Annotated in this window: 35 protein-coding genes, 1 tRNA gene and 2 pseudogenes; 14 read left to right on the plus strand and 24 right to left on the minus strand. The window is 33.0% G+C overall.

Translation table 11 applies throughout. The features are described 5' to 3' along the window. Positions 1-518: 518 nt before the first annotated feature. The 5 genes from rpmB to psbZ all read right to left on the minus strand — a co-directional run bounded on the left by rpmB (position 519) and on the right by psbZ (position 4,591). Positions 519-755: a 50S ribosomal protein L28 gene (gene rpmB / locus RINTHH_RS06730; protein ID WP_008234549.1), complete on the minus strand. Its 237-nt coding sequence runs from the start codon at positions 753-755 to the stop codon at positions 519-521. A 324-nt stretch (positions 756-1,079) separates the two neighbouring features. Continuing rightward, the gene (locus RINTHH_RS06735; protein ID WP_008234552.1) at positions 1,080-1,760 is read right to left on the minus strand and encodes a uracil-DNA glycosylase; all 681 of its coding nucleotides are present in this window, start codon (positions 1,758-1,760) and stop codon (positions 1,080-1,082) included. A gap of 1,614 nt (positions 1,761-3,374) precedes the next feature. Beyond that, a tRNA-Gly gene (locus RINTHH_RS06740) sits at positions 3,375-3,446 on the minus strand. A gap of 244 nt (positions 3,447-3,690) precedes the next feature. Beyond that, on the minus strand, positions 3,691-4,203 hold the full coding sequence (gene ribH / locus RINTHH_RS06745; protein ID WP_008234554.1) for a 6,7-dimethyl-8-ribityllumazine synthase: 513 nt from the start codon (positions 4,201-4,203) through the stop codon (positions 3,691-3,693). 199 nt (positions 4,204-4,402) lie between these two features. Continuing rightward, positions 4,403-4,591 (minus strand): photosystem II reaction center protein PsbZ, encoded by a 189-nt coding sequence (gene psbZ / locus RINTHH_RS06750; protein WP_008234558.1) that lies wholly within the window; start codon positions 4,589-4,591, stop codon positions 4,403-4,405. 1,065 nt (positions 4,592-5,656) lie between these two features. Here psbZ and RINTHH_RS11575 point away from each other — a divergent pair. Beyond that, positions 5,657-7,362, plus strand: a pseudogene (locus tag RINTHH_RS11575) (poly(A) polymerase); the annotation flags it as partial. Positions 7,363-8,129: 767 nt separating this feature from the next. Here RINTHH_RS11575 and RINTHH_RS06760 read toward each other — a convergent pair. The 5 genes from RINTHH_RS06760 to bchH form a co-directional block, all read right to left on the minus strand. Beyond that, positions 8,130-8,474 carry a HesB/IscA family protein gene (locus RINTHH_RS06760; protein WP_008234573.1) on the minus strand — a complete coding sequence of 115 codons (345 nt, stop codon included), beginning with the start codon at positions 8,472-8,474 and terminating at the stop codon, positions 8,130-8,132. 180 nt (positions 8,475-8,654) lie between these two features. Next, a complete protein-coding gene (locus tag RINTHH_RS06765; protein ID WP_008234575.1) occupies positions 8,655-9,080 on the minus strand; it encodes a phosphomannose isomerase type II C-terminal cupin domain in 426 nt (141 codons plus the stop codon). 1,790 nt (positions 9,081-10,870) lie between these two features. Further along, complete coding sequence (locus tag RINTHH_RS06770) at positions 10,871-12,178, minus strand: glutamate-5-semialdehyde dehydrogenase (protein ID WP_044304815.1); 1,308 nt, start codon at positions 12,176-12,178, stop codon at positions 10,871-10,873. 1,496 nt (positions 12,179-13,674) lie between these two features. Further along, positions 13,675-14,535, minus strand: a complete 861-nt coding sequence (locus RINTHH_RS06775; protein WP_008234578.1) for a tetratricopeptide repeat protein — start codon at positions 14,533-14,535, stop codon at positions 13,675-13,677. A gap of 116 nt (positions 14,536-14,651) precedes the next feature. Continuing rightward, complete coding sequence (gene bchH / locus RINTHH_RS06780) at positions 14,652-18,314, minus strand: magnesium chelatase subunit H (protein ID WP_008234580.1); 3,663 nt, start codon at positions 18,312-18,314, stop codon at positions 14,652-14,654. A 195-nt stretch (positions 18,315-18,509) separates the two neighbouring features. Between bchH and RINTHH_RS06785 the strand changes: the two genes are divergently transcribed. Both RINTHH_RS06785 and RINTHH_RS11730 read left to right on the plus strand, forming a co-directional pair. Then, positions 18,510-19,457 (plus strand): N-acetylmuramoyl-L-alanine amidase, encoded by a 948-nt coding sequence (locus RINTHH_RS06785; RefSeq protein ID WP_044304817.1) that lies wholly within the window; start codon positions 18,510-18,512, stop codon positions 19,455-19,457. 1,104 nt (positions 19,458-20,561) lie between these two features. After that, complete coding sequence (locus RINTHH_RS11730) at positions 20,562-20,672, plus strand: hypothetical protein (protein WP_408005761.1); 111 nt, start codon at positions 20,562-20,564, stop codon at positions 20,670-20,672. A gap of 346 nt (positions 20,673-21,018) precedes the next feature. Here RINTHH_RS11730 and RINTHH_RS06790 read toward each other — a convergent pair whose 3' ends face one another. Beyond that, positions 21,019-22,560 carry a hypothetical protein gene (locus RINTHH_RS06790; RefSeq protein ID WP_008234598.1) on the minus strand — a complete coding sequence of 514 codons (1,542 nt, stop codon included), beginning with the start codon at positions 22,558-22,560 and terminating at the stop codon, positions 21,019-21,021. A gap of 108 nt (positions 22,561-22,668) precedes the next feature. Continuing rightward, the gene (locus RINTHH_RS06795; RefSeq protein WP_044304826.1) at positions 22,669-23,799 is read right to left on the minus strand and encodes a glutamate-cysteine ligase family protein; all 1,131 of its coding nucleotides are present in this window, start codon (positions 23,797-23,799) and stop codon (positions 22,669-22,671) included. Between the two features lie 567 nt (positions 23,800-24,366). On the opposite strand from RINTHH_RS06795, the gene RINTHH_RS06800 reads away from it, so the two are divergent. The 6 genes from RINTHH_RS06800 (at position 24,367) to RINTHH_RS06825 (ending at position 33,745) form a co-directional block, all read left to right on the plus strand. Beyond that, positions 24,367-25,044, plus strand: a complete 678-nt coding sequence (locus RINTHH_RS06800) for a Mo-dependent nitrogenase C-terminal domain-containing protein (protein WP_008234603.1) — start codon at positions 24,367-24,369, stop codon at positions 25,042-25,044. Between the two features lie 1,087 nt (positions 25,045-26,131). Further along, a complete protein-coding gene (gene obgE, locus RINTHH_RS06805; RefSeq protein ID WP_008234604.1) occupies positions 26,132-27,139 on the plus strand; it encodes a GTPase ObgE in 1,008 nt (335 codons plus the stop codon). 2,111 nt (positions 27,140-29,250) lie between these two features. Next, the gene (locus tag RINTHH_RS06810) at positions 29,251-30,558 is read left to right on the plus strand and encodes an adenylosuccinate synthase (RefSeq protein WP_008234606.1); all 1,308 of its coding nucleotides are present in this window, start codon (positions 29,251-29,253) and stop codon (positions 30,556-30,558) included. Positions 30,559-30,917: 359 nt separating this feature from the next. Continuing rightward, complete coding sequence (gene rplY / locus RINTHH_RS06815; protein ID WP_008234608.1) at positions 30,918-31,217, plus strand: 50S ribosomal protein L25; 300 nt, start codon at positions 30,918-30,920, stop codon at positions 31,215-31,217. Positions 31,218-31,678: 461 nt separating this feature from the next. After that, complete coding sequence (locus tag RINTHH_RS06820) at positions 31,679-33,214, plus strand: bifunctional aminoglycoside phosphotransferase/ATP-binding protein (RefSeq protein ID WP_008234610.1); 1,536 nt, start codon at positions 31,679-31,681, stop codon at positions 33,212-33,214. 21 nt (positions 33,215-33,235) lie between these two features. Next, positions 33,236-33,745: a hypothetical protein gene (locus tag RINTHH_RS06825; RefSeq protein WP_044304818.1), complete on the plus strand. Its 510-nt coding sequence runs from the start codon at positions 33,236-33,238 to the stop codon at positions 33,743-33,745. Positions 33,746-34,315: 570 nt separating this feature from the next. Here the strand turns inward: RINTHH_RS06825 and RINTHH_RS06830 are convergent. Further along, positions 34,316-36,538, minus strand: coding sequence for a cation:proton antiporter domain-containing protein (locus RINTHH_RS06830; protein ID WP_231291168.1), 2,223 nt, complete (start codon positions 36,536-36,538; stop codon positions 34,316-34,318). On the opposite strand from RINTHH_RS06830, the gene RINTHH_RS11045 reads away from it, so the two are divergent. Continuing rightward, complete coding sequence (locus tag RINTHH_RS11045; protein ID WP_008234627.1) at positions 36,533-36,697, plus strand: hypothetical protein; 165 nt, start codon at positions 36,533-36,535, stop codon at positions 36,695-36,697. The genes RINTHH_RS06830 and RINTHH_RS11045 overlap by 6 nt on opposite strands. Positions 36,698-36,956: 259 nt before the next feature. Here the strand turns inward: RINTHH_RS11045 and RINTHH_RS06835 are convergent, their stop codons facing one another. The 5 genes and pseudogenes from RINTHH_RS06835 to RINTHH_RS10475 form a co-directional block, all read right to left on the minus strand. Next, on the minus strand, positions 36,957-37,616 hold the full coding sequence (locus tag RINTHH_RS06835; RefSeq protein WP_008234629.1) for an HAS-barrel domain-containing protein: 660 nt from the start codon (positions 37,614-37,616) through the stop codon (positions 36,957-36,959). A gap of 48 nt (positions 37,617-37,664) precedes the next feature. After that, positions 37,665-37,835: an NAD(P)H dehydrogenase subunit NdhS gene (locus RINTHH_RS10470; RefSeq protein ID WP_008234630.1), complete on the minus strand. Its 171-nt coding sequence runs from the start codon at positions 37,833-37,835 to the stop codon at positions 37,665-37,667. Between the two features lie 608 nt (positions 37,836-38,443). Beyond that, positions 38,444-39,721 (minus strand): rod shape-determining protein RodA, encoded by a 1,278-nt coding sequence (gene rodA / locus RINTHH_RS06840; protein WP_008234632.1) that lies wholly within the window; start codon positions 39,719-39,721, stop codon positions 38,444-38,446. Between the two features lie 86 nt (positions 39,722-39,807). Further along, on the minus strand, positions 39,808-40,872 hold the full coding sequence (locus tag RINTHH_RS06845; protein WP_044304819.1) for an Mrp/NBP35 family ATP-binding protein: 1,065 nt from the start codon (positions 40,870-40,872) through the stop codon (positions 39,808-39,810). 215 nt (positions 40,873-41,087) lie between these two features. Beyond that, positions 41,088-41,518, minus strand: a pseudogene (locus tag RINTHH_RS10475) (SRPBCC family protein). 674 nt (positions 41,519-42,192) lie between these two features. Between RINTHH_RS10475 and hemF the strand changes: the two are divergent. Together hemF and psb29 are read left to right on the plus strand one after the other, a co-directional pair. After that, positions 42,193-43,230 carry an oxygen-dependent coproporphyrinogen oxidase gene (hemF, locus tag RINTHH_RS06850; RefSeq protein WP_008234638.1) on the plus strand — a complete coding sequence of 346 codons (1,038 nt, stop codon included), beginning with the start codon at positions 42,193-42,195 and terminating at the stop codon, positions 43,228-43,230. 1,301 nt (positions 43,231-44,531) lie between these two features. Next, positions 44,532-45,239: a photosystem II biogenesis protein Psp29 gene (psb29, locus tag RINTHH_RS06855; protein WP_044304820.1), complete on the plus strand. Its 708-nt coding sequence runs from the start codon at positions 44,532-44,534 to the stop codon at positions 45,237-45,239. A 51-nt stretch (positions 45,240-45,290) separates the two neighbouring features. Here psb29 and RINTHH_RS06860 read toward each other — a convergent pair whose 3' ends face one another. The 4 genes from RINTHH_RS06860 to RINTHH_RS10805 form a co-directional block, all read right to left on the minus strand. Next, positions 45,291-45,653, minus strand: coding sequence for a phage holin family protein (locus RINTHH_RS06860; RefSeq protein ID WP_044304821.1), 363 nt, complete (start codon positions 45,651-45,653; stop codon positions 45,291-45,293). A 938-nt stretch (positions 45,654-46,591) separates the two neighbouring features. Next, entirely contained in the window at positions 46,592-47,035 is a 444-nt protein-coding gene (locus RINTHH_RS06865) for an ExbD/TolR family protein (RefSeq protein WP_008234641.1), read from the minus strand. A gap of 208 nt (positions 47,036-47,243) precedes the next feature. Then, positions 47,244-47,909 carry a MotA/TolQ/ExbB proton channel family protein gene (locus tag RINTHH_RS06875; RefSeq protein ID WP_008234643.1) on the minus strand — a complete coding sequence of 222 codons (666 nt, stop codon included), beginning with the start codon at positions 47,907-47,909 and terminating at the stop codon, positions 47,244-47,246. Positions 47,910-50,172: 2,263 nt separating this feature from the next. Continuing rightward, a complete protein-coding gene (locus tag RINTHH_RS10805) occupies positions 50,173-50,331 on the minus strand; it encodes a hypothetical protein (RefSeq protein ID WP_155943935.1) in 159 nt (52 codons plus the stop codon). 359 nt (positions 50,332-50,690) lie between these two features. Here RINTHH_RS10805 and RINTHH_RS10180 point away from each other — a divergent pair, with 359 nt between their 5' ends. Beyond that, on the plus strand, positions 50,691-50,957 hold the full coding sequence (locus tag RINTHH_RS10180) for a hypothetical protein (protein WP_231291169.1): 267 nt from the start codon (positions 50,691-50,693) through the stop codon (positions 50,955-50,957). Between the two features lie 1,405 nt (positions 50,958-52,362). On the opposite strand, the gene RINTHH_RS06885 is transcribed toward RINTHH_RS10180, so the two are convergent. Then, positions 52,363-54,537 (minus strand): hypothetical protein, encoded by a 2,175-nt coding sequence (locus tag RINTHH_RS06885; protein ID WP_008234653.1) that lies wholly within the window; start codon positions 54,535-54,537, stop codon positions 52,363-52,365. A 412-nt stretch (positions 54,538-54,949) separates the two neighbouring features. Here RINTHH_RS06885 and RINTHH_RS06890 point away from each other — a divergent pair, with 412 nt between their 5' ends. Beyond that, positions 54,950-56,269, plus strand: coding sequence for a proton extrusion protein PcxA (locus RINTHH_RS06890; protein WP_008234655.1), 1,320 nt, complete (start codon positions 54,950-54,952; stop codon positions 56,267-56,269). A gap of 420 nt (positions 56,270-56,689) precedes the next feature. Here RINTHH_RS06890 and hemB read toward each other — a convergent pair whose 3' ends face one another. Continuing rightward, positions 56,690-57,670, minus strand: a complete 981-nt coding sequence (gene hemB / locus RINTHH_RS06895; protein ID WP_008234657.1) for a porphobilinogen synthase — start codon at positions 57,668-57,670, stop codon at positions 56,690-56,692. Position 57,671 lies beyond the last annotated feature (1 nt).

The following is a 57,671-nucleotide window of genomic DNA, read 5'->3' on the forward strand; positions in this document are numbered from 1 at the left end:
AATATCCTTTTATCTAATATACATTAATAATATTTCTTGAATTATACCAGCTCAAAATTAAAAATTAGAGTGCTATACTGGAGAAAGCAATTATAAAATTTTTCATGGTACGCAAAAAAAAATCATATGATAAATACAAAAAACTACTATTTTTAAAGTCATTATAAATAATCATAAATAATAATTGCTTTTAATAATATTATTATAAATAATTATGTTATTAACTTAAAATATTTATAGACTCAACAATTTCTTAATGTTAAAGTCTCTGTAATTAACTGTAATTTTATGGGAATCAATAAATATTAGGGTATTAGAAATCAACGCCAAAAATACTAATTTAATTTCAGTCTATTGCTATACTAATTATCATAAGAAGATAATTAGTATAGTTTTTTATCTTTTGAGAATTTTGGAAAAATCTTCTGAAGTCAACTGTAATTTATAAGCTAAAACTATAAAAATAATCCCCCATACTAAATACATTAATGATCGGGGAATGTTGTCTGACTGCCAAATTAATAATGGCTGAGGTTAATACCAGCCTCTTTAGCCATTTTTTGCAAGCCTTTTTTTTCCAGAGTTTTGATAGCCTTTGTTGATAATTTCAATTTCACCCAACGATTTCCTTCTGGCCACCAAACCCTTTTATTTTGTAAATTAGCTAGTTGAAGGCGTTTTGTACGTCGATGGGAGTGAGACACATCAAAGCTGTTGTTTGCTTTTTTTCCGGTTAGTTGACAGCGACGGGACATAGTCATAATCTCCATTAATTTAGAACGTAATTTCTTATTGTATCGAAAGCTTGGGAATTAATCATGGAGATGCTGGTCATTGTATCTCTTTAAATAGCTAGTAAAATCAAATTCACTGCAATTAGCTATACCTGTATTCATCTAAATTAATAATACTGAAACCAACAAACTTACTACAATTATTCCTGGTAGCGCTGTATGTTAGTGATGCAAAAATAAATATATTTATTTTTGCTGGTTTTCATCGTTCTGATAGACTCTTTAACTAAACCTATCAAAATCAACATAACTACTATGTACTAACTAACGCAACCTCATAGTGTTTTACTTCTGGTTACGTATCTGTTCTAGTTTAGCACTTACTGCTTGAATATCTTGCCACATAAACCATTTAGGACTACCCTTTTCACGTGATGGGTTACGTAATAAGTAAGAAGGATGAAAAATAGGCATACATAAACGTCCTTGCCATTCAATCCAATTGCCACGAATTTTGGTAATTCTCTGCTTGTCGCCAATTACACTTTTGACAGCGGTTGCACCTGTTAATAAAATTATTCTGGGGTTAACTAAGCGAATTTGTTCTAATAAATAAGGTTTACAAGCAGCAATTTCCTCAGATGTTGGGGTTCTATTGCCAGGAGGACGACAATTATTAACATTACAAATATACACATCTTTATTTGGATCTAACTTTACTGACATCAATATTTTATCTAGTAGCTGTCCTGCGCGACCTACAAATGGTATTCCTGTTTCATCCTCATATTGTCCTGGTGCTTCACCTATTACCATAATCATTGCCTGGGGATTACCACGGGAAACAACAACATTACCCCGGGTATTTCCCAGTTCGCATCGATGACATTGTTGACAATCTTGTTTTAATTCAGCCAGACTTTCATATGTTCCTTGAGGAATTGGAATTTTAAAACTTATGGGTATTAATTCTTTTTGTGTTCTCTCTGAATAGTCAAATAAACTGGTTTGATGCTCGTTATTCATGAGTAATTAAGATAACCACAAAATTATATAGTGTTTGATAGTATGTCAATTACACTAAGATTTTTTCATGTAAATGCTAGGTTTATGGGTTGTCAGTTAACTAATCTTAATATAAGAATTACTGATTTCTTATATGCCATGACTATGGGTTTTATATATTAACTTATTGTATAATAATACTATTAGGGCAAACAGGAAGTTGATCGTACTTTACTTGATGGAAGTACAAGAACTTAATTCATCATAAATATTAACATATTAGTAGATATATCAAACAAAAAAATATATAAGATATCAATCTCTATGTTTATTATCTCAGTATGCAAACTAATTTAGTCTAAAAAGTTAGGATAATAAATAATATTGGCTAAAATAATTTGCATTTTTAAATAAAAAGATAATAAGAAAAATACAAGTGCAAAATAATCATTAGTTTTCAAAAAGACTATGATTAGACAATAGTGAATCATGATCAATTGTACAATCTCATCCCTACATAATTATGCAGAACTAAAGCTTACGATTAATAACCTATACGAAGGTACCCTTATATAAGGAAAGTATAATTAATACTCTTAGACTAGAGAAAATTATCGTTGAATCTTGGTATTTAAAAATCCAGAGCATTATAAAGCATGGGAAAGGTAAAGTTGAATCTTTATGGTTACCCTAATAATATATACAGAACATATTCTAGATACACATTAGGTTTAGCATGATAAATAACACTTGGGATAATAACAGATACTTATACTACAAGATGACTAGTATCCAATGTAATATGATACTCTTAAGTTATCATCCTAAGAGTATTATATTACACTGGTAGTAGATAGTTGAGAAAAAAATAACTATGAGTTCCGGATAGACTAACCTAGCTTTAATGCCAGAATCAAAAGAAAGTTTACCTAGGCTAGAAAATAAAGGTGATATCTATCATTGGATAATAAATATAGACTTATGGTAATTTCAAAAAAAAATCTAATACTTCAGGAATAAAGTAGCTTCTTATTTGGATGGCTGCGATATTGTAGATATATGTGGGTCTATATTATCATTAAAACTAATTTACATTATTATTTTGATGTATAGAAAATAATAATGTAAGAAAATGAATAATAAGAATAGTTAAGAATTTCCTTATAGGATTAATAACACTTGGAATATCATCTGTCAAACTAATATCCTTTTTGTTTTTCTAATAACCTTTTTTTAGATACTCCGCAATTCTAAACAATTATTCCTAATACCTGTAATAATGTCGCACGGAACCGCATGTTACTATCGATTTGCCAACCTATTTGTCAAGTTTGTCTATTCTCGTTAATACTCTAACTTGCAAACTCCAAACTTTTATTTAAAGCAACCTACCAAACTTTTTAAGTAGTAAAACGCCATCATATTGACAATAACTGAGATGATAAAGCGAATGAGCCCATATGTAGTTAGGATATAGGAACCCAATAAAATTAAATATCAATAAAATTTAGACTTATTAAAATTGTGGCAAAACCATACAGAACAATAAAATATGGTCATTGAATACAATAACTAAGATTAACGCATAGTATTATTCAATTCCTTACAAGAACAGACTTAGCTATCTTTATGAAAAGCGGGTAACGCGATTCGAACGCGCGACATCAACCTTGGCAAGGTTGCGCTCTACCACTGAGCTATACCCGCGACTAAAACAACTATATTATATTCATAATAACAATTTTTTTTCATATTTGTCAATAAATTAGGTAGTTGTTTCATTTATCTGCTCTTTTAAGGAAGAAATGCATCTTATTTTTTTATCTTTATATAAAAAAATAAGATGCAGAAATTTAGCGGGTTTGCAGATTTTCAAATATACAATTAAAACTTAACCTTTCGATTCTGAGTCCACTTGCCTTAAAGTTTGACTAGGTATAAAATCGCATAATCAAGTAGATTCTGCTGAATATAACGGAGTCAGATGAGAGTGGATATTTTGCATCAAACTAGCCATTTCTATCGCATTCATTGCATATTCCCAGCCTAAATTACTTTTAATACCAGCCCTTTCTAGTGCTTGCTGCATAGTGTCTGTGGTGAGTATACCAAATATAATTGGCACACCTGTTTGAAAAGATGCATTTGCCACACCCTTGGCAACTTCTGATGAGACATAGTCAAAATGAGGAGTTTGTCCACGAATAATTGCACCTAGGCAAATAATAGCATGATAACGCTGGGAAAGTGCTAATCTTCGGGCAATTAAAGGCACTTCAAAACAGCCGGGAACCCATACATAATCAACCTGAGAGCCTTGAGTATTGGTGTCTACTCCATGGCGTTTTAAACAATCTTGACACCCTTCTAATAATTTGTTAGTCACTAAATCATTGAATCGAGCAACAACTATTGAAAATATTAACGGTTCTGTTAGGGTAAAATTACCTTCAAAAACTGCCATGACCGCCTCTAAGTATACTATTGCTTGCAAATAAACATTCAAATTCTGAGTAACAGGAGTGGTTGAGTCCTAATATCTGGAGATATCGATATCATCAAGATGATTACTTTTTCATACTTGATTGTCAGTTTTTTACCAGATTGCTCTCCCACCCCTATATTTTCTATGCTATTTGCTGCATGAGAGTCATAGCAGTGACTTAAACTACGAAAAAGTTTAAGATGCCAACTACAATTACTAAAGTACCCCAGGCAATGGAGCCGATCCAAAGTAATTTTTTCGATTCAACCCAATTTTGAGGAGAGGCATAGGCGACAGGTACACCAATTACCATTACAAAAGATAAAAGCACAAGCCCTAATAAGGCTATTTGGAATATGACATTCATTTTACCTTCTCCCAAAACAACTATGATTTCTAATCAGCTAGAACACCCGCAACTTGAAGGCCAATGGTCTTCGTATATTTGTTAAGTTATCAGAAAAACCACCATCTTAGTAAGACTTAGTACAATTCAAGTACACAAGTGTGGAAATACATAATTGTTCAAGATATATACTTCCTGTTTTTCACTACTCTTTTACTTCTCTGAAGAATGGAACGAATCTTATGCCATAGCAAAACAGATTTTGATATATAGGGAAACTCACTAACATATTTTGCTCCTTATGGAACTATGCAAGATTATTTAGTCTGATATAGAGGTTAATGCTCTTTAAGTGAAAGATACTCAGTAAATTTTCATATAAATCTCACTATGGATATACCAGATACTCAATATCGAGGTTATCTGGTTCAAGCATCATCATTGTTGAATTTGCCTCAGTTAAAGTCAATTATTATCTATGCTTATCATCATGAATTATAAAAACAGGATATTTAACTGATAACCGCAATTGCTTTGGGTATCCATACTAATACTGGCTTTTTGCGATATGATGAGCACGTATGAAAAGATACCTTGACTATAATGTTAGAAAAAGCTAGCTTATCGTTAGTAGCCAAGTATGTGGAAGTAAATGCATCTCTGCAACTGCAAAATGTATTGAGACTTATCACTTAGAAAATAGGGAATTTCTGGGGAAAAAATCATACTTTTTCTAGTTTTTTGAGTGCATATATACTTTTAACTGAATTATTATGTTTGGTATCGGAATTCTTGAAATTGATGAGAGTTGGCACTTTACTACAAGTAAACAAATACACTACTCAAGATTAGGAACCTGAGTATTTAGCTATAATTGGAGATTCAAATAGATATCAAAAAGCTTAAACTCGTGTCTATGGATGTCCGCAATCGGCATATTTAAATATTCTCAATGTTGTAAATGACAACTCAATTTTGGGTAGCTTGAAATGGCAAACTTATCATATTCCTAAGTCTCAAGATTTTATGTCTATACTCATGCATATCGTTGACTCTGAGAGAGCTATTGCTTAGGTAAATTTGTAACGCCATAATCATTCTGGAGGGATCATAGTAGATAATAGTGGTAAGTTAACAGGGCTTATTTCCAGACGGGATTTAGTTATTACTCTCTACGAGAGCTTAAGTCATACTCCCGTAAAAATTTACATGAATTAAAACTCGAAAATAACTATACTTGAAACTACTCTACTCCAAATAAATTCGCTGATGTTAAGACATGAAACTGATGATTTATCAGCGCTAGAGGATGGCAGATTGATAATTATTGTTACTCAGAAAAACGTGTTAAGAGAATTATATAAGTACTTACAAAAATTGTGTTCTAGAAAAGAAAGAATACAAGGGAAATTAAATGTACCCACTCATTCATTAAGCAAAGCTGAAGTTATGAGAAAATTGAGAGAACATCTAACTCCTGCTGTCTGGGAGTTTCTTGCTCAGGCTTCTTTACAAGCAAAAAAAATGGATGGCATCTTTACCTGGTAGGTGGTGCCATACGGGATTTGTTATTAGCTGATAAGTGTAATGATGACTTATTTATTCAGGACATTGATTTGGTGGTAGATGGACCCAATCAATATGCTGATGTGGGAGCTGGGATAGAATTAGCAAAAAAACTACAAGCAGTGTATTCAGAAGCGAGGCTGGAAATCCATGGGAATTTTCAAACGGCAGCCCTATTATGGCATAACGATTCCACACTAGACTCCTTACATGTAGATATTGCCACTGCTAGAACAGAATTTTACCCCTATCCTGCTTCTAATCCGGAAGTAAAAGCCAGTTCTATTTGGCAAGACTTATATCGAAGGGACTTTACTATTAATGCTTTGGCTTTACAACTTACACCCCCCTCTTCAGGGGAAATATTGGATTTTTTTGGTGGTTTATTAGATTTAGAGGCAAAACAAATTAGAGTATTACATGCCAATAGTTTTATTGAAGATCCTACAAGAATATTCCGTGGTGTAAGATTTGCTGTGCGTTTTGGTTTTGAAATTGAAACTCAAACCCAAGAATATATTCGCTACGCTACTAGTAGCGGTATTTATGAGCATACTACGAAGGTAAACAAACATGTACCGGCACTACAAACCAGACTTAAAAACGAATTGAAGCATATTTTAGAAAATTCCCACTGGCGATTAGTTCTGCAATTATTGGGTAGTTTGGGTGCATTAAAATGTATCCATCCAACTTTAGAATTAGATAGACAAATTTTGTTAAAATTGCGATTATTAGATTATTGTTTTCACAAGCTTAGCTATCAAGTTGGGTTAGTCTTATGGCAGATGCGTTTAGAAGTCTTGATAGCACATATAAAACCCCAATATCGTTCAGTCGTAATACAGAACCTGCAACTATATGAAAATGAGATTAAAAGATTACAGGGTTTAGATACTGTACGGGCTGAGATACAAGTATGCCTAACAAATTGTAAACAGCCCAGTCAGATGGTACAGTTATTACGCCAGTATGAATTGCCATTATTAGTATTAGTTTTACTCCATAGTCCAAAAATCTTAAGGAAGCAAATTTGGCATTATTTAAATAAACTAATGTATGTACAACCAATTATAAATGGTAATGACTTGAAGAAACTAGGTTATAAACCAGGACCATTATATCGAACAATGTTAGATGATTTACTTTTTGCTACCCTAGATGGGAAAATTACTAATTATAACCAAGCAAAAGAGTTTCTGACTCAACTTTATCCTAAGTATTAGAAAGTATGGGAAAAGAAATAAAAACTCAAAATAAAATATTTACTGCCCAGTATATAATTATGTTGTTACTAACAAAAATTAGACTAATTATTCAAGTCAATTTACCTATTAGTGGCCAGTCCTAAATTACCAAATTAAGCGAATAGTATCCTTGGTAATTTAGGACTGTTTATAATCTCATAAAATACTAATTGAGCAAGAGAATGAGGTATCTGCTGTGGAATTGCTTGTTGAATTATTAGCAGTTACCCTAGCTGACTACCCCCACATAGTCTAAGCTTGCTAGCCTATATCTGACAATTATTATATATGCAATGTTATTGTTGGCAGAAAATATATTTGGAATGGAAATAATATCCAGTAACTAGTCTATTCATAGAAGTCTTATCTCAACATTAGTAATAATCCTCAAGTTTATAAAAATTTGAGCATATTAATAAAGATATAAATTTCTAATTAGATAAATTATGATCATAATTTATCTGTATAATCTCTCCAAATAGTACTTATTTATCAAGTTTAATGAAGTTGATAAATAATATTTTAATAACATTACTATTATTGGGATTTTAAATCCCTAATTGACTTTTCAGTAGTAACCACGTAACATTTACTGATTAATAATCATATTTTTTATTTAGGAAAAAGCTATAATTTAATTGGCATTTTTACTCTTAATGTTTTGAAACTGCGAGTTCTTTAGTGAGAAAAAAAGAGTAAGAATATTTTACATTAACTAATTATATGAGGGGATATATTCTAAAATCTTAGTAAATTATCTTTAAAGAAAAAGAATAACCACAACTACAAGTTGCTCCTGCCTGAGGATTATAAAAACGGAAAGTACCTCCCATTAAATCCTCAGAATAATCTAACTTTAGCCCATTGATAAAATTTAAACTTTCAGAGCTAATAATCACTTCAATCCCATTACAATTAAATATGTGATTTTTGTTAAAAGGCTCCGTCTGCTCAACATTAAACGAGAGATTGTAAACAAAATCATTGCAACCACCAGGCCTGACTGATAAATGAAAACGATTGTTTAATACTTGCTGCTTTATTATTAATCGTCGAATTTCTTTTGCAGCATTTGGACTAATCTCAATCATAAAAATTTTTATTCCAATTATAAACCCCATCTTTAATCTTACTGATGGGGTGTAAATTGTCCATACCAACAAAATCAGAAATTTAGTTTTGTATAAATAAATATTCAATCATTATGGTGTTCTGGTCTTAGAAATAATGAAATCAAAACAGCTATATCTGAATTACCGCTTTTATGATGCTCAGTTATTGACAGGCATACGGGAATAATCATCTTGATAACGGACAATATCATCTTCTCCTAAGTATTCCCCATTTTGGACTTCAATTAAAACAAGATCAATTGAACCGGGATTTTCCAAGCGATGAGGAGTACACTGAGGTACATAAGTAGAAAGATTATTACTTAATAAAATTTCTTGGTCGCCACAAATAACTTTAGCTGTACCAGATACAACAATCCAGTGTTCGCTACGATGATAGTGCATTTGCAGGCTTAGACGATGACCAGGTTTAACTTCAATACGTTTTATTTTATATCCCCGTCCTTCTTCTAAAATAGTAAAGGAACCCCAAGGACGTAATTCTGTTGCAGCAATCCCTTTAGGAGTTGCATTAGGAGGAACAGGCAATGGTGCAATATAAGTAGATTTCTGAGATTGGGCCATATTTAACTCCTTAACAGATACAAGAGATTTTCTTGGTATTACTAAATTTTTGCAACATCATGAATTATGATGTTGTGTTGATAAAATCAAACACTGGTTATTTAACCCTTTCCCGCTAAGGATAGCAAAATAAATATTAATGATGTTCTTAAAAACTGTCGAAATCACCAACTTTATATAAATTTATTATTCGATAAATATCTACTTTTTCCTAGCTTTAAAAAGAGAAGTAAAATCGAATTTCTTTGAATATAATTGACACTGCAGATTGCAAAATCCATGATTTATATTTCCTTCATATCTTATTTCCAAGATCCAATAATTTTGTCTAAGTTATTTAAAGATAAATATTTTAAGTTCAAGTTATGTAATTCTATTTGTTAGGGAAGCTTGTTATATACTGCCATATAGTATAAAGCTAAGATGCACTAATTCAACCGCAAATGTTATTGGTTATACCATATTTATCACATCTAAGAGATACTTTATGTAAGTTGTATATAAGTTTTAATAAACTCTCAATTTTAATTTTTCTGATACTAAGATAGTTTAAAACATCTATTTCTTGTGCTTGGATAGACCCTATCACACTATGATTCTTTATAAAGCCATGTCATTCATTTAAATCAGAATATTATATGAATACTCTTGCAAACAGATATTCTGTATCTTCAGAATCCTGTAATTTTTCATCAAAAATTTCTTCTAAATTTACCTTGCTTAAAACTAATATTTTATTGGTTTTACCTAATAATTCTAAGTTATTATGAATATGTCTTTACTTTTAAATATAACAATTATATTCCTCTTCTTATAGGTTATAACTGGCAAAATTAAATCTATTAATTTTGCCAGTTATAACCTCATAAACTTCACAAAAAAGATCTCAGCAAATTCTCTATATTATTTTGTCTAAATTAAAGTCAGTAAAAATTAAATATTGGGAAATCCTGGAATTATAATAGAATGTAAAATTATATGTTCCGAGGTTAATATAAACGAAGTTTATATCCTGATCCAATATTATAGGGTGGAATATAAAGTACTGAAATTTGCTAATACAGGATGAAATATTTTTCTATTAAATTGGATTACTTACTCTCAAGAGTTGCTCTTTATTTTATATGCTTTCTAAAAAATATAAATTGTAGGCAAATTACAAATGCCACTGTAAACTGACTTTAATAAATTATTGAGTAAATGTCATGCTCTGAGGTTATTATCCATAAAAACTATACAAAATCTAAAAGAAAAAGTAGAAACCTGAGATTTTCAATCGCCATATGTTGTATATGATAACATTTTGAATTTACCTGAACTTTCAATATAGATAATTTACCAGTTGAGTTTTTCACAGATTGTTATGGAAAAATAATATTAACTTTTTTACAATCCTTAAATAACTACTTAGCTCTATACAAAAGCTATGAAAAATTTTAACATATTAGAAATACCCTAATTGATATATTCCACTCACTAAACTTTTCATATATATCAAATATAATAAAGTCCAAGCCCAAAAGTCCTACAATAAATTTGTATTTTATAAGAGAGGTAAATTCTACTATTAATATTTATTGTTTTGCTAGAATAACATTCTAGAGTACAAACATTACCTAATATTCAAAAGAAAGAAGTATGAATTCTTGATAAGAACTTAGGAAAGTATTTACCAGAATAGAAGTACTACTATTACTCCAAATATTTAATACTACTAAAGTCCATTATCAGGTAGGGTTCTATTAAAATTTTAGGACTATAAATAATCTTATTTTGACTTACATTTATTATTATAAATCGCGGTGTGTAAAAGATTTAGCATTATCACCAGTGTAATTCAATGCAATATGAGCATTACCAACCATTGTATACTTGTATGTTACCAAACCTTCTAATCCTACAGGACCACGAGGAAGTGTTTTCTGGGTGCTAATTCCCACCTCTGCACCAAACCCGTAACGAAAACCATCTGCAAACCTAGTAGAGCAATTGTGGTATACCCCAGCAGAATCTACCATTGCCAGAAAAATTTCAGCTGCTTTACTGTCTTCTGTAATAATTGTGTCAGTGTGTTTAGAGCCATAATGGTTAATGTGAGTTATCGCATCTTCTAAACTATCAACTATTTTGATTGCTAATATTAAATCGCTATATTCTGTTTCCCAATCATAATCCGTTGCAACTGCAATATTTGGTAGTATATCGCGAGTAGTTTTATCTCCCCTTAACTCTATATTCAATGATTGTAAGGCAGCTGCAATCGGTGGTAAAAACCCATATGCGATACTTGAATGTATTAATAGGGTTTCAATAGCATTACAAGCAGCAGGGTATTGAGCTTTTGCATCTACAGTAATTGCCACTGACTTTTCCATATCTGCAGCTTTGTCTATATATAAGTGACAAATACCATCTGCGTGTCCAAGTACAGGGATATTGGTATTTTCTTGGACAAACCGCACAAATGATTTAGAACCACGAGGGATAATTAAATCTAGAAATCTGTCCATTTTTAATAGCTTTAATGTTTCTTCTCTAGTTTTTACCAATTGCACTATATCAGGACTGACTATTGTATTTGATAAACCTTGTTTAATAACTTTGACTATAACCTCACAGGAATGCTTAGCTTCCTTCCCACTCTTAAGGATAACCCCGTTTCCTGATTTAATTGCCAATGGAGCAATTTGAATAGCAGCTTCCGGACGAGCTTCAAAAATCACCCCTAAAACTCCTAAGGGGCAAGTTATCCTCTTCATAATTAACCCGGCATCAATTTCCCTGTGAATCTGCACTACACCTACAGGGTCAGCAAGGTTATGTAAATCCCTAATACCAGTGATTGCATCACGTAACTTATACTCGTCTAGTCGCAATCTTTTATATAATTGTCTGCTCATTCCATCAGCCTCGGCAGATTGACAATCAGCAATATTTGCTTCTAGAATATCGGTCTTGGCAGATTCCAAAGCACTTGCAACTTCTTCAATCGCTTGATTCTTTACTTCTGTGGGCAGAATTGCCAGCTTCAATGCTGCTAGTTTAGTTTTCCTAGCAGTTTCAATTAGAGTAGATGCATTATCAACATCAATGGTCATAACACCAGGTCAAACTTATTACCTATTTTTTCTATATATAATAGCACTTATTTAACGTTTCAGTACTTTATCTCAGGCTTAAAATTATAACTAATTATCTTTACTATCTTAATTTTGAGTATACGAAGAAATACAATTATTTTATTAATATTAGTTAGAGGATATTTGAAAATTTATTATTTAGAAGTGCAAAAATTACGCAACTTGCTTACTTATGATTCAGTATCATGGAAGTTACCTTATTTTTCAGGGTATGAATTATAGCCCTTGGGTAATTTATAAACCTTTATAAACCCATGAACATGACTCTCTACTAATCCAAATTATAAATACGACAAAGCTCTTAGTTTATTCTAGCTTGAAAACCACTTGGTCAACCCCCTGATATAAATCACTTTTGGTAATTATGGAGATTATGGAAATAGTATTTATGCTTTCCATAAGAATGAATACTCCCTAGTTAAACTATAGTATCTTAAGCCTTATAACAAAATATAGAAGACGACTTTTATCACCCAAAGCATCTGGGCTTCATAATTATGTTTAACTGGTTGAAGTGTATTGTAAAAAAAAACAACTCTTCAGATATGATCCAATCAATAACATCAAATTTGAAAGTAGGTAAGAGGTAAACTTAAAGGGTAAATTAATATATTGGGTTATGGGATTTTCCTAACATGAGCAAGTTTATAATTTAACACAAAAAGATTAGAGAAAAAGAAAATTTTCATACTATTAATCAAACGTTCATATAAATTTTTAATGTATGCAAAATCTATATTTCAGTCTGATTTAGCTTACAAATATACTGGGAAATATTTAACACCCCCTAAAAATGGGTAGATAGCAATCAAATTTAAGAGAAAAACCTTACCCTATAATCAAATCAAAGAGTAAGGGATAGTGTTTTGGTTATTTTGATTAAGCGAAGAAAAGTATAACTGATATAGCTTAATATACATTCAAATCTGTCAACTTTTATAAAAGCAAACATTGCATTTTCTGCTAAATAATAAATACATACTTATAATAATTTCCTGGAAATGGACTATAACAAGGGATATGATTGTTAATCAAGGTAAATTTAGTAAAAGTTCATGATGAGAAGTTCCATACTTATGGCATAGGTGGTATAAAATAAGGTATAATGGTAAGAATTTCAAGTAAAATAACTTTGGAGTTTATTTAGGCCAGAAATACATTGGAATAATCATTATTATATCTCTAATAAAAATATCAAATATAGATAATGATACCAATAACAGAAGAGTAAAAATCAAGATTTGAGTCAATCACATATATTTTTTGCATGAAACTAACATAGCCGAAACACCGTGGCTTACTATAGTCATTGTTAATGAGTGTGATGCTTTTGAATACTCACTGCTCTACACTATTAAACTTTTGTTTAATGGAATGTAAGGATAAAATAATATCTCGCAGATAAATATGGTCACAGAATTTCAAATTGAGCCCGATTTATTCGACATTTTTGATTATTGCAGTTTCAAAAAATCTTTTAGTGCTACTATTAGACTGGGGGGCCAACAGCGTACATTTTCAACCCAATAAATATCCTTATAACGGCTATCCAGCCCATAAGCTGATATCCAATGGCTTTTTGCTTCTCCTAACTGACCATTTGCCCAGTATGCAGCAGTTAGGGCAGCACGCATATCTGCAAACCGTGGGTATTTGCGAACAATATTTTTCATCATTGTTATCGCACTTTCTTTCTCTCCAGTTTCATATAATTCTAAGGCTTGATTAGCCATTACCCATAAGAATTCAGGATTGATTTCTGTTAACTTTTGATAATCTGCACTTGCTCTATTTCTATTTACCCAATCAACTTTAGCATCGTTCTGTTCCTTATACGCAATTACATTCTTAAAGTCTGACTCCGGATTATAATCTACGATTGCTTTATTCCATCTTGTAGATTTTCTCCAAGCATTATCTCCATTCAAATAAAAATTATCTTCATTTGGGGACACTCCAACAGACTTGTTGTAATTTCCAATAGCCACTTTCAACTTGTTTTGATTTTTTACCTTTACATTATGCTGATTACTATATTGTGTCTTGTTAAAGGAAAATTCACTAATGATTTCTGCATTTAAGGGATGATGACTTAGATATCCCGACTTATTAAATTTTTCCTGTACTATTTGAAAATTTTCGGCTGCAATAGCCTTGTTTACCCAGCCAAATATCAAAATTGAACCTAGAAAAATCATAATAAAAACTTTAACTGCAAATCTTTTGAAAATCAAGTATATGTAATTTGACTTCCAATACAAACCTAATCCCCTTGTAAATTGGTGGAGAGTTAGTGGGGATGTTGATGATAACATCAGATCTAATTCCTCTTAAACTTGGTATTCTTGCGCTAGTTCTATGTTAGGTAACTTAACAATAGGATAGACTTCTAGAAGTTTAAAGTAAAATGACACTGATGAACCCAAATATATTAAGCTAGTATCCCTTCTAAATCGTCATTTGTCAAGTCATATAGGTCTTGTAGCTTTTGTAATTTATCTTCACTTGCTTGCCAAAACCCACGTCTATGGGCTTCTAACATCTTGCCCAAAATATTCTGAAATGCCTCCGGATTTGCCTTACGCAATTTCTCTGCCATTTCTGTATCTAAAGCATAAGTATCTGCTGCTTGATCATATACCCAATTATCAGTGAAATCTGCTGTACCGCCCCAGCCAATTATCGCCGTCATACGTTGGGAAATCTCATAAACGCCTCCTGAGCCTTCATTAACCATTGCATCAGCCCATTTAGGATTTAAAAACTTAGTACGATATTCCATCCGCAACAAATCGTCTAAGGTATGAGATTTTGTATCTTTTGAGAAACTTTCCACTAAACTGGTAGCAACCTTTTTTCCCCCTTGTTTTTCTGCAGCTTTCTTTAACCCTCCCATATTTGCATAATATTCTTGTATATCTGTTAAACCATACTCTACTGAATCAATTTCCTGAACAATCCGATCACTTGTTTGTAATAATTGTTTTAATATTTCTGGGCGTGCTTGACCTTTATCTTGCTTACCATAACTAAATACATTACGACTTTCCCAAATATTTGCCAACTCTTCCCCCGATTCCCAGTTCCCATCTACAATTTTTTCATTTACTAGAGAACCAAAATCACCAACAGGATTAGAAAATAGTCTTGCTGAAACGTTTTCTATACCCTGGCTTTTTAATGCCAAGGCGTGTTTCCTGATGAAATTTTTTTCTTCTGATTCATCAACATTGGCAGCTCGTTGAAATAAATCATCCAATAACTCAATAATATTCATAAAAGTATCCCGGAAAATTCCCGATAAATTTCCCAACACATCAATGCGAGGATGTCTCAGCTTACTCAAAGATTTTAGTTCATAACGTACAATTCTTCCTGTTCCTTCTTTAATAGGTTCTGCACCTACTAATTCCAAAATAATTCCCAAAGACTCTCCCTTAGTTTTGATTGCATCCAAACCCCATAGTAAAACTGCCACAGTTTCTGGGTATTTCCCATATTCATCTAGGTGTTTTTGAAGAATATTTATTGCTATACTCTGTCCTCTCTCATAAGCGGCCTGAGAAGGCATTCTATAGGGATCTAAAGCATGTATATTTCTTCCTGTTGGTAGGACTCCTGCACCATCTCGCAATAAATCACCACCTGGGGCAGATGGAATATACTCTCCATTCAAGCCTCGTAATAGATTATTCAACTCGTCCGTACTCTGCATTAATAAATCTCTAATAACTTTCTCTGTTTTTGGTTCTGCATCCCCCCCAAAATACGCTTGCAGATATGATTGCATTTCATTTTGGTTAGGTGCTTCTCCTAAAACATGTAACCCTGAAGAAAATAGGCGGTTTTCCAACACCTGTAAATACTCATATAAATCTAATAAATAATGATCAAAAGCATGACTATTAAACAATTGAACATTTTCTGGATTAAAAGCAATCCCTAACTGATTGGCCTCATCAAATGGATAATCAATATCCAAACCAGTATCCACGATCTTTTTGCAAATACCCTCCTTCAAAACATAATTTTTCTGCGGGTCTTCCCGATACTCAACAATTAAATCTCGTAATGTAACTAACTCCCTATACAATCCTGCACGTCCATAGGGAGGTACATTGTGAGAAATCAATACCCCATAACCACGACGCTTAGCCAAAATAGACTCAGAAGGATTATTCGCTGCATATATGTACAGATTAGGTAAATCTCCCAGCAGAATATCTGACCAAGAATAACCAGTATTTCCCAATGGCGAACCCGGTAACCATTCCACTGTCCCATGCATACCAAAATGAACTACTGCATCCGCTTGTAAATCATTTTGTAACCATTTATAAAAAGCAGCATATTGAGGATGTGGAGTCATATCCCGCTCAAACATTAATCGCATTGGATCACCTTGAATACCTAGAGGGGGTTGTACACCAATCCAGACATTTCCCAGATGTATTCCCCCTATATGTAAACTATCCCCAAAAGTCTTAATTCCACTGTCCTTTAATGACTTCCACTGCCTCTGAATTTGGGAAGTACCTAGATACCCCAACCATTTCTCTAACTTTCTTACATTAACTGTGTTGGGAATAAGTGTTGTTGCAGATTCATCAACTGTAATATTAAATTGATCTGCATCCTTCACCTGACGAATTAAATCTTCTCCGTTCTTTGGTAACTCACCAACTGTATAACCTTGTTCCTTCAAACCTTCCAAAAACTTGATTAAACTCCGAGGAACATTTAATAGTGCTGCTGTTCCTACGGCTCCATAACCAGGAGGGAATCCGTACAAAATCACGGCGATTTTTCTTTCAGGAATCGGTTTACGTCGTAAATTAATCCAATTTTTAACTCTGCCAATTAACCTTTGTAATCTCTCTGGAATCAAATAGATATTCTCCCCCACCAAACCACCAAGAGGAACTGTATCAATTGCACCATCCAATTCTGGTAGTGCATATAATACAATGCTTTGCAATCCCCCAATACCTTGCCTTGTCCAAGAGTAAACATCTTGGATTAATAAGGGTGCAGCAACAATATAAGGCACATTCTTTGCTGCCAAAATCCATTTAGCTACTTCAACTTGTCTTCCTGCTTTCATTGACCCTGCAGGACCTCCTACTAATGGGAACCCAATCGTTGAAACAATAATATTCACTTCTACTGCATCTGGAGAGAGAGAGAGAATTTCTGTATGACCATTTTTACGTTGTTGAATTTCATGCTCAGTAGTCATCCAATCTCTTACAGCAACATGTCCTTCTACACCATTAATAAATATGGGTAGGGGGATTAAACCATCCGTTTCAAATTGACGAATTAATTGGGATATGTATGGCTGCTTAGTAATTACATGTTTTCTGTAGATAAGGATGCCAACAACTGGTATATGAGCGGAAAGGCTAACGTTAACAGAATTAACCTTATACCATTCTAAGTAATCCCGTGGAGATGTAAAATACCCCTGGTAATCAGGGTGAATTAATCCCATATTTGGGGTTTCTAGTGGTGGGGGAATATCACCAACTTCTAAACCCAGGTATTTCTCAGCTAACACCCAAAATAATGCTGCAACATTGTCAATACCACCAGCATTCCAATAGCCATAAATAATCAACCAATTACGTAAGTTCTGAACTCTATCAATGGGTATAAATTTTAATAATTTTGGCCCAATTTTTAAAAAGCTAATATAACTAGCTAGTTTGTCTTCTTCTCTACCATTATTAAATTTGTCTAGTATAAATTTTACCGGCTTAGGTATACCTTTATTTGTTTCCCCAATAATAAACGTCCCCAATTTAGTACAAGCCATTAATTCTAAGGCTGACTCGAATACTAGACGAATAGGAATCTGGGCAATGCGTTCGCGCAACCATACGACCTGATTATAATCAAATAACAAACTACTAAAAAACACATCTGCACCGTCCAGGGCAATTTCTACCTCAGTTTTTTGGCTATTTATATCCCGATCACTAAAAATTCGCACATCTAGGTCTTGACACTGGGAGGTTGCCAAAACAGCAGCTTTCCTGTATAAATCAGCGTTGAAGGATTCAAATCCAGCAATTAAGACAATACGTTTCATATCCTTACGTTAAAAGGTATTTCTTTACTTTTATTTTAAGAGGGATCTTGGAAACAGTTATTCTGGTTATTATCCATGTAGAAACACATTCCTCAATTTATGGTTGGTGCCAAAACTGCATGGGATTCTACAGCCATATTAAATTAATGTTTATCCAGAAACTTGCAAAATTGAGGAAAAATGAAAAAGAAATCTATGAAATTTGGAATTGATATCGGGCATAATTCGCCTCCAGACACAGGAGCAAGAGGTATAAAATTTGAAGATCAGTTAACATCTGATTTGGGAAATAGAATTATAATTAAACTTAGAGATTTAAATCATCAAGTTATAGAATGCAAACCACAAAAATCTAGATCCATTACTGATTCTCTGCAGACCAGGTGTAATATTGCTAATGCTAACAAGGTAGATTTATATGTTTCTATCCACTTTAATGCTTTTAACAGCTTGGCAAATGGTACAGAAGTCTTTGCCATAAGTAGCACTGGGAGACAATTTGGTCAGACGGTACTTGATGAAATTACCAAATTAGGTTTTTTCAGACGCGGTTTAAAGAATGGTTCACACTTATATGTTCTCAAAAAAACTATTATGCCAGCACTTCTCGTAGAATGCTGTTTTTGCGATGCACGTAAGGATATGAGAATTTATGACCCAGAAGCTATGGCAAATGCAATTGTCAAAGGATTAACTGGCAAACTACCAGGGGAAAATGAACCTGTGATTTATATTCCAGATGAAGAAGATAATCCTAATAAGAATGTGCTTAGGTTACAGCGGGCTTTAAATAGAATGAAATTTACTGGGCAAGATGGCAAATTATTAGTGGAAGATGGTATTATAGACACACAAACAAAAATAGCAGTAGAAAACTTTCAGAAAGTAACAGCGATCCAACAAACTGGGATTGTAACTAATATAACTTGGGCTGCAATTAACCAAATACTATCAAAACGAATCCTCAGAAGGAATCATGCTGGAGGTGTTGCTGTAAGATATGTACAATATCGTTTGGGTGCAGATAATGATGGTATATATGGCCCACAAACAGAAGAACTAGTGAAAGGATTTCAGCAACAAAATAGTTTAGCTGTTGATGGTATTGTTGGTTCAATTACTTGGACTCAGTTGATTGGTTAAGAATTATTAGGGATTTTCAATTAGAATTTATAGAATGATGGTAAACTAATAACTGTACATACTCAACATTTATAAGACTACCCTCAATTCATAATAGGTGATTAAAATCATTCAATCTAGCTGTTGATTGTAATGCCTTGAAAAGGACTCTTTTTAAAGTATTGGTATGAGGTATACTACCTAGTATTTCCCAATGCTAATAGTAATAATTTGATGGACCACCATTAAATTATTTTTTTAAACTACACCGAAATATTTTATGCACCACTATCAGTATTTAGAAATCTACTACAGACAATAAGGATTTTTTATTTTGTATTGGAATCTTTTTTGGAAGAGCCAAAATGTCCATTACTGAATTACCAAGATATATCATTGAAAACCTTACATTTGATTTACTAAAACTATCACATCGAAAATTAAGATGGTTATTTAGTGAAATTTGATAATAATTGGCTTGTATAGCTTTTAGTAGGTAGTAGTGTTTCAACTTCAAATCATGATTTACTTACCATCTGTACATTGATAGTAAGTAAAAGTATTACTGTTAGTTTTGTACCTGCTCCCAAAATTCCAATTTTTCCCCTCTACTCATAGAGTAATTTTGTCACTCATATGAAGCATGTTGCTGCTTCAACTATGTCAGAAAACAATTTGTAAAAGTATTGATAATATTATTAGCCAAATGTGTTTTGTCATCTTTGTAACTAGACAGTAACTAGTATTAATTAACTATACTGAACAGTTGTACATCTCGAACTAAAAACACAAACCAAGCATAATAAAATATTGATGAGTAAAGCAAGAGAATACTCATCTTGTATTTCTATAGGATTGATATTTAACAGTGCAATTGGGTAAAGCTAGACAGCTAATTTTATGACTACAAGCAAAAGTCAATCATCCCCAGATAGAGCAGATATTTTTGGAATTGGAAAATAACATTGGTGATAATTTCGAGAAAAAAATATATGTTTATTGCCACTGTGCCATCCGTGTCATTATCATAGTAAACAGATAGCTCTGCTGAAGAGTTTTATATTTGTTCTTTTTTTAGTCGTATAATTATCTAAAAGTACATAAAAACTTTACATTTGATTGGATTTGCAGTATATCTTTAGTACCAATACAATCCCCAAATCGTCTCTAGCTCAAACAATGCATTTATTAGGACATACTGGGGAAATTAGTAATCTAATGAGTAATATTAATTAGATAATCGCACGGGAGAAATATTAACCATTCGATCTGGTAACACAGGCTCAAAGAATTCAAACCCTTTGTCAATGTTAGTGATATTGGCTTAGCAAATTTAAACAATGTAATGGAAGTAATCGTGTTTTCTGAGCATAGCCATCCAGAAGGGTTTATGATAATCGTAATGCTTTACTACCAGCTTACTGCTGCATAACTAAGGATGCTTATGATTCTATTGTTGTTGCTTACGAAGCTAGTATAGTTAGTTTCTATAAAACCTATATTATGGAACAGGGTAAACATGTTCTAGGATAAATGATTGCAGTAGACTTGTAATCTCATATTTTATTTTAATTGTTTAACCTCATTTCAAGTAATCTCTGCCTGAACCATACTCCCAAGCATCTACCCAGCGATGCCAATAATATAAGTAGCTACTAGGCAAACCTTTCAATAATAATTCTAAGGTCGGGCTAATAGAAAATAGTACAGCATAAGCCCCTAAATTAAAATAATGCACTATCCAATCAAGTAAACTAAATAAACCTAATTGGGGAATCAATTGAATTACTAAAAGTGGATGACTAAAGCTTGTTTGTAGAAGGGTTTTTGTTAATCCAGAAAACTGTACCACATCTTTCAAAAATGGCTTAATTACTAACTCCCCTAAATTCTGCATTGTTTCAAATAACACAGATAATAAGTTATTAATCCGATCATCAGGTATTTCTTGTTCAATTCCCACACTCATTGCCTTTTGGAATAGCCAGTTAACGCTTAGATTAGGCTGATATGGCTGAAGTAAGTTCAGTGCTTTAACTGATAATTGGTCTGTATCTAATGCTTCTTGTATCCCTAAAGTTAAACGCTTAAGGTGGCGTAACATGTTACCAAAACCACCAAAGCTCAGGGGTGACTGACTGCCACTACTATCGCCAAATGGTAAAATACGTTGCCAAGGAGTTTGCAGAGGACTTTTCCGATAGCCGGGAAAAAAGCCAAATAATGCCCTTTGAAAGCTCAACTGCATCAATTCTACCCCCTGATATTCTGGTAACAGACGAAAATAATTATCAAATAAAGCTGTTAATCCTATATGTTTAGGATTTGTATCCATATATGTAAATAAGTAAGTGGTTCTACCATGTTTTGCAGGAAAAGCTTCCCAGAAATATTGACATTGGTTTTCCAGGGCTGTAAAAGATAAAAGCAAATCCCCAGTGTTATTTTCCGGAAAACCTTGAGCACAAGTTCCTACTACAAGACACAAAGTATCTGCTTTAATACCTTGTTTAGCTTGCTTAGCTATAGGGGAAAAATGCCCCATGGCATCAACTAGCAACCTAGTGGAAAATTCCTTGTTTACCACTACACCATCTGGGTGTACTACCGCCCCTATAAATGGGGTGCTTTCTAACAAATTGCCCCCAATGGCCACAAATTTTTGTTTGATATTTTCAAGCAAATATATTGGACATATACCAACATTTAGTACATCTTTAATCCAAATATCTTTACCCCCGGCAAAATTTATCCTAGATGGATTATACACAGTTGCGATCGCTTTGTTTAATTCCTCTGGTGAAATTAACTTTAATTCCAGCAATACATCTAATTCTTTGCGGGAAATATTCCATTCTTGCTCTCTTCCCTTTAACAATCCCTTTTCCATCACTGCTACCTTAAAACCCCTTAAGGCCAAAGCAAGACCTATAAAAATTCCTAAGTTACCACCACTAATTAAGACATCCCATTGTACTATACCCAAGGATTGTGAATTTTCTTTTATTATTTTAGGGATGGTAATCTTATCTGCTCTTAATGATGCCAAACTATAATCTGCTGCTTCTAGTTTTAATAAAATATCTCCGGGTAGTTTAGAAAGAATCTCTGTTGTGATAGTCATTTCTTCTTACCATAAAAAATTTAATATTTCCAGATTTCTATTGTGATGTAAATTAGGTAATATCCCTACAATAACCCTAAATTAATATATTTAAGCGGTAACCATATATTAACTCAGTATTGATCTCCAAGTTGTGTCCTTGTAAGTTAGTTTTAGAACGTCTTCAATAGATCCCGTTTGTTTAAATTGTTGGATCATTCTATCAGCTTGGGTTTCTTTTGTTTGTAAGATCCTCTTTAATGGTTCTAAATATCTACAATCTAAGTCTTCCCCTAATGCATTTTCTGCAGCTTGTAGAATCTCTTGACTCTTATTAAAAATATCCTCGCAGTGTAAACCATATTTTGCTGAGAATCGATGCAATTCTGCATCTGGAACTGTTGCTTTACCCAACAATGATGTGTCCAAAATTAAACCCTTTAATAAAGCAAAAAATCCTGCATACAAAGAGAAGTCATCACAACTATCAAATGCCTTAAATTCAATTCTTCCTATTTCTGCAGGAATCCGTGCTAATTTTGTCAGTTTAGGATTACTCGAAATTAATTGTTCTTGATTTTCTACAAATACTAATGCTGAAGGCCTCTTGCCTGTACGGTAAAAAGTTCTGACTGATAACCCTGCCCATAAATTACCCTCAGTAAAGGGAGAACTATAACTAAAAGGAACTATATAAGGGCTGTAATAGGTTAATTTTCGACCGATATTAATTATCTCATCTGGTGACATTCCAGAGATGGATATATTTATATCTGGTCCATATGTTACCATGTAGATGCTTGCATTTTGTTCTTCTGGATGGGATTGTAAATATCTTACTTCATAGTCATTGAGGGAAACTTTTGGGCTGAAAACAGGGCTATAGGGATTAAAACTAATTAGAACAGGTTCATAGTCAAATTTAAGTGCTAAGTTTCTGAGTAAATTAAAGCTTTTTGTTATTTCTGCAATAGTATTTTCAATATTATTATGTATGGTTGTCCTTATTTCAATTCCTTTAGGAATGCAATCAACTAGCCTCTTGTGCTCAAAATTAGCAAATCTTTCAAAGCCCTCTATATACCATCTTTTCTTTCTTATGCCGGAATCGCCTATTCTTAGTTGTAAATTATCATTGGGGTATACTGGTAATTGGTCTATAATCTGCTGAAAATCCGAAAATTTTGTCCGGTTAAAATCAGCTAGTTTTCCCGAACTGTTGAAAAAAGCAACTTCATGCTCAATACCAAAAGAGAACATTCTGACCACTTTTTCGATAGATAAAACAATAATTAATATTGCAGACCCCATTATAGCATTACTAACCCTGAAGTTGGCTTAACATGGGCGAAGTAATTGGTGCAATTTACGATTTATTAGATATAACCTACACAATAATTCCATAAGAGTGTTGCATAAGTATTTATAGGAAAATTAATATTAATAAATGTCTCAAAGTGTTAATTATCTCGGTACTATGATATAATTATCTGCTACCATAATCGTAATAAGTTTGTTAAATTAAAACTTAGTTGAATAGAGAAAAACACTTTTCTAAACTCTAATATTAACTGAATATTCGCACTTGCTCTATTTGAATAGCTTTAACATATGGTAGATATTTTGGCTAAAATATGTTATTATTGCTATAATAAATTTCTACAGTAAAAATTAAATATAGTCAGTATAGTGTAAATATTTTGCAAGTCTGATTTACGAAAATTAGGTATCAGCATTTATACTACTAATAGGTTTGGCAAAAAGCACCACAATCTTGAATGATAACCCAAGCTAATATGGACTCAGAGAAGCTAGAAACGTGAGTTTATGATAAGTGCTGTTCAATATACTTACAGCAGGGAACAAGTTGCCGCCTGGTTGCGTGGACTGCTGACTATTGCTTGGGCTGATGGTGATTTTGATCCTCAAGAAAGGGAATTAATTACTAATATTACCCATCATGAATTAGCCCAAAGGGTAAATTTAGAAGCCTTTGATTTGATCGAGCCAGAGGAATTAGCCACTGTTCTGGGCGAAGGTACACCTATTGCAGAAAATTTTCTTCGGACAGCAGTAATGGTTGCAATTGCAGATGGGACTTATTCTAAAAGTGAGGATTATCTCCTACACCAATTATGTAAAGCGCTTGGTAAACCAGAGAACATTTTAGAAGCTTTACGCCAAAACCTAGAAAATAGGGGGCAAGTAGTAGTAAGTATATCTGCTCAAGAAGCAGCTAAAAAGAACTTAGCACCCCTATACTTACTACGAGATTGGTTAGATAGATTGAGTATAGGAGATCCTAGAGTAGCCAGATTCTTATGCAAAATGATACCTTCCTATTGTCCATTTGAAAGGGACATAACGCTCTTTGGCAAGAAGATAGTTCATATTCCTCCCTTATGTAAACTTAATCCTTTATATGAGCAGTTAGTTGGCTTGCGCTTTCGTGCCCTATCTTATTTGGCAAATGATTGTGGTGAAGATGTTTCACCCTATATTTAAGTGAGTAGTAATTAGTTTACTCCATTAGTTCTGATGACTAAGGAAATAAAGCCTCTGATTTCTTCAAGCTTGCGTCATTAATTCAATAAAACATTAGGTAGCTCATATGAACTATATTTTTTTTGAGTGTGAATGATAATTTATATACTCTCCCTGAGTTTTTTGCCTAGTGAGTAAGTAGTTACTACTGCTCACTACTCATTTATTTTATATAAAATCATATTGACTAGCAAATAAATCAGGGTTTAAAACTTTAAACTAGTAAAATTATTTTTACAAGTTATATGTAACTGAATTTTGGTCTCGATTATCCCTATTCTATTTTTATTTTGGATAGATTTACTATATTTTTTTATTATTGCTGATAAGTCCTCTTTTGCTAGATTTTTGTAGGTTTATAATTTGCCGTTTTAGGATTTTTAAAGTTGCAATCATCTCAATCATACCAACAAGTTTTTCTGAGTATTTATTAGCTATTTACTTATAGAAAATTTGTTTTTACTTTCCTTTGTTTCAAGGCAATTATAAAGAGGTATTTGACTACACTAATTATAAGTCATTTAAAAATATTATTGTAGTTAATAAATTGTTATATATTGTGTAAATTGCCTTATATTAATATCACATTCTAACCTTAAGATAATTCTTAACTTCTACAGTAATTCTTTATAGTTAAAATATTGACTTCATGAGCTTATGTATAGTATGTAATTCAAATAAAATAATAATATTTCCAGATCAAAGTATTCGCAAGTATTTTTCTCTTGATAACTATATATATCCAGGATATTACTATCCTCAGCATAATATTCCTACTACTTGTAAATGTAGCTAAAAATTGATAATAAAATATTAATAATATTCTTATTAGAGAAGGATCTTTTCTATACAAGTTATTCTTTATTTACTGTTCACTCAATTTTTGGTATTATCCTCACCTAATTAATATAATAATTTGCTTTACTTAAGTATTCTCTACATCTCCACTGTATAATTCCACTTAAAGGTAAAATTAATCATGTGTACTAAAACGTTAGGAATAAATTGAAAATAGCTATATACGGAAATCACAAATTAATTAATAATTATGCAATTTATTGATCGTGCAGAAATTGAAGTTGAAGCTGGTAAGGGAGGTGACGGAATTGTTGCTTTCCGCAGAGAAAAGTACGAGCCAGCGGGTGGCCCTTCGGGAGGTAATGGTGGAAGAGGAGGTTCCGTAATTATTAAGTCTGTGGAGAATTTACAAACTCTACTTGATTTTCATTACAACCGCAAATTTAAGGCCGAAAATGGACGCCGTGGTGGTCCCAAAAATTGCACAGGGGCATCCGGAAGAGATTTAGTTATTGAAGTTCCTTGTGGCACAATGGTTTTTGACCAAGAAATAGGAGAAATAATAGGAGATCTAGTTACTGAAAACCAAAATTTATTGGTAGCAAAGGGTGGGAAAGGAGGACTAGGAAATAAACACTTCTTAAGTAACTGTAATCGTGCCCCCGAAAAAGCTCTGCCAGGATTGGCAGGGGAAAATAGAAAATTACGACTAGAGTTGAAGCTATTGGCAGAGGTGGGAATTATTGGTTTGCCTAATGCAGGAAAATCGACTCTGATATCTACTATCTCATCTGCACGCCCCAAAATTGCCGAATATCCTTTCACTACATTAATCCCAAACTTAGGAGTAGTATGTAAACCAACAGGAGATGGTATTGTATTTGCAGATATTCCTGGATTGATTGCCGGAGCATCTCAAGGTACTGGGTTAGGACATGACTTTTTACGACACATTGAACGAACTCAGGTATTATTACATCTAATTGATGCGACTAGTGAAAATGTTGTAAAGGATTATCAAACTATTCAGCAAGAGCTTATGGCTTATGGACATGGTCTAGAAAATCGCCCACAAATATTAGCACTCAGTAAAATTGATGCAGTAGACATGCAGAGTAAGTATTTGGATGATTTGGCTACTCAATTAAATCTTCTTACCCCAGTTCCAGTATACCCAATTTCTGCAGTTACTGGTAATGGTTTAGAATCAATGCTGCAAAAAATTTGGGACTTACACGAACATTTAAATCAAGTGTAAACGGACATAGATTTTTTTGGCTAATAACTGATGAAAAGATTAGAGTGAATAACTCTAATCTTTTCATCACTGAAGCAAAGAAGTTATTGATAATTTTAATATATTTGATATGGTTATAATTGATTTATTTAAATATTTTTAATATTCTCAAAATGAAAAATTAATTCTTATAGTGAATACTTCAAATATCCCCATCATAAATTTATATAAATATGAAAATATACCGTTCATTAAATATACCAGAGCTAATAAATATAGTGGTACTACAATTAAAATATATTTGGATGCTTCGTATATATAATAAAATTCAAATAAAATAACTTTGCAGCGTTAAACTTATTAGATTATGGCATATAAAAGACTTATTGAAAAAGTAAAAATATAGCGGATCTAGTGAATTTTACAGGAGTCATTTTTGTAGTTTTTAATAAACAGTTAAAATTTTATCATTATAGAATTGATAATGGCAAAACTTTACCTTGATAGCAATATAGAATAAGTCTTACAAAAATGATTCATAAAATTTTAAGTTATCTCAAGAATTTCTAACAGATTTATTTGATAGAAAGACTTTAAATATATTTCTATAATTAATCTATATATTACTAATTGCTAAAAATTAGAGATTCATTTTAACTTAGATTGGCTCTGCACATTTATTAAATCTTGGTTTATAGCTACAAATATTATATTTCCTATTCACTATCATAACTTTATATTTGTGGTTAAACTTCGCAAGTAATTATTGTTTAATTACTTGCGAAGTTTCTCTATTATAAGAGATGATAATTGCTGTCCTATGGGAATGTTTAGCAGGGAATTTTATACAAGATATTTTGATATTTATTAGTCTTTTATTGAGTTTTGATATTAGTTATTTATCTTGGATAACCGTAACCATTTTACTATTTAAGCAAATAACCTAGGATTTTATGTATAAATACCAATTCTTTGCATTAATTAGCCTGCTCATTATTATCTAGCTTTATTTATTTTATTAATATTTGTCATGGTCTTAACAAGCTTTTTTTGCAAGTATTTATGATTCTTATTTTAATATTTTAACAGACTATATTTTTTATTATTTAGCGCAATTAAATGCTCACTAATAATATTTTATTAATAATAAAATATTATTTTCTGCTAGTAGCAATACCATCTTATTTTTAATAAAATACTATTGATTTTTAGATAAAAAAGCTGATATTATATATGCAGAAAGCAAAAAGCAATTATGATATAATCCAAAATTAGGGTTGTTTTACCTAAGTAATAATCCAGGGTTAGCAAAAATTAGGTTTATTCCTGAGAAGTTTCTTGGATTCTTATTGATGATCATTAAGTTACTCTTATCATATTTGATTAACAAAAGCAAGCTACAAAATTAGCATCAATAGTAATCTTGAAAAAGATAAACTATAGTTGCCTAACCCAGGGAATATATGCTACAAGTATTTAAGATTATTTCTTCATTGTAACCGCTATTTTAAAAATAATCTTGCGGGTAATAATCTAAATTTTTATTTATAATCTTAATACATTCTGTCGTTTACAAAATTAAGGTTTATGCCAAAAATATATTGATTAGTGATAAAAAAATAAACTAGTCTTGCACAAGATAAAAGTCTAATTATTAAGGATTTACTATTTGGGCTGCTAAAATAGCTATTACTATTGATAGTAAAGTCTTAAGCTATTTCTACCGGGCCATTTTAGCCTATTTATTACCCTAAATATTACAACTGAAGATTATATTTATTAGGTATCCGTATACTTAATTATTTATAAAAAAGAATCAGTATCCTATTTATTTGTATATAGCTATATAAAAGACAATTAAAAAATTATTTTTCTAAATACTAAGTAAATCATGATTTATAAAATAATAGTTGTTAATAGATAAAACATTTACCGGAGGTGTTGTTTGGTTATTAGGATGTACAAAAAACTGATGCCTTAATCCATTCCTATGGGTTGTAGGAATAGATTAAGCAGAATTTACCAACCTACTTTCCCCATTTAGTTTTTATTGGATGACAACTGGTTGACAAAAGTTCCATCTGCTTCAGATAATTATCCTCATAGGAAACTTCAGCTATTTTAATAAACACTTGGCTAACGTTGTTGTTATAGGTGCCCAGTGGGGCGATGAAGGAAAAGGAAAAATTACTGACCTGCTCAGCCACTCCGCAGATGTTGTTGTGCGTTACCAAGGGGGTGTCAATGCTGGACACACTATTGTAGTACAAGGTAACACCCTTAAGCTGCACTTGATTCCCTCTGGTATTTTGTACCCAGACACTGAATGTATTATCGGTTCTGGAGCAGTAATCGACCCAAAGCTTCTAATTCAAGAATTAGAACAGGTAGAAAAACTTAGTATTTCAACTAAAAATCTGTTCATTTCGGAAACGGCCCATGTGACAATGCCTTATCATAGGTTATTTGACAAGGCAGCAGAAGAACGCAGGGGAAATTACAAAATAGGTACAACTGGTCGTGGAATAGGTCCAACCTATGCTGATAAGTCGGAGCGTATAGGAATTAGAATCCTAGATTTGATGGATTCTGAGAGTTTACATGAACATTTGGAATGGACAATTAACTATAAAAACGACATTCTTAAAAAGCTCCACAATCTATCACCTTTAGACCCCCAAGTAGTTATCCAAGAATATATTGGTTATGCAGAATATTTAAAACCTTACGTGGTTGATACTTCCTTAAGAATATATAATGCAATTAGACAAAAACAGAATATTTTATTTGAGGGGGCTCAAGGCACTTTATTAGACCTAGACCATGGTACTTACCCCTACGTCACTTCCTCTAATCCCATAGCGGGCGGTGCTTGCATAGGTACGGGGCTGGGTCCAACAGCCATAGATAGGGTGATTGGTGTTGCTAAAGCTTACACTACTAGGGTCGGTGAAGGACCTTTTCCAACAGAGTTGGAAGGATACTTGGGAGATTTTCTTTGTTCCCGTGGAGCAGAATTTGGTACAACTACAGGGAGAAAACGCCGTTGCGGTTGGTTCGACGCAGTAATTGGTCGTTATGCAGTCCGGATTAATGGTATGGATTGTTTGGCAATTACCAAACTAGATGTATTAGATAATGTAGATGAAATTAAGATTTGCATTGCCTATGAAATTGATGGGGAACGCTGCCATGATTTTCCCAAAAGTAATCGTAAACTTGTTCGTTGTCGACCCATTTATGAAACCATACGAGGGTGGAAACAGAGCACAAGCAATTGTCGTAAGTTAGAAGAACTACCCAGACAAGCTTTGGATTACTTGAAGTTGCTAGCTGATGTGATGGAGGTTCCTATTGCAATTGTCTCTTTGGGGGCTAATCGTGACCAGACTATTATTATAGAAGATCCCATGCATGGTCCAAAGAGGGCTTTATTATAAAATACCAATGCTACACAATTTCCTTTAGCTAGTGCCTTGTAGTTTCAAATATCTAGGGGTAGAAAACTATTAGATTGTGAATTAGTTGCTAGTTCCCTGGCAAATGTAAGATAGTATTCTTATCAGTCTTGTTATAGAAGATTATCAAATTTAGTTGGGTTAGTACTTCACCATGAGTGTTAGATTTAACTCATGCTCCCATTAAGACACAGGTGAAAAAGACAAAGAAATGCCATCATTCCTATGCTAAGGAAAATTAATAGAGGGAAGCCTTCTATTCTGAACTTTCTGTATTTCTTAATCTAGACTCACCAAAAGTGTTCCTGATGTCAAGCCAGTAAACGCTTTGTAGGATTTATATGAGTATTACAGTCGAATGTACAACTAGACCAGAGGGTAGCAAACCTAGAGCTTTGCGCCGTTCCGGGATGATACCAGCTAACTTGTATGGGCATAAGGGTGTGGAATCCATTTCTTTAGTGTTAAATGCCAAGAGCGTTGATCTGATTTTGAAACAAGCTATTATTAACAAAACAGAATTGGAACTTAAAATTACTGATATTTCTTGGAATGTAACTGCCATAATTAAGGAAGTTCAGACTCACCCTTGTAAGGAACAACCTTACCACCTCAGCTTTTTTGCTTATACAAAATGCTAAGTAGTTGGGTCAAATTAAATTAAATGTAAAGCCCTGGGTTACTTAAGTGACTCAGGGCTTTGATGCCTGGTATACCATACTGGGGTTTTGATTATAAAACAACTTTTGTTTACTTAAAACTAACTCGAAGTTAGTCAGGTTTTGAAAACCAAAGAAAGTTCATCTATAATTTGGGATATTTAAGTAAATTATGCTTGTTTAGTTATTTTCTGTTGAGTTTCAGTGAATCAGTAATAAACTTTTCAAGAACTTGTATAAATACACAACTAACTATTATGAATATCTGGAAGTAGTTTTAACCAATTAGGCTAATATAATAATTCTCACTAGATAAATTTCTGGCAATTTTTAAATAATACAAATTCTAGTTTAGATATGTAGGAAATTCATGTGCACTATACTGTCAGTAATTTATCAATAATCTTCTATCAAGTTACAAAAACTAAAATTTAGAATTGAACATGACAGAAATTGACGTTACTGCTTTAATCCAACAAATGTTACAACCTGGTTTTTATCCTCATGAAGTAATAGAACCAGTTCAATTAATTCAAACCCATATTTCTTATATTTTATTAACTGGTAAATATGTTTATAAGTTGAAAAAGCCTATGAACTTTGGCTTTTTAGACTTTTCAACCCTAGAAAAACGACAGTACTTTTGCCGGGAAGAATTACGTCTTAATTATCGGGGAGCAGCTGAATTGTATATAGGAGTTTTACCCATAACTCAAGTAGGAAGTAATTATCAATTATATGGGACTGGTAAAGTAATAGAGTATGTTTTGAAAATGTACCAGTTTCCCCAAGAGAATCTACTAAGTTCGATGTTTGATACAAAAACCTTAGAGGAAAAACATTTAGTAGAATTAGGGGAAATGTTAGCCTTGTACCATAAGCTGGCAGAGATGAATGATTACATTCGTTCTTTTGGGAAGGTAACTCAGTTACGCAAGGCAATCGATGAAAACTATGAACAAACAGAAAAATATATTGGTAGTCTACAAACCAAGGTAAAATTTGATGAAACTAAAGCCTATAGTGATCGCTTTTTTGCAGAACGACAGGAGTTGCTTGATCAACGTGTACAAGGAAATTTTATTCGGGAATGTCATGGAGATTTACACCTAAGAAATATTGCCTTGTGGCATGATAAAATATTGATGTTTGACTGTATTGAGTTTAATGAATCATTCCGTTTCGTTGATGTGATGTATGATGTCGCATTCATAGTCATGGATTTAGAGGCAAGACATCGTCAAGACTTAGGCAATTTATTTTTAAATACCTATTTGGAAAAAACTGGAGATTGGGAGGGTTTACAAGTTCTACCCTTATACTTAAGTCGTCAGGCATATGTGAGAGCAAAGGTAACTTCATTTTTGCTTGATGACTCACAGATTTCCGCAGAAGCAAAAGAGGAAGCCTCTAAAATAGCTTCCAACTACTATACCCAAGCATGGGAATATACCAAACCCCATCAGGGAAAACTGATGATTATGTCTGGTTTATCCGGCTCAGGTAAAAGTACTACTGCACATTACCTATCTCGCAAACTGGGGGCAATTCAAATTCGCTCTGATGCAGTCCGGAAACATCTTGCGGGTATTCCATTAAAGTCAAAAGGGGCAGATGAAATTTATACTTCTGCAATGACTCAAAAAACCTATAGACGCTTACTAGATTTGGGGATTATACTTGCCAGACAAGGTTTTTCCGTAATTTTGGATGCTAAATATGATCTACAAGTCCTGAGAAAAAAAGTAACTCAAGAGGCTGAAGAGAATAATATACCTCTGCAAATTATTCAGTGCGAAGCACCTATAGAAGTCATCAAGCAAAGGTTGAAAAATCGTAATGGTGATATTGCTGATGCGACGGTAGGTTTGTTAAATTCTCAAATAGAGAATTCCGAACCCTTAACGAAGAGGGAGAAAGAATTCTTGATAACAGTTAATACAACTCAGCCCCTGGAAAACCAGTTAACAATGTTGTAATATGCCCATAATTTTCACACTATGACAGGAAAAAAGAATAATAGTAAAATCATCCCCAAAAATTTTCTTACCCAGCTCATATTTGGATTATTTTTGTCAATTTTTTTGTTGTCTCTAGGTTTACAGGAAGCTTGGAGCTTTTTTCTAGGAATTACATCCGGTTTTATTTTTGGCTGGTTTACCAATGTCTCCCAAAATAACCCTAGAAACCGAAATATACCTTCATCTGAGGGCATAGAGGCTGGGTTGAGGTACTGGCTATTCTTCATGCTGGGATTTCTCTTGATTGGATATCAAGCACCAGCAGGTATTGTAATTGGTGGTATTGCTGGTGTTGCTGGTGGATGGATGACTACTTGGTGGAAAAGTAAAGGGGAAGCTAAAAGTGAACTATCCCCAAAGATTTCAGAAGTGGGAATAGAAGAAGCAATATCACCACATACACGCATGAATAGCAAAAAAATGCGAAAGGTTACTCGGCGTTATCGTCTTACTCCAGGTTCAATCAATTGGAAGTTTTGGGAACGTTAAGGACATAGAGGGGATTGATAGAAATGTATATGGTAGGAAAAATTAATTTAAACATAATGATCTAACAGAAATGAGTGTTTGAAACACAAATATAAAAATTTGTAGAGTATTTGTAATATTTGAGGGATATTTTCTTGTTTGTGTTTTGTGTGTAGTTTGAGTGATTTAGTACTAAACTAAAGACTTCAGAAAATCTTATGATTCAATAGATTTACTTAGTAGCAGTGACTCAAGAAAATTTTCTTGTATGTTGTCATAGTAATAAGGTAAAAATCATTTCAGATAATTGAATTAGTGGAAGAGTTATCATCCAGTAGTTTTTAGTAATATTTAACTAGTCCAAATTAAAGTTTTAGAATACTCAAAGTTAGTATATAAATTAACCATAACTTTCGAGAAATAAATTGATCTGGTTAGGATGACCATTCTTTTAGAAAAATTGAGTTAGGTACTGCAGAAAGAAAAATTAAGCATAAAACAAATTATATGAAAAATATCAGCTAGTATTGATAATTTGTAATTGATAATTAAGTCATTAATTTAATAGACTGATGTGATTAGTATATAGTTCTAAATCGTAGCTATAGAGCTGAAGCTAGAGGTAGTAAGTGCAAATAATTGTGATTCATAAGGTTCTCCCAACATGACAATAGAACAAGTGAGTTGACTTGTTACTTGGTAAGTAACATCACTCACTGTTAAACCACTATTACTACTAGAATTATGGATAAATGGCAAAATAACAAGGTCGTATAACCTGGCTGCTTGTAAAATTGCCTGAATTACATTTTCGTAAACAATAATTTGAATATCTGGTAAATTGGTATTAGCCAATTTGGATACAAGTGAGGAAAGCTGTGATCGCCTTAAAGAAATTGTGTCAGAACTGGTATGGCGTTTGCAAATATTAAGTACAGTTACTTGAGCTTGGTTTGTTTCTGCCAAAACTTGGGCAAATTTAACTGGGTATAAAGAATATGCTGGCAAGTTGCCCAATGGAACTAAGATACGTTGGATTTTCTGGGGAGATTCTACTAGACGTGTAACTGCCACAGGACAATGAGATGACCAGACGACACTGTCAACCACATTGCCAAATAAACGCGCTCGTAGACTAGTACGTTTACCCCAACCCATAAGTATTAAATTTGCTTTTCGTTCCTTGGCTGTACGACTAATCCCCTGAGCAAATGTATTGTCAATCCGCAGTAATGGCTCGGCTTTTACATCCAAAACCCTACTAAGGGCAATTGCCCTGCCTAAAATTTGTTCATTACGGCGTATAGAATTATCTAATCTCTGGGCATCCATATGTGCAGTTGCAGCGGTAACAGCTAAGGGTGCAATTTGGCCGTTAGTTTGTCTGGCTAATAAGGCAGCCATTTCTATTAAATATTGTTGGGTTTGAGGATTATGTATGGGAACAACAATTGTAAGAGAATTTATATTTGTCTTTGGAACTGTATAATCAGAAGCTATTAATCCGGAATCTGCAATCAGGGCAGGGTTCCATCCAATTGGTACTTGATTAGCAATCATTGGCCCAATTATACAAGTAAAAACTACTAAAATAATTAAACTATTAAATACATTAATATCTAACAAACCAGACCGATATCCAACTAAAGTTGCTGATAATGTTACTCCTACTTTAGGTATACTCAGAGACCATATAATTAACATTTCTTGCCATTTGTACCGATAGAGTAATTTTGCTACTAATGCAGCAATTAATTTACCGATAATTAAGCCCAAAATCACAGATATGGTAAACCATAAAATACTTAAACTTTCAGTGAAGCTGGCAACATTAATTAGCATACCTAGCTTAATGAAAAAAATAGGTATAAACAGAGCACTTCCTATAAAAGTAATCTTATTTTTAACTGGTCCGCTACCAATGACATTATGTACAGTTAAACCAGCCAAAAATACTCCTACAATAATTTCTATACCTATAATTTGAGCTCCAACCCCAGCCAGAAATACTGTCCAAAGTATAAATAAGAAATGATTGACTTCATCTTCTCCAAAACGACGGAAAAATTCTTTACCTAAACGCTCTAATCCAAAAAAGATTACTAGACAGTAAATCAATAAATTATTAATTAGAATTATAAATTGCCAAAATTGTAATTCTTTCTCATGCGTAGCAACACAAAATGCTAATAACAGAACTGCACCAATGTTAGTAAAAACGGTAGCTCCCGCGGTTACATAAACAAATTCGTTTCGAGAAATACCCCAATAGTTGATAATTGGATACGCCAAAAATGTATGAGAAGAAAGCAAAGAACCAATTAATACTGCTTGGTTCCAATTTAAGCCGAAAGGCAATGCAATTATTACCCCTAATATTAATGGGACTGAAAAAGTCAAACTCCCAAATCCCAACAGCTGATTTCTATAATTACGAAATAGTTTTATTTCAGTTTCTAATCCGGCAACAAACATCAGATAAAATAACCCTATCTCGGAAAGTAGATCCACCACTGATGATTGTATAGGCAATAGTTTACTGCTAAACTGCCCCAAAAAGACTCCTACCAAAACTAAACCTACTAAACCGGGAAGTTTTAATTTTTTAAGTAAAATAGGTATAACTAAAATTATAAGCAATACAATCACAAGAGGGAAAAATGGTTCGTTCCCAGACCTGGAGAAATTAGACTGCGGAGTCGGAACTTGCAACTTCAAATCCATTGCATTGTTTGGATGAATAGAAGCAATGGTATGTTTGGCTGAATTAAATGCCCATGTAGCAAAATTACCATGTGATGTTATTTTATGCAAGCAAGAGCAAGCCATTCTAAGGTAGGTATTAGAATCTTCCGTGTCTATGAAGTCGATGAAAAGGCAATTCACCCATTATATATAGCAAGCAGATTGCACCCCTTAAACATTACAGATAAAAGGTTAAAGATGAAAAGCTTAAGCCTCCAAGGTCAATGATAAAGTTTGACTGGAATAGAACAGATTGATTTGCTTTAAGAAAAGCCGAGAGGAATTGAGAGTAACTTAAAGTTTGCTATTGGCCATTTTGTAAATATTGTTACTATATGACCATATAGTAACAATATTTCTTATGATCCAATCCTATATGACCATAATAATCATTCAAACTCATTCGGAAACTACAACACCTTCGGCTATACTATCCAAATTGTTTACCTATACTGTAATGGTTTTTCATAGCCAGTAAATAAAGAGTTTATGGGTGGATTTGACTTAAGATGAATCGCAAGCGATCATAATCGTCCTTGAGTAGTACACTTAAAGCTCTTCCAGCCTGAACCAACCATTCTTGTTCCGCCTTACGTAATTGATAAATATTACGAACTACTGCTGCGGTTAGAGATTCCACAGGAGCCCCAACTACAGCAAGTAGCGTACATAAAAAATCTAACTCTTCCGTAAACCGGATAATTTCTTCTGGCCTGCATTTATAAACTGCTTGGTGAATTTGTGGTGGTCGCGGCGGCAAATACTGATATATATTACTACCAGATGATACGCCAGTTGCTGATATTCGTTCAAAACCAACTATAGCTGCTCTAAATTCGGTTTTGAGCATGGCAAATATTTGAGGTTGTTCTTCCCGCAATTCCTGCAAAGACAATCCCAAAGCAACCGGTCGATGTACGTTATCTATAGGCATAGTAGTTACACTGTAAACTACTGCATAGACCAAATTGCCTGATTCCTCATCCACAGAGCACACCCAGCTCCCAAAAGGGGGCATATTTGGAAAGTTCAAATCATTTGGTTCTAAACACTGAGCAAGAAATACCGTACTTGTGGTCTCAATAACTTCCGCAAAATGATTTGGATTGCGATTGTTCTTAGTAAATTGTGGTAAAGGAAAACGCATGAGCAAACAGATAGGGAAGACTTATTCCAAAACCTAAAATCAGATGAGTTAATTTACTACTTCTAGCTCAGACAGTCTGAATGTAATTAATTTATCCCAGTTACCACTTTCAAATAATACTGCTATTTTTCCATCACTTATCCTCTGTACAATTCCTTGATAACGATAGTAAGTATCAGCAGGATTTTTGACGCGAACAGTTGTTCCAGGCAAAATCATGATGTGTGTCACCTAATTATATTGTCTGTCTATAGCTTAATACTTGCATTGAATAATTTGTGATTGACTACAAAATAGTCTAGATATTCTGACATATATCCTTAAGAAAAATAAGTTTAAATTATGATGTTCCTATAAGGGTATGCCCTAAGACACAGGGCTATCACCAAGTAAGTCTCTACAAAAATTTATCCTCGGCCATAATGTAAGCAGTTTTATATATTCCATTGCAAAATGGAGTTAAGGTTTCAAACCTAGACATCAAAATTCATATGGTATTTAGCATGTTTAAGAGCTGCTTGACTGCTTCTATATTTCTGCTTAGTTCAAATGAGCACAATCAATTTGTAGTAATTACTCAAAATAATTTTTCTGTAGTGTATATTCGTATGATATTTATACTTAATATTTTTTTGTATAATTGATTCGATGTGATGATTAATTATCAATTGATTTTTGGTTGTGTTCAACTATCTAAAGATTAGTTAAGTTTTAGGAAATACCCTAAGACTTATTAAGGAATGATGTCTTTTTTAGTTAGGTTATAGTAGTAAGGTATTTAGTTATTAGGATATCCATCAGGAAAAAGACTATTAGCTAATCCAAAATTAATAATACTTGCATTGGTTACGGAAATTAGCTACTGATTCCACTAAGCCAATACCGATGAAATTAGTCAGCATAGCAGAGCGCCCATAAGTCATCCAAGGTAGGGGAATACCTGCTACAGGGACTAGGCCAATGGTCATACCAATATTCACCACTGTTTGAAACAATATCATAGACAATACACCTGCAGCCAACAAAGAACCACAATTATCGCTAGCTGTCTGGGCAATATGTAATATTCGCAAACAAATTAGACAAAAAATAGATATAGTAATTACACAACCAATAAAACCTAATTGTTCTCCTACCGCTGAAAAGATAAAATCCGTATGCTGCTCTGGAACAAAACCAAGCTGGGTCATTGGCCCTTGATTTAAACCCCAACCCCATAACTGACCTGAGCCTATAGCAATTTTTGATTGAACCTGGTGGTAACCAGATGCCAAAGTATCTTGTTCTGGATTCAGAAATACTGTTAATCGGGTTTTCTGATAAGGTTTTAATATATTATTCCAGGCAAATGCTCCCAATTCTCCTCCAAAGAGATTTAGGGATATTCCTCCCAATGCACTAATACCAAATCGTTGCCAGGGGAGGTAAAGCCATGCTAACACCCCCATGAATATAGACCAAATAATCCATCCTGGCTTAAATAAGTTATCCAAAATAGCAGCTATTATAGGGGAAATTAATAATAACAGCCAACATGGGTTAGCATTTGCCCAATACAACATTCCCAATACAATAGCCCCAAAGACTAAAGAAGTTGCCAAATCTGGTTGACGAAATACCAACAACCAAGGTAATCCAGTGAAAGCTAAAACTTTAAATACATGTTTGAGCTTGTTAGCTGTATGTTTTTGCAGCAATGCGGCAATGGTAAGAATTATTCCTATTTTGGCAAATTCAGAAGGCTGAAAATAAAAGCCAAAGATGTTTATCCACCGTTGTGCTCCCTTAACACTCATACCAGTCACAAGTACAGCAATCAAACTAAGATTAGTAATTGTGTAAATTAACCAATGGAATTTAAACCAATTTTGATAGGGGACACGGGCAAGTATTACTGCGAAAAATATTCCAACACCACCTGTAATCCAGTGCCACAAACAATCATCCACGACTTTATTGGGTTGAGTGCTCCGGATCATAATCCCCCCAAAAATAGTCACAGCAACTGTCAGAAAAAGCAAAGGCAAGTCCATCTGTTGCCATGGTTTAAAAATATACTGCAGTATAAAATTTGGAGGGGAAGAGCGAGATTTTTTTTGCAACATGGTAACTTATGGGCTTGAGTGGGGATTACTGCTTTACTCTTGCCATCTATTCATCACCCCTGAAAGAGACATGGATTATTTTATGATCAAGCAGCAACAGATACCTTACCTGCAATAATTAGGGCAATATCTTTTAACGCTTTAGCACTAGGGGAATCAGGCTCACCGACTACAATTGGTACACCATTGTCACTACCCAATCGGGTAGATATTTCTAGGGGTATGCATCCCAATAATGGTACCCCCAATTCTGTAGCCGTCCTTTCTCCACCCCCAGAACCAAAGATGTCATAATGTTTCTCTGGCATATCAGGGGGAATAAAGTAACTCATATTTTCCACAATTCCCAGCACATTGATGTTCATCTGCTTGAACATATGCAGGCCCCTACGGGAGTCCAGTAATGCTACAGGTTGAGGCGTAGTTACAATCACTGCTCCTGCAATAGGTACAGCCTGGCTTAATGTTAACTGGGTATCCCCAGTACCAGGAGGCATATCCACAATTAAATAATCTAATTCACCCCAAAGTACTTGGTATAGGAATTGACGAACTATACCATTTAACATTGGACCACGCCAGATAACTGGCTGATCGCGATCAATTAAAAATCCCATGGATACTAATTTTACTCCATGGTTAAAGGCTGGTTCTAGGGCATCTCCTTTATCTGTATTATCTACGTAAATTTGAGTATCTGCCAAACCTAACATTGTGGGGTCATTAGGACCATAAATGTCCGCATCTAATAAGCCAACCTTCGCTCCAGTTTGTGCTAGGGCAACTGCTACATTTACTGCCACTGTGCTTTTCCCAACCCCACCCTTACCACTAGAAATAGCAATAATATTCTTGATACCTTTAATCCCAGTTCTATCTGGTAGACTTTTCCGCTGGGGAGTTTCTGAAGTTACTTCTACTACAACATCAGTGACTCCTGGTAACGTTTCCACTATTTTTTGGCAATCCTCAATAATCAATTCCCTTAATGGGTAAGCATTTGTTGTCAGTAACAAGGTAAAGCTGACTAGCCCATCACAAATTTTTATGTTGCGAACCATGTTCATATCCACCAGATTTTTTTCGAGTTCTGGATATTTGAGAGTTCGCAATACTTCCAATACTGATTGGGAATTCAAGGCATTATACATAATCTTTTATCTTTACTGGCGTGGTAAATTTTAACAGGTAACATTTGGCATTCATAAATCTTAACTATTTTGTTGATCAAATATAAAAAATGTTCAGTAGACAAATACTTTTGGATTAAACTACTACCTAATTATTAAAAATAAAAATAACCACCACCGATAGGTTCTTCCTTCCCAGCTAAGGTTTTGAGGGTTGTTGTTTCAAGCCTTTTTTATTAAGACCGAGCTTCCCCATCTGTATAGGGGTGGGAAAATGACCAAATCAATGGAGATAACCAGCCTTTGAGGATTATCGAATAGGACAAATAAGTCCCACAAAGATTTGACTCCGATTGGTATATTACTCTTTCCTCCATACCAGAAATTGCTAGTACTCGTATGCTTAGATAATTTCTTGTGATTTACTCTTTCCATAAAAAATGAATGGGATGAGGAGACAGTCTTGTCACAGCTTGAAAAATTAGTCCCGCCTTAAGTACTAACTTACACATAACATTAGTACTTTTAAGTAATTAATGCCAAGAGACATGAGCAATATCAATAAATTTTTGCCAAACTTCATCTGATAATGCAGAACTAGTTCTCCTATAGTATCGCACTAAAGAAGTACAAAACCGATATAGTATCGCAGGGGTTGGTGGTGGATGAATTTGGATAACCAAGCTTACACTTTTTTCATCCTCCTAGCTAGATAATAAATTACAGGGAAAAGGATAAAGATATCTGTGGAATAAGGATTTTTCTGTTTGGTTATAGACAAAACTTTGTCTGTGTAGATGTATTTTACATAGCTTCTTCCCAAATGACTAACTATAAAGCGTTTATAACCTTAGAACTATTCCCCATCAATGACAAAAATCTAGTTAATGATAATCATCATATATTTTTCTACTATCAGCACTTGCTGTGAAGAAAAATAAATTTGTGGCTTTACTTTCTACCTGAACATAGTAGAAATGATATTACGGCAGTATACAGACATTAATCACACTCTATCGGGTGAGAATATGGATATATTTTTATTATTTTTTCACTTGTTAGGCAAGAATTCTATTATTATGTCACAATCTCTTGAATGATGATATCGGGGCTATTTTATACCCGAGTTCTTCACGCCTAAAAACTTGAAAAAGCCTAACAACTATACAATGCTATAGGTATTCAGGGAAAATAAATCTGTTCATGAAAATTAGTTTTATGAATGTTTTATTTTTTATCAGGGAAGTCTGCTGAGGTAATGTAAGTCTATTATCTAGTATTATTTACCCCCAATTTAAAATTAATTACTTTCTGAAAAGCTCTATTTGTTTTCTTGAAGTTATGTTGAAAAATCCTCAAACCCAAAATTATCCGGCAGAGCTATCTATAGAACACTTGGCACCGGTTAGTGCCAAAAACAGGGTTAGTAAGTTTATGCAAAGCCTACAAGATGAAATTACTAATGGCTTGAAAACATTAGATGGAGTGGGTCAGTTTCAGGAAGATAGTTGGAAGCGCCCAGAAGGTGGCGGTGGAAAATCCCGTGTGATGAGGGAAGGTGCATTATTTGAGCAGGCTGGTGTTAACTTTTCTGAAGTTTGGGGTTCTCATTTACCACCCTCAATTTTAACCCAGCGTCCAGAAGCTACAGGTGAAGGATTTTATGCCACAGGGATTTCTATGGTTATACATCCCCATAACCCTTATGTACCAACAGTACATCTAAACTATAGGTACTTTGAGGCTGGTTCTGTATGGTGGTTTGGAGGTGGTGCGGATTTGACTCCCTATTACCCATTTGCAGAAGACGCAATTCATTTTCATAAAACTTTTAAACATGCTTGTGATAAACACCATCCTTATTACTATCCAGTATTCAAACGTTGGTGTGATGAGTATTTTTACTTGAGACATCGTCAGGAAACTAGGGGTATTGGCGGGTTATTTTTTGACTATCAAGATGGCCGTCAACTGCCATTGTACCGCGGACCCCATTTAGAAGGGGAAGCAGCCAAATATAGCAATCAATTAGAGATATTAGAACCCCGTACATGGGAGCAAATGTTTGCATTTATTAAAGATTGTGGCGGTTCTTTTTTACCAGCATATACTCCCATTGTCGAAAACCGATGCAAGAGTGAATATGGTGACCAACAGCGGAATTTTCAGCTTTATCGTCGAGGAAGATATGTGGAATTTAATTTGGTATATGACAGGGGAACTATTTTCGGTCTACAAACCAATGGACGCACTGAATCCATTCTTATGTCTTTGCCTCCATTAGTACGTTGGGAATACTGCTATCAACCAGAACCAAATACTCACGAAGCAAAACTATACGAGACTTTCCTCAAACCGCAGGATTGGGTAAACTGGTAAGAGTTATGCTATGCCGATAATGTAGGTAATGCACAGCATACTAAATCATTGGTAATTATTGTTAGGGATCAAGCTTGGAACTACAGCTCTCCCTACCTGGGTCACATTGTGAATCATTGCCTTGTAGCATGATTCTATGAGTTATAGGGGCATGCCATAGTGTTAATTTATTAGTTAGCGTATATTATTGTGGACTATGTGGTCTTAGTCAGAATTTAAGGTTTCAATCAGACTGAATGTTATTTTTCTTTTCTAAATTGCAATTAGTCATGTTTCTTAGAATGCTACAGGTGGTATTTTCTATATTTGTGTGTTTACTCTTCTCATGATTTCTGAATTTTTTGGAAATGGCTTTCAAATAAATATGTGCTTGGAATGGGGTAAATCTGAGTATATGAGATTATTAATACCATGAGCAAAGGAATAAGAGTGACTTAATAGTTGTCAGGTTCCAAATATTTCTAGGTTACATTTAGAATGAGGCAGTAAATTTAATTATTTAGTTACCAAATTATCAAATAGGATTAGTAGAATTAAGATATAAGAATAATGTCCACTATATTATTTTTTGAGGTGTTATACCATATAAAATGTGGTTATTAGATTTTCTTAACTGTAGCCCTAAGGTATATTATCCAAGGTTGTTAATTTTACAAATAACTTGAAACTATTTTAATAGTGTCTGCTTGCTGGTTAATTAGTTAATCTCAACTTTATGTAATTTACAATTTACAATTTACTATTTTGTTTATATTGTGTGATATTCGTTTTAAAAGTATTTTAGTTAAAAATGCTCGACAGGTACCAAGTATATGCTTGTAATTTATTCTCCTTTGGGGGTGGTAATTTTATTTCTACCATCCTACATTCAAAGGCTAGAATATTCTAAATTATGGCATTATCATTTTCATTTTCTCCAAATACAATAAAAACACAAAATTTCTAAGTCTTACATTTTTTATTATTTTGTATTTTATTTATCAGAAGTGGTCTTAAGACTCTTACAATATAATTATTTCAAAACTAACTAGCTGACTTGAATCAATTAGTGTGATGATATGTTGGCATCCTCTGTTTTTTGGTATTATTAACTAGGTAATTATTCAAGCCAATGTCTAATGACTGAATCATTATTCATAACAGTGCTGAACAAATATACATCCCAAATCTATAAAACTTCAATGGAATGGATTTTTACTCGAGTTAAGTTATTGTAAATATGTAAGGATGAATATCACTTAGTTAATTTATTAGCAAAGTTAGCTGTAATCAAGAAAAAACCACATCGCCTAAGAAAATTTGTGAATAAAGTCCGTACTGTCTCTGATACAAAAAGAGCCTTCTACAGCCTTCATACTCGTCCAATTAAAACTATTTATCGCCGGGTAGTGGAAGAGTTAATGGTAGAAATCCATCTACTTTCAGTGAATATAGATTTCCATTACAACCCGATTTATGCTTTGGGTATTGTGACGACTTTTGAACGTTTCATGATGGGCTATAAGCCACAGCATGAAAAAGAATCTATTTTCCATGCCTTAATTCAATCTGTAGGAGCAGACCCTAATATTTATAGACAAGATACTCAACGTTTGCGATCCTTAGCAATTGATTTGCCTGTATCTGATTTAATTGGATGGTTGAATCAAACAAGTCCTCTCGATAAGGATGAGAAAATACAAGAAACTCTTCAGGCATTTGCCAATAATCAGGGTTTTAAATACAGTCGTTTATTTGGAATTGGTTTATATACATTATTAGAGTTATCTGATTCTGAGTTAGTTAAAGATGAAAAACTTTGTAATGATGCACTCAAGACTATCAGCAACGGTTTAAAGATATCGGAAGAGAAACTTATTAGGGATTTGGAATTATACCGCTCAAATCTTGAAAAAATGTCTCAAGCAATAACTGTTATGGCAGATATGGTGGCTGCAGAGCGCAGGAAAAGAGAACAGCCCACTCAAGTATTAGATGAAAGTATAACTTCTCCAGAAGAAAAAGAATAAAGGGATTAAGGAGTTAAGAAATTAATTTCATAACTCCCATCTCCAAATATTTTATACACCTAGCATCTTGTATATTAAGCTACTAATTATAGATAAGGTAAAAGACCCCAAAATAGCACTCCAAATTCCAAAGCGAAGGTAAAAACCTTCCACTAACCATGCTGAAAGACTAAAACAGATTACAGTGATAATAAATGTGAATAAGCTGGATAACAGGTCAAAAGTTAAGAAGTTCGGGACTGCAAGAATTAATCGCAAAATAGGTCTGACAAATGCGTTAACAAGTCCTAAGACTAACGCAGATATGAATGCTTTTCCTGGAGAGTCAATCTCTACCCCTAAAGGTAACTTACTAATAATATATAGGCTGAAGGCTGTTACAATCCATGTGATTAATAAGGATACGACATTCATTGTTACAATTCCTAAAATATAAATAGCACTTTGTAAGTTGTCACTTTATTTTTGGCTAATGCCAATCAGTAATCTATACTTAATAGTTAAGTTGTTTGTAATCTGATTGTATACTGTTAAAACAATTTTTCCCCTTAGACTACAAAATTTATAATAATTACTTCTAGTGAAGATAAGATGGATTATACAAATAATATTTCAAATTATGCCAGTAAGGACTAATGCAAATTGTAATGTACGTTAATAATTATTAAGCTATCAGAGATTTTATTTATCAAAGAGATTTTTTTATATATTTTAAGTTCATAATATCAGGTAGTATCAGGAACATTCTCAAACCATAATATGACTGACCGTGCCCCCCATATTTTCCGAAATTAGGATAATCCTATAATGAGAACTAGTATAACTAATTTTCAAGCCTAATCATGAGAACTTTTCAGTTATGACTCACAATATTTTCATATTTCTTATAAAGAATTAGTTTATTCTTTTACACCTAAATATACTCTTATTGTAAAGAGATATAAGGTGTTCGTATTATTTTAATTTAAATGCTATCTAACATTTATTACAGTATGAATCTGACTTGGTTATAGATTTTGCTCAAATATATTGCTGTAGAAACAAACTAAAATCTAGTTTGGAATATATTTTGGATGAGATATTAAATGAGTAATAAAGTAAAATTACAAATATATAAATAACAGGATATAAGCTGGATCTTAGATATTTCTATATGGAATAGATTTGGGGTTTATTTAGAACTAAAAATTAGAGTCATAAAAAAATTATTAAACATAAAAAACTCTCATGGCGAATGACATCAATGAGTGCTGTTACTCATAATCAAGTTGAATATTTTATTACGACTTAATAATGCCTACTGATAGTACTCAGGAATATCATCCACTTTCATACTTATCCTTAATAAGAGATTATTGAAACTTTTCGGGTGAACCTGGAATAACCCCCAACGCAACATGATCACCTCCTGCTTGTCTTAGTATATCTAATGTTGCAATTACATCATTGTATGTAGATGAACGAGAAGCATGTAAGATAATTAAACCTTGGGGATTTTTTGTTAGGTAGTGTTTTAACCTCTCTCCTAATATTTTTTTTGTTACAGACTCTCTTTCTATAAAAACCTGACCAATTGCATTGATGGTAATAGGTAGGACATTACGTTTATCTGGTTTCAGGTTCACTTCAGGAGAATTTCCTGTAAAAGCTTGGGGCAGATCTATTTCAATAACCTGCTGACGAGTGAATTGCAAGGCTGCTAGTAGAAAAAATGTTAGAATACAAAAAACTACATCAATTAAAGGTACAATCTGGATATCTATATTTTCAATGGGGTTACACTTATTTATTTTCATGAACTTACCCCTACTCAATAATACAATTGTTATTCAAAGTTTTTTCCGAACAGATTACCCAATTCCAGTTTGTTGGAATTTTTCCATTATACCTATCCTAGGTGGGCAATCTGAATTATGCACCCCATAATTAATCAGACGGAGTTTTTTTAAATAAAATCCTATACTAGATAAGGTTTGAAGTATACATATTCCTAAGTATAAATTTTTAACTACCAACCTCACAATTACTTGCACCCTCAAATTCTTGATGTTTGAGGGTATACTGCCTATACGTTAACTCTAGCTCATTACCTACTTTGTGGAAAAGCTTAACCTGGTTAAATACAAAACTTTGAAATAGTCGGCAAAATGCCAAACTAGTGATGGCAATTATTAGGCCTGCAGCAGTGCTAATCAAAGATTCACCAATTCCAGTATTAACACCTGCAACTGCTTCAGTTCCTAAATCTCCAATTCGAATAGAGCGTAACGAGGTAATTAGCCCTAAAACTGTACCCAATAGCCCTAGAAGCGGAGATAAGGCAATGACTGCCTCTAGTAGTTTTTCTCCCTTTCTCATTCCTGCCAACTCCTCCTCAGCTGAGGATTCTAACGCTAATCGAAAAGTTTCCGGATCTGAGGGGCTTAAATTTAAGGGTGCATAGAGAAACCTACCAATAGGTTTATCTTTTGCCAAATTGGCAATATCCCGGGCAATATCCCAATGATCTCGAGCTGCTTCCAATACGCTATCAACTATAGCCCTTTCTTGATTTAAAATATGCAACCAGAACCATAGTCTCTCAAAGATAACGCTCAATGATAAAATTGATAAAGTCAGCAAAGGCCACATTGCTGGCCCGCCTTTTTTAAGTAGTTCCAAGATATCCACTATTTTGCTTATCCTCCATATTTACGAATTATCTACAAAATTCTTTAGAGAAGTAATTATTCGTAAATTAATATACTATTCTTGGTATTATGGCACTGCTTATACTTGAGTAGTATTATTAGTGGTTTTATTTAAAAATAATTTCATTTAGTTATTCATATAAAAGTCTTATAACATAGTTTATCTCCACTAAGGATAGTTAAAGTCTAGTCCCATTAAATTTTTTAGATAATTATTGTATAGGATAATTTGAAATTACTTGTTAAGTACAGTTATAAGTATTAAGTAGTTTATGCTCACATAGCTTATCCATAATATTTTTTGATGATTCTAATACTAAGTATTTGCTTTAATTCTTGGTGGTTTTGACTCATATATCTCATATGTTGGGCTTTATTTTAAAATAATCAAAAAAAATATAAGCTTTCTACCAGCTTTATCAAGCTATTAAATCATGTAGAAGACAAGACTTAATTTGAGTGCTAACTATGATATTTGCGAGTAAAATTACTCGACATTTTGAGTTTATTGAAAGAGAGTATGTTTTAAATAAAATATTGAAAAAATAAAAATTTTGATCTAATCTTTTATTTATTTTTGAGTTAAGATCGATCATTATTATCATTGAAATGATAACCTAAATTTGCCTAGAATTTAAGTTATCATTTCAATGATTTAACATGTATTAAGAGTCTGAAATAAGAATATATTCAGACTCTTAATACATGTTAAATCATACAGTAATCTTTAAGAGATAATTATAAATGAATTGATATAAGAGTAACATTCGTATCTGGCTATTACCTGTATGACTATGTATTGGCTAATTAGTAGAGATTTATTTAATTATCAATTAGTCATTTATATCGTTTATATTTATTATGTTGTTACCTCTATAATATTACAATTGGACAATTTTATATCCCCAGTTTACTGCTATTTGACAAAAACTCCAATACCAAATTATGTAAAGACTTATATTTTATAGTTTTACCTCTTTTGGAAAAACTTTGCCTTATAATCCTAAAAACCTATTATTCTTTATAAGATATTAACTATGAGAGATATTTTTACTCAGAGATATCTCCGTTATGAGGTTTATATTTTACTTATAATGTTACAATTTATCTCAAATAATTTTAGTGTGTGTTTAAGCTTGCATTTCTATGGATAGACTTGAAAGTCTACCATCTTCCATATAGATGATACGATCAGGGATGTCTGGAATAGAGATGTGCTTAATCATGGAATAAAATCTCCTATTACTAATATCAAAGCCTCTTTATATATTAGGGGTAATATTCTTCTATACAGGTATTCAAATATGCAGAGAGGACTGACTTAGTGGAAAATAATTCTCCCCACAATAGATCACATTGCTGTATCTAGGCTAAATCCAAAAATAATAGGGTATATATCAACTAATATGTTTTTTCAAAATCAGTAACCTATAAAATAATCATAATATTAGTATTTATAATAAAAATATCATTTTGGGATAGATAAAATTTAAGAGCATTTCCTACTCTAATTAAACCTATGCTTACACTGCCAGCAGAATGTTTAGGAGATACCCTCAAAAAATTCTGCCCGCTAGTTATTAAATGACCTCAGCATTAAAAGAAGAGCCAAGAGTAAATAATCCCCCAATATTAATAGTGCGTTTTCTGACTTCCCTAGTAGTTTCAATAACCTGTTCAATTTGTTCAACAACTTGTTGACATTTACCGATGATTTTCCAGCCTAAAAGTATAGTATCTGGGAGTTTATTTTTTGTAATTGGCTATTAACTTCAGGTAAATTAAATGCTGGTTTATCTATATTTAAATCAAAAATTAGTAAGGTACTACGATTCGTAGTAAGAGGACTTTTCTACTGAATAGTATAGTATATAGCCTCTGCAGACTTAACCCCTAAAATACCAATTGCTTGATATAAATCTTTTGCATGGGGAAAGACGTGTCGATTCAACAGAAGACCTGGGTACTAATGATAACGGCATCAGCTTTTAATAAATTATGTAATCCAGTAGCAATTTTAAATAGAGCATCTCGGAAATACAACTGTATGAATATTAATAAGTCAGCAAAATGCTATCAGGAATTGAAAATAAAAAATATTCTTTATGGTAACTCAGTTGCAGGGGTATGTTATTGAATTTTCCTAATATATATTATCATAATTGAATTACTCCCGTAACTTGCAAGTTTGTCAATTGCTATGCTTTTTGACTAGATTCAGTCATCAAGTTTTATGTGAACTTTTATACCCTGGCATCAATGTTAATGGAAGGATCACTATTGATTATATTCTGTTGTTGTACTTGCCAACTAACTCTTTCTACAATCCCATATGATCTTAATAGTATTGATCCACTCATGAGTAGTACTTTTTCTCCAACTTTAATTTTTTTGTATGTCACTTTGATCTATCCCTACCACTGCATACATTTGATTTACTTGACTAATCTCAATAATATTCTCACTAGAAATCACTGTTTCTGGAAAGGTATGGTTTTTGAATACCCTTCTTCCTTGAGCAGATCGTACAAAAGCTTGGTTTCAATTAGTTTGGGCTTTTTTTTTACTGTTGTCATAGTCCTTTGCACTTCTACTTCAGCTGCTATGATATCCAAAGGACAGATTTTGACTATTTGATTTAAAGTTGCTTTACCTTAATTAATTTGTTGCTGTTTTGATATTTGAATGTGTTGTAACTTTGCCAATTCTTCTTTAACTCGCTGCTGCGAGGTCTGCCAAGCCAAACATTTATTGCTCTGCAGTGAGGCAGAAATTACCCCTTGTTAATTATATTATAGTTGCTGTTGACGTTGGTATTCTTTATGCCTGCAAACATGTAATGATGGCTTGCTGGGTATTTATTTTCCCTTGTTTTGCTCCTGACTTCACTTTTGCGAAATTTGCCTTCCCCTGTACTTCTTCCAAAGCTGCTTATAGCTCTTCCCAATTATCTAAAATTGCTACTATTTGCCCTATTTTATATGATCCCCTTCTTGATACTAATAACTTCTCTAATTTACTTCCTTGAATAATAAATAGAGTGTGCCGATGACTTAACTATCTTTCCCCTTGCTTATAATCTGGCCAAGACTGTAATTGTTTGAATTTTAGATATCAAAGTGAGGCTTTTCTATACCTGTTTTAATTTATTTTTTTGAGATTGACTTAATACTTAAGTACTAATTGCAACCATAAATAAGGCCATAAGTGTGAAAATCGCTAATAATGGGAAAAATTGTGATAATGAGAATAAAGATTTTTTAAATTTCAGTTTTTGTGACATCATATTAAATTTGTTACGCAAAGATTAATCTGTTTAGTTCTAAAATACATATAAAGTCAACAGATTACTTTTATTCTTTCCTACAGTAATTACTAGTAGGTATCATGGCATATTAGAATTTACATTCTAAATTTTGTCTCTACTTTCCACTAATACGAATCAAGTTTTCCTCTGATTCATATGTACACATTTATTTTATTTGTCCAAGGTTTAAAAATTATCATTGTGATAAATCAGAGTTTAAAGGTCATAATTTTTTGAATAGATTTTATTAGAATTACATACTAATTTTAGACATATAATCAAAACTCATATATTTGGTGAAGTCTATTTTTCAGCAAATTGTTATGCTTGCTATGCTTATGACTCTTTCAATCTATCAATTTATTAAGATTATTGGAGACTAAATCTTGGAATTTAAAGCGTCGTATTCAATCAAAAACTATTACGGCTTGAAACACTGATACCGGAATTCATAGATAATATTAGATCTTTCAGGAATGCTTGATTGTTTTTTTCAGAGGTTCTATGCAGTAGTTATGGAAAAATGGTTAGACTGGCACTAGTGTTGGTAAGTTTGCATTGTTTGTATAGGTTAAAAATAAGTGTATATGGATATATTAAGGGTTGAGAAACTTTACTTAAAAATATAATTATTCAGAAAGAGTTAGCCAAAAAGTCAAAATCCCATCATATAATAACATTTGCAAATAAAGTAAAAAATAATACCATATTACATATAAAGCTATAAAAACTAGTGCAGATGGTCATATATACAAATTATCAAGCTTGAATAAAGGCAATTATTGTTATTTCTGGATAATTTACAGAGCAATTTCAATTCTATGTAAAGATATATGCATAAATATATATTTAATACTTTAAGCTTTTAACTAATCAACTATTCTCAGTTGAATTTATCTCATCTACAAGCAAAGGTTTAATTATTTAAAGAGACTAATAAGTTCTCATTTTATTCAGTAGATTTTATATATGTTAGGGTACTTTACCCGTAAAAGGCAAGTATGTTATTGACAGTCTGACGTTTAGTAATCGAGACTAAGGAGAGATATTTTCCCACCTCTAAGTATTAGAACTTAACAATAAATTTTATACAATGCCTTTGATATAAATTCCTCAATTCCGATTTCTACAAAGATATACAAGCATTTACTAAAGGTAATAGAGGACCTATTTGCTCTTGTCCATTAATTGCTAATTTACTATGACATAGATACACTCTGCTAGATACACGTGCAAGTAAATCTGATAAAATTCTTCTTAATCTTTGATTTTCCGCCAATTTCTCATCCTCTGCTGTCCATGGTTTTCCTAATCTATTGTGTAGGAAGTAGTTAGCACCAAATAATGTAGCAGCTCCTCCCTTCGCCCACAGTTGAGAACCAGTATCTAACCAAAAATGCCACGGATGAGATCTTCGACTAGAACGATACTGGAAAATAGTTGCGAGGATAACAGCATTGCTTAGATGCCCGAGAGTACTAACTGGGCTGGGATTGGCGGTTATACACCCCTGGCGTAAGAGTTGAATAAACTCAGCAATAATGTTAGCCACCTGATGGTTATCATTTAAGGTTTGGGCTTTTCCTAATTTGATGTCAATATCCCAATAGTGTTGAGCAGTTTCTATTAATTCTCTCAATGCAGCTATTTGATGGTACTGCAAACTACCATCATTACCAAAAAAATGTTGGATTGCCTTATCTAAGAAGAATACGGGATTGGGAATCAAGGATAATTCTTGTTGTGAACGCTGCTCTTTTAACCACGCTAATATCTCACTATAAGCTTTGGTGGCAGTATATCCTAACCGATCCCAACGCTTGAAAGTTCTGGCTGGTAATAAGTCTGGCCTTTCTATGTGAGGAACAAAGCAGTAATCAGCGATTAATCCTGCTCTAACAAGATCGATTTTGGGCAATTGTGACGAAACAGTATTTTTCTCATCCTTTGTTCTTTTTTCCTCATTACCACTAAGTAATACCAACATTTCTGCTACCTTATCTCTATCTACCAATCTCCCTAGACCTGGATAAACAAAACTTATAATAGTTAATAAGGCCCGAACCAATGGAGAACTAATCAATGGGCGTTTATCATGTAGGGTTTCTACCGTAATCCCCTGTTTGTTAAGAATTTCTATTAACGTATAACGAGCAATTGCATCTAAACCAGGAGCAATAATAGCAATCTCTTTTGGTTGGACCTTTCTTGTTTTAATAGCTTCTGCAATTGTTTCTGCTGTCTGGCGTAGTAATTGAGCACGAGAGGTGGTTTGGATTGTCTGAATAATAGGTGGTAACTGTGATAATGTCATTGGTTCAGTAACTAATTTCATCATCGGTGCAGCTAAAATATTTGCCATATTATTCTTAGAAGATTCTATTAATATTTCCTGCTGACAACGACTTGCAAGACCTTGCATATAACAAGGATCTGCCCCTAATCCCAAACGAACAATACTATCTGCATTATACGTAAATACACTCGCTATATTATTATCTAGCAAGAATTCAAATAAGTGGCGGGTAATTGCCGGATAGTCCTGAACATCATCTGCGAGTAACCCTTGATAACGTTTGTGGAGTTGTTGCTGATACTGAGAGTCTTGAAGTAAATGCTGGCCGTACAGTTCTGTGACAATACCATAAGTGAGAAATCCTCTTTCCAAACACCAATCACGCCAATCCAATAACAGAAAAGCTATAAATTCTGGTTCTAAATTAAGATTATTTCCTTCTACTATTAAAGCAGAGGTTAAAATAGTGGTAATATCTTCACAAGCAACAGCTGCATAAGCTGCCAATTGTAAACAGTCTAGAAGCCGACGTACCAAGCGATACTCACTCATTCCCTTATATCCTTGGGTTTCTGTATCTAAACTCTTATGCCAAAGTTTAGCTGCTAGTTTTTGTTCTGTTTCTGGACGCAATAGTACTGGGAATTGTGCTTTCAAATCCAGTGATTTTACAAGCAGAGGCCAGAATAAAATCACCTCATCTTGTATAAATCCCAAGGGAGTTTGACAACGCACAGGGTATTTTCCATATGTATCATTGATAACTTTGTCTGATAGTCGGCGGCGATTTTCATTATTGGCAGCTAACACTAAAAACTTTGCTGATGTTTGTTTGATATCTAAACAATGATTTATATGGTTTTTACTATTATGTTTATTTTCTCCTGTATACAAATTTTCTAAAGCATAATATTCATTCTGTATCCAAACATAAAACTGCTTTATCAAACGAGTTGTTTTGCCACTGTGGCTAGGACCAACAATCCAAATTGATTCAGAAATCATTGAAACTCCTGTAAATGCTTTTAATTTTTATTAATCATTCAAAAGAAGGGATATGTATTATATAAATGGTAACTCTTGTATTTCTATATACTTAATTTTTACAGTCTATAAATCTTTGTAAACTCATAAGCTATGTAATATGAATTAACAGCCAATAACTTGGTAACCATATCAATATTATCTGGTATTTTATGAGTCAATCCACATCGGTATTTTAATATATACAGCTCAGTATATAAATTTAATTATTTATACAATCAAAAATTCAAATTTTGAAACTAGCATTTTTTTATTTTGTCAATGTTAACAGTAGAAAATAAAAGCAGGTAATATAAGAATTTAATAATTAGCCCATAGTGGTGCTATATCTATCTAAAGTCTTCTATTTTCTTATGTAATATAACTACCCTCGATGAATAATTCTTGGTTTAGTAACAAAATTTATTCTCTATTACAGTCAGTTTATGACTGGTACTTAACAACCCCTGATCGTTTTCTTGAAATAGCTTATAGAGCTGCTTTAGAAATTAAATCGATAGAGGATAATCATTTTTATGGGAATAAGATAGATTTTACTGTTGTAAGTTATAGCAATAGTGTGATGGATTATTTTCAGGCTGACTTAACAAAACAGTTAAAAATTATTCGCACTCAACTAAAAAAATTTAACACTAGTCGTAGCTTATTATGGATATCTACCAAAAATTTTGTGGAACAGGATGTTGAATTAAACAATAAAAGTAATTTCATTGTGGATAAACTAAAATTTATTGATGAAATTACAAGTAAATATACTCTAATAGAAATAGATACTCGGCAATTAGTTACTCGGAACTTATCTAAACCTCTAGATACTTCGAAAAAGGTTCCAAGACAATTAAAAAATAAGAAATCCCAAGGACAAGAATGGAGCAAAGCAAATACTATAGGGGTACTACCCCGCTCTATCTTTAATACTATTAATCGTTTACAATTGGAGTTAGATCCTAATGCAGAGCAGGATGTAGTAAAAAAATTCCGCAAATCTCAACAAAGAACCATTATTTCTGTCAGGTTTATATTACTATTGATAATAGTACCAATTCTAACTCATCAGATTGTTAAAGCTTTTCTTGTAGGTCCTATTTTGGATAAATCCAAAATATTAGAAAATTTACAGCATACAAATGAGATAGGGTTATTCCTTAACTATGAAATGGAAGAAGAAGCTATTGCTGAATTAAATCAATTTGAAGAGAAACTAAAGTTTCAAAATTTAATTAATGATAAGAATCCTTTGTCTAAAGAACAAATGGATAATAAAATAAAAGAAAAAGCCCAAAATATTGCTCAAAATTATCAGCGTTTGAGTCTTAATGCCATAAGGAACGTCTTTGCAGACATACTATCAGTTTTTACTTTTGTTTGTTTATTAATAATTAGTCAAAAAGATATAGCCATACTAAAAAAATTCTTCGATAATATTGTCTATGGTTTAAGTGATAGTGCTAAAGCTTTTATAATCATATTGTTTACAGATATTTTTGTTGGATTTCACTCGCCTCATGGCTGGGAAGTTATTTTAGAAGGAATATCACATCATTGGGGTTTGCCGGCAAATCATGAGTTTATTTTCTTATTTATTGCAACATTTCCTGTAGTTTTAGATACTGTATTTAAATACTGGATTTTCCGTTATTTAAATAGAATTTCACCTTCTGCAGTGGCAACTTATCATAATATGAATGAATAGGATTTGACATAATGATGATCATTAATTATGAATATAATAAACTGAAACATTAAAATTTTACTGATTCTTACCTCTAAACATAATCCTAAACAAAGAGATGTAAAAATGAAGAGGAATAGAATGAATCCATAATATCTTTAATTTACTGCTTGTAGCATATGTATTTATACGTTATTTACTGGCTTATAATTTGGTAAATAAGTATTTACTCTCGCCCAATTTTACTTCCTCATAAGACTAATAGTGGATATACTTATTTATTAGGATATTTTTATTATTTCTTTATTGTTAAATATTGCTATCTTAGAATGTAAAAAATATCAGTAAAAATGAAATTATAATTTCATTTTTACTGATATTTTATCTCGTAACACGGTATTAAAATCTTGAAGTCAACCTATATTCGGTTATTTATAATACTTAACTTAACCACCTAGCCGCATCTTTGGCATGGTAAGTCAAAATTAAATCTGCACCAGCACGTTTAAACCCAGTTAAAGTTTCTAGTACAACCTTTTGCTCATCAATCCACCCATTTAAGGCAGCAGCTTTAAACATGGAATATTCACCAGAAACACTATAAGCAGCAACAGGTAAATAAGAAGCTTCTTTTACTTGCCAAATAATATCCATATAGGATAAAGCTGGCTTAACCATTAGAATATCTGCCCCTTCAGCTATATCCAACTCAATTTCTTTAATTGCCTCCCGAGAATTTGCAGGATCCATTTGATAGGTTCTTCGATCCCCAAACTGGGGTATCGAATCTGCAGCATCTCGAAAGGGACCATAATATGCAGATGCATACTTGGCAGCATAGGAAAGAATAGGTAAATCTTGAAAACCTTCTTCATCCAGAGCTGTACGGATTGCTTGCACAAATCCATCCATCATTCCAGAAGGTGCAATGATATCTACCCCAGCTTTAGCTTGCGAAACAGCTGTCTTTTTCAAAAGTTCTAAAGTAGGATCGTTTAGTACTCTTCCTGTTAAATCATTTACATCTAAATAACCGCAATGGCCATGACTAGTATATTCACATAGACAAGTATCAGCAATTATAAGTAGTTCTGGTACTGCTTCCTTTATAGCAGTAGCTGTCTTTTGCACAATGCCACAATCATGCCAAGCACCTGTAGCATCAAAATCTTTATTTTCAGGAATCCCAAATAAAATAATTGACGGAATCCCTAAGTCATAAATTTCCCTTGCCTCTTCAACAATTTTATCAGTGGATAATTGATAGACTCCAGGCATGGACTTAACCTCATTAGCAATCCCTTCACCTGGAACAGCAAATAATGGGTATATTAAGTCGCTTTTATTTAAAACAGTTTCTCTAACCATATTACGTAATTGGGCATGCTTACGGAGGCGACGTGGACGATGAGTAGGAAACATA

The sequence above is a fragment of the Richelia intracellularis HH01 genome (genome assembly GCF_000350105.1).
GTDB classification, from domain to species: domain Bacteria; phylum Cyanobacteriota; class Cyanobacteriia; order Cyanobacteriales; family Nostocaceae; genus Richelia; species Richelia intracellularis.

Excerpts from the sequence above, each read along its gene's own strand:
- psbZ (WP_008234558.1), bottom strand. The coding sequence starts at position 4,591 with ATGAATGTCATATTCCAAATAGCCTTATTAGGGCTTGTGCTTTTATCT.
- bchH (WP_008234580.1), bottom strand. The coding sequence starts at position 18,314 with ATGAAACGTATTGTCTTAATTGCTGGATTTGAATCCTTCAACGCTGAT.
- RINTHH_RS06795 (WP_044304826.1), bottom strand. The coding sequence starts at position 23,799 with ATGTTCTCTTTTGGTATTGAGCATGAAGTTGCTTTTTTCAACAGTTCG.
- rpmB (WP_008234549.1), bottom strand. The coding sequence starts at position 755 with ATGTCCCGTCGCTGTCAACTAACCGGAAAAAAAGCAAACAACAGCTTT.
- hemF (WP_008234638.1), top strand. The coding sequence starts at position 42,193 with ATGTTGAAAAATCCTCAAACCCAAAATTATCCGGCAGAGCTATCTATA.
- RINTHH_RS06835 (WP_008234629.1), bottom strand. The coding sequence starts at position 37,616 with ATGCGTTTTCCTTTACCACAATTTACTAAGAACAATCGCAATCCAAAT.
- RINTHH_RS06785 (WP_044304817.1), top strand. The coding sequence starts at position 18,510 with ATGAAATTTGGAATTGATATCGGGCATAATTCGCCTCCAGACACAGGA.
- RINTHH_RS06825 (WP_044304818.1), top strand. The coding sequence starts at position 33,236 with ATGACAGGAAAAAAGAATAATAGTAAAATCATCCCCAAAAATTTTCTT.
- RINTHH_RS06890 (WP_008234655.1), top strand. The coding sequence starts at position 54,950 with ATGAATAATTCTTGGTTTAGTAACAAAATTTATTCTCTATTACAGTCA.
- hemB (WP_008234657.1), bottom strand. The coding sequence starts at position 57,670 with ATGTTTCCTACTCATCGTCCACGTCGCCTCCGTAAGCATGCCCAATTA.
- RINTHH_RS06820 (WP_008234610.1), top strand. The coding sequence starts at position 31,679 with ATGACAGAAATTGACGTTACTGCTTTAATCCAACAAATGTTACAACCT.
- obgE (WP_008234604.1), top strand. The coding sequence starts at position 26,132 with ATGCAATTTATTGATCGTGCAGAAATTGAAGTTGAAGCTGGTAAGGGA.
- RINTHH_RS06760 (WP_008234573.1), bottom strand. The coding sequence starts at position 8,474 with ATGATTGAGATTAGTCCAAATGCTGCAAAAGAAATTCGACGATTAATA.
- RINTHH_RS06845 (WP_044304819.1), bottom strand. The coding sequence starts at position 40,872 with ATGTATAATGCCTTGAATTCCCAATCAGTATTGGAAGTATTGCGAACT.
- RINTHH_RS06765 (WP_008234575.1), bottom strand. The coding sequence starts at position 9,080 with ATGGCCCAATCTCAGAAATCTACTTATATTGCACCATTGCCTGTTCCT.
- RINTHH_RS06800 (WP_008234603.1), top strand. The coding sequence starts at position 24,367 with ATGATAAGTGCTGTTCAATATACTTACAGCAGGGAACAAGTTGCCGCC.
- RINTHH_RS06770 (WP_044304815.1), bottom strand. The coding sequence starts at position 12,178 with ATGACCATTGATGTTGATAATGCATCTACTCTAATTGAAACTGCTAGG.
- RINTHH_RS11045 (WP_008234627.1), top strand. The coding sequence starts at position 36,533 with ATGCAAGCAAGAGCAAGCCATTCTAAGGTAGGTATTAGAATCTTCCGT.
- RINTHH_RS06735 (WP_008234552.1), bottom strand. The coding sequence starts at position 1,760 with ATGAATAACGAGCATCAAACCAGTTTATTTGACTATTCAGAGAGAACA.
- rodA (WP_008234632.1), bottom strand. The coding sequence starts at position 39,721 with ATGTTGCAAAAAAAATCTCGCTCTTCCCCTCCAAATTTTATACTGCAG.
- RINTHH_RS06860 (WP_044304821.1), bottom strand. The coding sequence starts at position 45,653 with ATGAATGTCGTATCCTTATTAATCACATGGATTGTAACAGCCTTCAGC.
- ribH (WP_008234554.1), bottom strand. The coding sequence starts at position 4,203 with ATGGCAGTTTTTGAAGGTAATTTTACCCTAACAGAACCGTTAATATTT.
- RINTHH_RS06790 (WP_008234598.1), bottom strand. The coding sequence starts at position 22,560 with ATGACTATCACAACAGAGATTCTTTCTAAACTACCCGGAGATATTTTA.
- rplY (WP_008234608.1), top strand. The coding sequence starts at position 30,918 with ATGAGTATTACAGTCGAATGTACAACTAGACCAGAGGGTAGCAAACCT.
- RINTHH_RS06885 (WP_008234653.1), bottom strand. The coding sequence starts at position 54,537 with ATGATTTCTGAATCAATTTGGATTGTTGGTCCTAGCCACAGTGGCAAA.
- RINTHH_RS06865 (WP_008234641.1), bottom strand. The coding sequence starts at position 47,035 with ATGAAAATAAATAAGTGTAACCCCATTGAAAATATAGATATCCAGATT.
- RINTHH_RS06775 (WP_008234578.1), bottom strand. The coding sequence starts at position 14,535 with ATGTTATCATCAACATCCCCACTAACTCTCCACCAATTTACAAGGGGA.
- RINTHH_RS10470 (WP_008234630.1), bottom strand. The coding sequence starts at position 37,835 with ATGATTTTGCCTGGAACAACTGTTCGCGTCAAAAATCCTGCTGATACT.